This window comes from Stenotrophomonas sp. BR163 (assembly GCF_047520985.2).
Classification (GTDB): Bacteria; Pseudomonadota; Gammaproteobacteria; order Xanthomonadales; family Xanthomonadaceae; genus Stenotrophomonas; species Stenotrophomonas sepilia.
Genome location: NZ_JAXBRE020000021.1, coordinates 1 through 54,407 on the forward strand (window position 1 = coordinate 1; position 54,407 = coordinate 54,407).

At 66.5% G+C, this 54,407-nt stretch carries 52 protein-coding genes; 33 read left to right on the top strand and 19 right to left on the bottom strand.

Translation table 11 applies throughout. From position 1 onward, the window contains the following. Positions 1–85: 85 nt before the first annotated feature. The gene (locus tag ACM0PY_RS15810; protein WP_111201304.1) at positions 86–1,795 is read right to left on the bottom strand and encodes a M28 family metallopeptidase; all 1,710 of its coding nucleotides are present in this window, start codon (positions 1,793–1,795) and stop codon (positions 86–88) included. Between the two features lie 86 nt (positions 1,796–1,881). After that, positions 1,882–2,544 (bottom strand): DUF4097 family beta strand repeat-containing protein, encoded by a 663-nt coding sequence (locus ACM0PY_RS15815; protein WP_414609330.1) that lies wholly within the window; start codon positions 2,542–2,544, stop codon positions 1,882–1,884. Positions 2,545–2,639: 95 nt separating this feature from the next. Between ACM0PY_RS15815 and ACM0PY_RS15820 the strand changes: the two genes are divergently transcribed. The 3 genes from ACM0PY_RS15820 to ACM0PY_RS15830 all read left to right on the top strand — a co-directional run bounded on the left by ACM0PY_RS15820 (position 2,640) and on the right by ACM0PY_RS15830 (position 5,988). After that, a complete protein-coding gene (locus ACM0PY_RS15820) occupies positions 2,640–3,938 on the top strand; it encodes a murein hydrolase activator EnvC family protein (protein WP_111201303.1) in 1,299 nt (432 codons plus the stop codon). Positions 3,939–4,046: 108 nt separating this feature from the next. After that, positions 4,047–5,495: a S41 family peptidase gene (locus ACM0PY_RS15825; RefSeq protein WP_180886006.1), complete on the top strand. Its 1,449-nt coding sequence runs from the start codon at positions 4,047–4,049 to the stop codon at positions 5,493–5,495. An 82-nt stretch (positions 5,496–5,577) separates the two neighbouring features. Further along, the gene (locus ACM0PY_RS15830; protein ID WP_005414993.1) at positions 5,578–5,988 is read left to right on the top strand and encodes a hypothetical protein; all 411 of its coding nucleotides are present in this window, start codon (positions 5,578–5,580) and stop codon (positions 5,986–5,988) included. Between the two features lie 117 nt (positions 5,989–6,105). Here ACM0PY_RS15830 and ACM0PY_RS15835 read toward each other — a convergent pair whose 3' ends face one another. After that, the gene (locus tag ACM0PY_RS15835; RefSeq protein ID WP_053498727.1) at positions 6,106–6,798 is read right to left on the bottom strand and encodes a rhomboid family intramembrane serine protease; all 693 of its coding nucleotides are present in this window, start codon (positions 6,796–6,798) and stop codon (positions 6,106–6,108) included. A 227-nt stretch (positions 6,799–7,025) separates the two neighbouring features. On the opposite strand from ACM0PY_RS15835, the gene ACM0PY_RS15840 reads away from it, so the two are divergent. The 3 genes from ACM0PY_RS15840 to pnuC all read left to right on the top strand — a co-directional run bounded on the left by ACM0PY_RS15840 (position 7,026) and on the right by pnuC (position 9,713). After that, positions 7,026–8,453 carry an outer membrane protein transport protein gene (locus ACM0PY_RS15840; RefSeq protein WP_019662229.1) on the top strand — a complete coding sequence of 476 codons (1,428 nt, stop codon included), beginning with the start codon at positions 7,026–7,028 and terminating at the stop codon, positions 8,451–8,453. A gap of 144 nt (positions 8,454–8,597) precedes the next feature. Beyond that, entirely contained in the window at positions 8,598–9,044 is a 447-nt protein-coding gene (locus ACM0PY_RS15845; RefSeq protein WP_180886007.1) for a hypothetical protein, read from the top strand. Positions 9,045–9,113: 69 nt separating this feature from the next. Beyond that, the gene (gene pnuC, locus ACM0PY_RS15850; protein WP_005414997.1) at positions 9,114–9,713 is read left to right on the top strand and encodes a nicotinamide riboside transporter PnuC; all 600 of its coding nucleotides are present in this window, start codon (positions 9,114–9,116) and stop codon (positions 9,711–9,713) included. 118 nt (positions 9,714–9,831) lie between these two features. Here the strand turns inward: pnuC and putA are convergent, their stop codons facing one another. Continuing rightward, positions 9,832–13,050 carry a bifunctional proline dehydrogenase/L-glutamate gamma-semialdehyde dehydrogenase PutA gene (gene putA / locus ACM0PY_RS15855; protein ID WP_180886009.1) on the bottom strand — a complete coding sequence of 1,073 codons (3,219 nt, stop codon included), beginning with the start codon at positions 13,048–13,050 and terminating at the stop codon, positions 9,832–9,834. A 274-nt stretch (positions 13,051–13,324) separates the two neighbouring features. Between putA and ACM0PY_RS15860 the strand changes: the two genes are divergently transcribed. Genes ACM0PY_RS15860 through ACM0PY_RS15885 form a run of 6 tightly spaced genes read left to right on the top strand, consistent with a single transcriptional unit; the run spans position 13,325 to position 18,169 of the window. Beyond that, complete coding sequence (locus ACM0PY_RS15860; RefSeq protein ID WP_021202927.1) at positions 13,325–13,801, top strand: DUF2244 domain-containing protein; 477 nt, start codon at positions 13,325–13,327, stop codon at positions 13,799–13,801. 11 nt (positions 13,802–13,812) lie between these two features. Continuing rightward, the gene (coxB, locus tag ACM0PY_RS15865) at positions 13,813–14,769 is read left to right on the top strand and encodes a cytochrome c oxidase subunit II (protein ID WP_053498721.1); all 957 of its coding nucleotides are present in this window, start codon (positions 13,813–13,815) and stop codon (positions 14,767–14,769) included. A gap of 59 nt (positions 14,770–14,828) precedes the next feature. Continuing rightward, positions 14,829–16,436: a cytochrome c oxidase subunit I gene (gene ctaD, locus ACM0PY_RS15870; protein WP_005407790.1), complete on the top strand. Its 1,608-nt coding sequence runs from the start codon at positions 14,829–14,831 to the stop codon at positions 16,434–16,436. An 8-nt stretch (positions 16,437–16,444) separates the two neighbouring features. Beyond that, positions 16,445–16,693, top strand: coding sequence for a hypothetical protein (locus ACM0PY_RS15875; protein WP_134972619.1), 249 nt, complete (start codon positions 16,445–16,447; stop codon positions 16,691–16,693). Next, positions 16,690–17,280, top strand: a complete 591-nt coding sequence (locus ACM0PY_RS15880; RefSeq protein ID WP_134972618.1) for a cytochrome c oxidase assembly protein — start codon at positions 16,690–16,692, stop codon at positions 17,278–17,280. Before ACM0PY_RS15875 ends, ACM0PY_RS15880 begins: the two co-directional genes overlap by 4 nt. 13 nt (positions 17,281–17,293) lie before the next feature. Beyond that, positions 17,294–18,169 carry a cytochrome c oxidase subunit 3 gene (locus ACM0PY_RS15885; RefSeq protein WP_005407793.1) on the top strand — a complete coding sequence of 292 codons (876 nt, stop codon included), beginning with the start codon at positions 17,294–17,296 and terminating at the stop codon, positions 18,167–18,169. A 20-nt stretch (positions 18,170–18,189) separates the two neighbouring features. On the opposite strand, the gene ACM0PY_RS15890 is transcribed toward ACM0PY_RS15885, so the two are convergent. Next, positions 18,190–18,408, bottom strand: coding sequence for a twin transmembrane helix small protein (locus ACM0PY_RS15890; protein ID WP_049416782.1), 219 nt, complete (start codon positions 18,406–18,408; stop codon positions 18,190–18,192). Between the two features lie 57 nt (positions 18,409–18,465). Between ACM0PY_RS15890 and ACM0PY_RS15895 the strand changes: the two genes are divergently transcribed. From ACM0PY_RS15895 to ACM0PY_RS15925, 7 genes are all read left to right on the top strand, one after another. Continuing rightward, positions 18,466–19,182: an SURF1 family protein gene (locus ACM0PY_RS15895; RefSeq protein WP_072169022.1), complete on the top strand. Its 717-nt coding sequence runs from the start codon at positions 18,466–18,468 to the stop codon at positions 19,180–19,182. Positions 19,183–19,277: 95 nt separating this feature from the next. Then, entirely contained in the window at positions 19,278–19,847 is a 570-nt protein-coding gene (locus ACM0PY_RS15900; RefSeq protein ID WP_069140018.1) for a redox-active disulfide-containing membrane protein, read from the top strand. Between the two features lie 10 nt (positions 19,848–19,857). Beyond that, a complete protein-coding gene (locus tag ACM0PY_RS15905) occupies positions 19,858–21,021 on the top strand; it encodes a COX15/CtaA family protein (RefSeq protein ID WP_180886011.1) in 1,164 nt (387 codons plus the stop codon). 4 nt (positions 21,022–21,025) lie between these two features. Then, positions 21,026–21,919, top strand: a complete 894-nt coding sequence (gene cyoE, locus ACM0PY_RS15910) for a heme o synthase (protein WP_180886013.1) — start codon at positions 21,026–21,028, stop codon at positions 21,917–21,919. 141 nt (positions 21,920–22,060) lie between these two features. Next, the gene (locus tag ACM0PY_RS15915; protein WP_134972433.1) at positions 22,061–22,867 is read left to right on the top strand and encodes a calcium-binding protein; all 807 of its coding nucleotides are present in this window, start codon (positions 22,061–22,063) and stop codon (positions 22,865–22,867) included. A 298-nt stretch (positions 22,868–23,165) separates the two neighbouring features. Beyond that, positions 23,166–23,540, top strand: coding sequence for a hypothetical protein (locus tag ACM0PY_RS15920; RefSeq protein WP_180886017.1), 375 nt, complete (start codon positions 23,166–23,168; stop codon positions 23,538–23,540). Positions 23,541–23,545: 5 nt separating this feature from the next. Beyond that, positions 23,546–24,292 (top strand): hypothetical protein, encoded by a 747-nt coding sequence (locus tag ACM0PY_RS15925; protein ID WP_134972435.1) that lies wholly within the window; start codon positions 23,546–23,548, stop codon positions 24,290–24,292. Positions 24,293–24,381: 89 nt separating this feature from the next. On the opposite strand, the gene ACM0PY_RS15930 is transcribed toward ACM0PY_RS15925, so the two are convergent. The 6 genes from ACM0PY_RS15930 to rpsU form a co-directional block, all read right to left on the bottom strand. After that, positions 24,382–25,353: a bile acid:sodium symporter family protein gene (locus ACM0PY_RS15930; protein ID WP_065179432.1), complete on the bottom strand. Its 972-nt coding sequence runs from the start codon at positions 25,351–25,353 to the stop codon at positions 24,382–24,384. 28 nt (positions 25,354–25,381) lie between these two features. Further along, entirely contained in the window at positions 25,382–25,882 is a 501-nt protein-coding gene (locus ACM0PY_RS15935; protein ID WP_134972436.1) for a protein tyrosine phosphatase family protein, read from the bottom strand. 27 nt (positions 25,883–25,909) lie between these two features. Further along, complete coding sequence (gene dnaG, locus ACM0PY_RS15940; protein ID WP_012478939.1) at positions 25,910–27,649, bottom strand: DNA primase; 1,740 nt, start codon at positions 27,647–27,649, stop codon at positions 25,910–25,912. A gap of 60 nt (positions 27,650–27,709) precedes the next feature. Beyond that, positions 27,710–28,630 carry a YihY/virulence factor BrkB family protein gene (locus tag ACM0PY_RS15945; RefSeq protein ID WP_005415012.1) on the bottom strand — a complete coding sequence of 307 codons (921 nt, stop codon included), beginning with the start codon at positions 28,628–28,630 and terminating at the stop codon, positions 27,710–27,712. Positions 28,631–28,735: 105 nt separating this feature from the next. Beyond that, positions 28,736–29,179, bottom strand: a complete 444-nt coding sequence (locus ACM0PY_RS15950; protein WP_005415013.1) for a GatB/YqeY domain-containing protein — start codon at positions 29,177–29,179, stop codon at positions 28,736–28,738. A 133-nt stretch (positions 29,180–29,312) separates the two neighbouring features. Then, positions 29,313–29,528, bottom strand: coding sequence for a 30S ribosomal protein S21 (gene rpsU / locus ACM0PY_RS15955; protein ID WP_002808376.1), 216 nt, complete (start codon positions 29,526–29,528; stop codon positions 29,313–29,315). A 166-nt stretch (positions 29,529–29,694) separates the two neighbouring features. Between rpsU and tsaD the strand changes: the two genes are divergently transcribed. Continuing rightward, positions 29,695–30,720 (top strand): tRNA (adenosine(37)-N6)-threonylcarbamoyltransferase complex transferase subunit TsaD, encoded by a 1,026-nt coding sequence (gene tsaD / locus ACM0PY_RS15960; RefSeq protein WP_072169028.1) that lies wholly within the window; start codon positions 29,695–29,697, stop codon positions 30,718–30,720. Between the two features lie 33 nt (positions 30,721–30,753). Here tsaD and ACM0PY_RS15965 read toward each other — a convergent pair whose 3' ends face one another. Next, positions 30,754–31,419: a hypothetical protein gene (locus ACM0PY_RS15965; protein WP_069140015.1), complete on the bottom strand. Its 666-nt coding sequence runs from the start codon at positions 31,417–31,419 to the stop codon at positions 30,754–30,756. A 359-nt stretch (positions 31,420–31,778) separates the two neighbouring features. Here ACM0PY_RS15965 and folB point away from each other — a divergent pair, with 359 nt between their 5' ends. From folB to ACM0PY_RS15985, 4 genes are all read left to right on the top strand, one after another. Further along, positions 31,779–32,132 (top strand): dihydroneopterin aldolase, encoded by a 354-nt coding sequence (folB, locus tag ACM0PY_RS15970; protein WP_005415016.1) that lies wholly within the window; start codon positions 31,779–31,781, stop codon positions 32,130–32,132. A 91-nt stretch (positions 32,133–32,223) separates the two neighbouring features. Beyond that, entirely contained in the window at positions 32,224–33,495 is a 1,272-nt protein-coding gene (locus ACM0PY_RS15975; RefSeq protein WP_134971468.1) for a mechanosensitive ion channel family protein, read from the top strand. A 128-nt stretch (positions 33,496–33,623) separates the two neighbouring features. After that, complete coding sequence (locus ACM0PY_RS15980) at positions 33,624–35,798, top strand: glycoside hydrolase family 3 N-terminal domain-containing protein (RefSeq protein ID WP_134971466.1); 2,175 nt, start codon at positions 33,624–33,626, stop codon at positions 35,796–35,798. 128 nt (positions 35,799–35,926) lie between these two features. Continuing rightward, positions 35,927–36,469, top strand: coding sequence for a hypothetical protein (locus ACM0PY_RS15985; protein ID WP_134971464.1), 543 nt, complete (start codon positions 35,927–35,929; stop codon positions 36,467–36,469). 64 nt (positions 36,470–36,533) lie between these two features. Here the strand turns inward: ACM0PY_RS15985 and ACM0PY_RS15990 are convergent, their stop codons facing one another. Beyond that, complete coding sequence (locus ACM0PY_RS15990) at positions 36,534–37,703, bottom strand: PQQ-dependent sugar dehydrogenase (protein ID WP_180886019.1); 1,170 nt, start codon at positions 37,701–37,703, stop codon at positions 36,534–36,536. Between the two features lie 169 nt (positions 37,704–37,872). Here ACM0PY_RS15990 and yiaA point away from each other — a divergent pair, with 169 nt between their 5' ends. Further along, complete coding sequence (yiaA, locus tag ACM0PY_RS15995) at positions 37,873–38,325, top strand: inner membrane protein YiaA (protein WP_111201288.1); 453 nt, start codon at positions 37,873–37,875, stop codon at positions 38,323–38,325. A 107-nt stretch (positions 38,326–38,432) separates the two neighbouring features. Here the strand turns inward: yiaA and ACM0PY_RS16000 are convergent, their stop codons facing one another. The 6 genes from ACM0PY_RS16000 to ACM0PY_RS16025 all read right to left on the bottom strand — a co-directional run bounded on the left by ACM0PY_RS16000 (position 38,433) and on the right by ACM0PY_RS16025 (position 44,679). Further along, positions 38,433–38,756, bottom strand: a complete 324-nt coding sequence (locus ACM0PY_RS16000) for a hypothetical protein (protein WP_061478554.1) — start codon at positions 38,754–38,756, stop codon at positions 38,433–38,435. A gap of 110 nt (positions 38,757–38,866) precedes the next feature. Further along, the gene (locus tag ACM0PY_RS16005; RefSeq protein WP_061478555.1) at positions 38,867–40,168 is read right to left on the bottom strand and encodes an APC family permease; all 1,302 of its coding nucleotides are present in this window, start codon (positions 40,166–40,168) and stop codon (positions 38,867–38,869) included. Beyond that, entirely contained in the window at positions 40,165–40,926 is a 762-nt protein-coding gene (locus ACM0PY_RS16010; protein WP_134971458.1) for a L,D-transpeptidase family protein, read from the bottom strand. Before ACM0PY_RS16010 ends, ACM0PY_RS16005 begins: the two co-directional genes overlap by 4 nt. Positions 40,927–40,941: 15 nt before the next feature. Next, complete coding sequence (locus tag ACM0PY_RS16015) at positions 40,942–41,790, bottom strand: MurR/RpiR family transcriptional regulator (protein ID WP_180886021.1); 849 nt, start codon at positions 41,788–41,790, stop codon at positions 40,942–40,944. A 358-nt stretch (positions 41,791–42,148) separates the two neighbouring features. After that, positions 42,149–43,243 carry a dipeptide epimerase gene (locus tag ACM0PY_RS16020; RefSeq protein WP_134971454.1) on the bottom strand — a complete coding sequence of 365 codons (1,095 nt, stop codon included), beginning with the start codon at positions 43,241–43,243 and terminating at the stop codon, positions 42,149–42,151. After that, positions 43,240–44,679: an SH3 domain-containing protein gene (locus ACM0PY_RS16025; RefSeq protein WP_134971452.1), complete on the bottom strand. Its 1,440-nt coding sequence runs from the start codon at positions 44,677–44,679 to the stop codon at positions 43,240–43,242. Before ACM0PY_RS16025 ends, ACM0PY_RS16020 begins: the two co-directional genes overlap by 4 nt. A 132-nt stretch (positions 44,680–44,811) precedes the next feature. Here ACM0PY_RS16025 and ACM0PY_RS16030 point away from each other — a divergent pair, with 132 nt between their 5' ends. From ACM0PY_RS16030 to ACM0PY_RS16065, 8 genes are all read left to right on the top strand, one after another. Further along, positions 44,812–46,284, top strand: coding sequence for a transglutaminase-like domain-containing protein (locus ACM0PY_RS16030; protein ID WP_414609331.1), 1,473 nt, complete (start codon positions 44,812–44,814; stop codon positions 46,282–46,284). A 51-nt stretch (positions 46,285–46,335) separates the two neighbouring features. Beyond that, positions 46,336–49,359 carry a TonB-dependent receptor gene (locus tag ACM0PY_RS16035; protein WP_134971448.1) on the top strand — a complete coding sequence of 1,008 codons (3,024 nt, stop codon included), beginning with the start codon at positions 46,336–46,338 and terminating at the stop codon, positions 49,357–49,359. 55 nt (positions 49,360–49,414) lie between these two features. Further along, positions 49,415–50,968, top strand: coding sequence for a serine hydrolase domain-containing protein (locus ACM0PY_RS16040; RefSeq protein WP_134971446.1), 1,554 nt, complete (start codon positions 49,415–49,417; stop codon positions 50,966–50,968). Continuing rightward, positions 50,901–51,614 carry a M15 family metallopeptidase gene (locus tag ACM0PY_RS16045; protein ID WP_219629286.1) on the top strand — a complete coding sequence of 238 codons (714 nt, stop codon included), beginning with the start codon at positions 50,901–50,903 and terminating at the stop codon, positions 51,612–51,614. The genes ACM0PY_RS16040 and ACM0PY_RS16045 overlap by 68 nt, the downstream gene beginning before the upstream one ends. Positions 51,615–51,976: 362 nt before the next feature. Beyond that, positions 51,977–52,348 (top strand): hypothetical protein, encoded by a 372-nt coding sequence (locus ACM0PY_RS16050; protein ID WP_049413267.1) that lies wholly within the window; start codon positions 51,977–51,979, stop codon positions 52,346–52,348. Positions 52,349–52,580: 232 nt separating this feature from the next. Next, on the top strand, positions 52,581–52,997 hold the full coding sequence (locus ACM0PY_RS16055; protein ID WP_019662197.1) for an EF-hand domain-containing protein: 417 nt from the start codon (positions 52,581–52,583) through the stop codon (positions 52,995–52,997). Between the two features lie 84 nt (positions 52,998–53,081). Next, positions 53,082–53,831 (top strand): HAD family hydrolase, encoded by a 750-nt coding sequence (locus tag ACM0PY_RS16060; protein WP_072169044.1) that lies wholly within the window; start codon positions 53,082–53,084, stop codon positions 53,829–53,831. A gap of 31 nt (positions 53,832–53,862) precedes the next feature. Next, complete coding sequence (locus tag ACM0PY_RS16065; protein ID WP_134971444.1) at positions 53,863–54,351, top strand: hypothetical protein; 489 nt, start codon at positions 53,863–53,865, stop codon at positions 54,349–54,351. The last annotated feature ends 56 nt before the right edge of the window (positions 54,352–54,407 follow it).

Below are 54,407 nucleotides of genomic sequence, written 5' to 3' on the forward strand. Positions count from 1 at the left end.
CCCGCCGACGTTATCAAAAATAAACGCGCCGCCCGGGGGGGCCCCGCTCTGCTCTCAACAATGCTCAGTCGAGCATGGCCCGACTTTACTTGACCGAAGCCTTGTCCTTCATCATCGCGTCGCGGGCCGCCTTGAACGGGTTGCCTGCATACCAGTTCGGCCAACGATCACCACCGGCCAGCTCCTTGCCGACGCCGTACATCAGCTGCAGGTCTTCGACGGTGCCATCCAGCTTCCAGGTGGCCGCGTCGAACTCGTCCTTCGGGCCATGGTAGCGGTTGGCGCCGTAGTCCGCCGCGGCCTTGCGGCCCGCTTCCACGCCACCCTCGCGCAGGTCCTCGCCGCCATCGGCGTACAGGGCCGGCACACCGGCCTTGGCGAAGTTGAAGTGATCCGAGCGGAAGTAGAAGCCGCTTTGCACCGAGGTCTCACCGTGCAGCGTACGGTCCTGGGCGGCGGCCAACGGCTTGAGGATGTCCTCCAGCTCCGAGCTGCCGAAGCCGGTGACGGTCACGTCCTTGGCACGGCCGGCCACCGACATCGCATCGATGTTGATCACACCGGCGATCTTGTCCAGCGGGAAGGTCGGATGGGCGACGTAGTACTTCGAACCCAGCAGGCCGGATTCTTCCAGGGTCACGGCCAGGAACACCACCGAACGCTCCGGCTTCGGGTCCTGGTGCGCCATGGCTTCGGCCACTTCGAGAATGCCGGCCACGCCGGTCGCGTTGTCGACGGCGCCGTTGTAGATGTTGTCGCCGGTTTCACCCTCATGCTTGCCCAGGTGGTCCCAGTGCGCCATGTACAGCACGGCCTCGTCGGCACGCTTGCTGCCCGGCAGCACGCCGACCACGTTGCGCGACTGCTTCTGTGCGATCTGGCTCTTCAGGTCGACCGCAGCGGTGGCCTTCAGCGGCACCGGCTTGAAACCGCGCTTGCTGGCATCCTTGTAGGCCTGCGCCAGGTCCAGGCCGGCTCCGGCAAACAGCGCCTTGGCCGCGTCGGCACTCAGCCAGCCCTGCACCGGAATACGGGCTTCCGGGTCATCCTTGGCCGGCAGGTCGTACTGCGGGCCCGCCCAGGAATTCTTCACCACGTCCCAGCCGTAGGAGGCGCCGGCGGTATCGTGCACGATCAGCGCGGCGGCGGCGCCCTTGCGGGCGGCTTCCTCGAACTTGTAGGTCCAGCGGCCGTAGTAGGTCATGCGCTTGCCGTCGAACAGCTTCTCGTCCTCGACGTGGAAGCCCGGGTCGTTGACGAACATGACGACCGTCTTGCCCTTCCAGTCCTGGCCGGCGTAATCGTTCCACTTCTGCTCCGGCGCATCGACGCCATAGCCGACGAACACCAGGTCGCTGGCATCGACCTTTACCTCGGCCTGGCCGGTGCGGGTACCCACCACCATGTCGGTGCCGAACTTCAGCTCGGTGGTCTTGCCGCCCTGGGTGATCTTCAGCACGGTCGATTCGTCGGCCGTGGTCTCGGTCATCGGCACATCCTGGAACCAGCTGTCGCCGTTGCCGGGCTGCAGGCCGATGCGCTGCATCTGGTCGCGGATGTAGTTGACCGTCAGCTCTTCGCCCTTGCTGCCCGGCGCGCGGCCTTCGAACTCATCCGAGGCCAGCGTCTTGACCATCTCGGCGAAGTCGCCGGCATTGATCTCCGGGGAGAACGAATGGGCGGCCGGCTTCGCCGCAGGGGTGTCGGTGGCCGGCGCGGCGGCGGGCGTGTTTTCGCCTTTGCAGGCACTGAGCGCGGCCGCGGCGGCCAGGCACAGGAGGAGTTTGCGGGGCATCGTCGATTCCTGGAGAACAAAGGGCGGCCGCACCTGATGCGCGACCGGTAACAGTGAGTATTACCGAACCGGCAGGTCCGGCGGGTTCAGTCCGCCGGGGCGGTATCGGTGTCGAACGGGATTGGCTCGGCGCCGGTCACCGGGCCGATGCGAGCGGAGCGATGCACGTACAGCACCACTTCGCGTTCGAACTGCAGGGGGCCGGTGACCACCGCATTCGGGCCGATGATCACGCGCGGCTTGTGGCTGGCGGTCAGCGAGACACTGAAGTTCGGCTTGCGCACATGCACACCGCCGTTGACCTGCGAACCGATACCGACGGTGATGTCACCATTGACGGTCTCCACGTCCTTGCCGACGCGGCTCTCGACCAGGCCGATGCCGCCGTTGACGGTCTCGACGCCGCCTTCGATCTGGCTGCCGCGATCGGTGAAGATGCTGCCGTTGACGGTGCTGACGCCGCCACTGGCGATCACTTCACGACCCAGGCGCACACCACCGTTTACCGTTTCGATCTTGCCGGTGCGCGCGCGGTCGGCGACCTTCACCCCGCCGTTGACGGTGTCGATGCTGCCGGTCTCGACGCCCTCGCCGACGCGGATGCCGCCGTTGACGGTGTCCAGCTTGCCGTAGCGTTGACCGGGTTCGGCGCTGATGCTGCCGTTGACCTTGCTGATGTTCTCCTGCGCACAGACCGGCCCGGTGGCCAGCAGTACGCCCAACAGCAGCGGAATGGAAAGAGTTTTCATGGCGACCTCGATGGATGTGCGGCTGGCAGGCCGCGTGCGGAGATGTCACCATTCCCCGGTAGCCCCCGCAACTGCCTGAAGTCACTGGAAAGCCCTTGCGCGACAACGCCTTCCCATCACGCCGACATCACATCGCCGCTGCCCGCGGCGGTCGCTGCCTGCTGCTGGGGCTGGCGTTGGCGCTGGCCCTGCCGCTGCCCAGCGGTGCGCAGACCACCCGCGAGACCGAGCGCAAGCTGCAGAAACTGCGTACCGAACTGAAGGGCGTGGCGCAGGAGCGACGGCAGATCGAGGGCCAGCGCGGGCAGGCGTCGCGGCAGCTGCGCGAGGCCGACGAGAAGGTAGCCCGCACCGGTCGTGCACTTGCGCAGACGGAAGCCGCGCTGCGCGAGCAGGGCCGCGCCCTCGCCGAAGCCGAGCAGCGCCGCAGCACGCTGCAGGGCAACCTGGCCCAGCAGCACCGCGAACTGGCCGGGCTGTTGCGCGCGGCGTATCAGTTGGGCAACCACGCACCGCTGAAGCTGCTGCTGTCGCAGGACACGGTGGCCGATGCCAACCGCGCCCTGGCCTACCATCGCTACCTGCAGCGCGAGCGTGCGCAGCGGATCACCACGCTGACCGCCGACCTGAAGGAACTGGAAGCGCTGCAGGCGCAGATCGCCGAGCGCAAGCAGAAGCTGCAGGGGACGCAGCAGGACCAGAAACAGCAGGCAGCCGCCCTGGAAGCGGACCGCCGCGATCGCGCAAAGACCGTTGCCTCGCTGGAAGAGCGCTTCAAGGACCAGCGCGAGAAGGAACAGGCATTGGGCCAGGACGCCAAGGCACTGGAAACGCTGCTGGCCAACCTGCGTGCCGCTGCCGCGCGGGCCGAAGCCGAGCGGCGCGCCGCTGCACGCCGGGCCGCCGCCGAGAAAGCCGCTGCCGAGCGCGCCGCACGCCAGGCCGCCGCGCAGGGCCGTCCACCGCCGCCCACCAAGGTTCCACCTGCGGTGGCGTCGGCACCGGCGCCGAAGGTCGGCGGCCTGGGGTGGCCGTTGTCCGGCAACCTGCTGGCCCGCTATGGCGGCAAGCTGCCCGATGGGCGCACCAGCAGCGGTGTGCTGATCGGCGCGCCAGCCGGCAGCACGGTCACGGCCGTGGCCGATGGCACCGTGGTGTTCTCCGACTGGATGACCGGCTACGGCATGATCCTGATCGTCGACCACGGCAACGGCTACATGAGCCTTTACGCGCATAACGACACCCTGCTGAAGGATGCTGGCGCGCGGGTCAGCCGCGGCGATGCCGTGGCCAAGGTCGGCAATTCCGGCGGCCAGGGCGTCACCGCGCTGTACTTCGAGCTGCGCCGTGGCGGGCAGCCGGTCAACCCGGACAGCTGGCTGCAGCGGCGCTGAATCCTGGCCCGCCGGATGCGGGCCGGATTCAACGGGAATTTAGCTGTGCTTCGCGCATAATCGGTGCATGTGCCTTGGGCACCATGCCACCGTCGACAGGAGTGATCCATGCGCGCAACCCGTACCGCCACCCTCTTGCTGGCCCTGTTGCCAGCGCTGTCCTGGGCGCAGCAGACCGCGCCCGCCCCGAGCCAGGAAACCAGCGGGCAGGCAGCGAACAGCGAGGAGGCGGTGACCTCGAAGGTGCCGCTGGAGGAAATCCGCCGTTTCGTGGCCGTGTACAACGCGGTGCGCGCCGCCTATGTCGACCCGGTCGATGACAAGAAGCTGATGCAGTCAGCCGTGCGTGGCCTGCTGCTCGACCTTGATCCGCACAGCACCTACTTCAACAAGGAAGACGCGCAGGCCTTCGACGAGCAGGCCAACGGTGCCTACGAGGGCATCGGCGTGGAGCTGCAGCAGCAGCCGGACAACGCCAGCATGAAGGTGATCGCGCCGATCGACGACACGCCGGCAGCCAAGGCCGGCATCCTTGCCGGCGATCTGATCATCGCCATCGACGGCAAGCCGATCAGCGCGATCGATGCGAGTGAACCGCTGCGCGGCCCGGCCGGCAGCAAGGTGGTGCTGACCATCGTGCGTGACGGCAAGCCGAAGCCGTTCGATGTCAGCCTGACTCGCCAGACCATCCGCGTGACCAGCGTGCGCAGCCGCCTGCTCGAGCCGGGCTATGGCTATATCCGCCTGAGCACCTTCCAGGCCGATACCGGCTCGGACTTCCAGAAGCACGTGCAGCAGCTGCAGAAGCAGTCCGGTGGCCAGCTCAAGGGCCTGGTGCTGGATCTGCGCAGCAACCCGGGTGGCCTGCTGACCGCTGCGGTGCAGGTGGCCGACGATCTGCTCGACAAGGGCAACATCGTCAGCACCCGCGGCCGCATCAGCATCAGCGATGCCCGGTTCGACGCGACCCCGGGCGACCTGCTGAAGGGCGCACCGGTGGTGGTGCTGGCCGATGCCGGTTCGGCCAGCGCCTCGGAAGTGCTGGCTGGCGCGCTGCGCGACAACAAGCGCGCACGCGTGGTGGGCAGCCGCACCTTCGGCAAGGGCTCGGTGCAGACCGTGCTGCCGCTGGACAACGGCGATTCGGTGAAGCTGACCACCGCGCGCTACTACACGCCCAGCGGCAAGTCGATCCAGGCCACCGGCATCGTGCCGGATGTTGAGTTGAAGCCCGCCGCCACTCCGGCGGAGGATGCCCTGCCGGCCAGCCTGAGCGATTACAGCGAAGCGACACTGCCGGGCCATCTGCGCGGCGATGACGAAGGCACCGAGGGCTACCACGCCGGTGCGGTGCTGCCGGGCGACGGCCCGATCAACGACGCGCTGGCCGAGCTGAAGAACCCCGGTTCGGTGGCCGCACGGTTGAAGGCCGAGGCCGCGAAGGCGGATGCCGCCGAGGCCGCGAAGGCCGCTGCGGTGAAGCCCGAAGCGAAGGTCGAACCTAAGCCGGAAGCAAAGCCGGAAGCAAAGCCCGCACCGGCCCCGGCGAAGCCGTGAGGTAGCGCCGGGCCGTGCCCGGCGGACGCCCCGTTCATCCGGAAGGCGGCGCAGCCGAGGTGTCGCCCGATAGAATCGGTCCATGGATGATTCGAACCTCGCGACCACGATCAGCCAACTGCTTGGTCGCGATCCGCTGCCGATTGACCGTGCCACTGGCTTGCTGGAATCCTTGGCGAGTCGCCATGGAATTGATCCGTGCCTCGTCTATTGGTGGACCGGCAAAGCGTCGGCTGATCAGACGATCCTATACGACGGCAGCGATGAAGGCCTTTCCTGCTTGGCGAAACTGCTGGCGGAAGTGAACGGCGAAATCTGCTTGGTAGCGTCAGATGAGCGCGCATTGCCGTGGCCGATCTGGACTCTGCAGGCAAGTGAACTGATTCCTTTGCTCGGCGAGTTGCCGTTCTTTGAGTACTTCGTGGTGCTGGATGACGGCGCTACGCTGCTGTTCGATACCCACCACAACACGTTGGTGGTCAGTCGCGAGTGACGCATTCAGCATCATCGCGGACGGAGCAGATCCATATCGATGAAGGAATCGAGCACGCTCGACGCTACGAACCGGCCGGTGAGCGTGGAGCCGGCCAGCGGCCGGCACTACCCGGCGTCAGAAGCCGTGGCGCTTGCGCAGGCGGCGGGCGATGGCCGCCCGCACGTAGACCCCGTACACCACGCCGAACACGAAGCCGCCGATGTGCGCCCACCAGGCCACCATGCCGAAGCTGGGGCCGATGTGGGCGAACACCACCTGCAGTGCCGCCCAGACGCCGATCAACAGATAGGCCGGCGCGCGCACGAACTCCAGGAACAGGCCGAGCGGGATCACCACGCCCAGCCGCGCGCCCGGGAACAGGGCCAGATAGGCGCCGATCAGGGCCGACACCGCGCCGCTGGCGCCGATGATGATCTGGTCCGGGCTGCCCATGGTGTAGATCGCGACCAGGTTCGACACTGCGCCGCCGACCAGGAACAGCAGCAGCAGCCGCCACGGCCCCAGCACCCGCTCGGCGGGCAGGCCGAAGATCAGCAGGAACACCAGGTTGCCCAGCAGATGTGACCAGTCGGCGTGCAGGAACAGGGCGGTGAACAGGCGCAGCACGCTGCCGTCCTGCAGGGTCGCCCACCAGTCCAGCGGGTGGGTCAGACCGGTGGACAGGGCGCCCCAGTCCAGCCAGAGGCTGCCGCGGGCATCGTCCGGACGCGAGATCGACCACAGGAATGCCAGCCACAATGACGCGAACAGCACGGGCGTGGCCCAGCGCAGGGCCGCCTTCTTGCGGGACGGGAGCGAGACGAACATGCCAATAGCCTAGCGTGCGGCCACTTTCGGTGGGGATGGTCCTGTTCAGCTTTTGAGACGAAAAAACCGCCTGCGCTGTTATTGTTTCATTAACAGGTCTGGGTAATACTCGCATACGGCGTCGTATGTCGGGAGGGGAATCCGGCGCGCTCCGATGGGTCCCAGGACCCGGCGGGCGCAGGCGCACTCAGAGCACCATCACCGCTTACCGGAGAGAGAGAACTACGATGCAAACCGCTTCCACCATTGCCCGACTGACCCTGCTGGCCGTCGGCGTTGCCGGTGCGCTGGCCGCCGCCGATGCCAATGCTGCCGCCTTCCAGCTGAAGGAAAACAGCGCCAAGGGCCTGGGCCGCGCGTTCGCCGGCTCCACCTCGACCGAAGGTGACGCCTCGGTCATCGCCACCAACCCGGCCTCCATGCGCCTGCTCGACGGCACCCTGGTCCAGGGCGACGTCAGCGCCATCAGCTTCGGCGCCAAGTTCCGCGGCCAGGGCCAGTACGGCAACGGCGCGCCGATTTCCGGTGGCAACGGCGGCGACGCCGGCATGATCGCCCCGGTTCCGGCCGCGTACTTCCACGTGCCGTTCGGCGAGAACGACAACATGCACTTCGGTGCTTCGCTGACCGTGCCGTTCGGTTTCAAGACCGAATACGACCGCGACTGGGTCGGCCGCTACAACGGCGTCAAGACCGAGCTGCAGGCCATCGACCTGGGCGTGGCGTTCTCCTACGACGTCAACCCGTACCTGTCGTTCGGTGCTTCGGTGTTCGCCGAGCGCCTGAACGTCGACCTGACCAGCGCTGTCGATACCGGCACCGCGATCAACGCCACGGCCCAGCGCACCGCTGCGGCGCGTGTGCTGGCTGCAGGCGGCACCGCAGCCCAGGCTGCGGCGGCGTCGCAGGCCGCTGCACGCCAGGCCGCCCAGCTCGGCTTCTCGCCGGGCACCGCCGATGGCTACCTGCGCATCAAGGGCGACGAAGTGTCGGTCGGCTACACCCTGGGCATGACGGTCACCCCGGTGGAAGGCACCAACATCGCCTTCAGCTACCGCTCGAAGGTCGAGCACAAGATCACCGACGGCAAGGCCGACTTCACCATCCCGCAGAACGCTGCCGCCTTCCTGGCCACTGCCGCCCCGGGTACCTTCATCGACAGCAACGGCCGCGCCACCATCACCCTGCCGGCCAGCGCCACCATGGGCTTCACCCACCGCGTGAACGACCAGTGGCAGATCATGGCCGAGGTCACGCGCACGGCGTGGAGCAAGTTCGACCAGGTCACCGTCGACTATGACTCCAACCAGCCGGACAGCGTGCTGCCGTTCCACTACCGCGACACCACCTTCGCGTCGATCGGTACCGATTTCCGCGTGAACGACAAGCTGACCCTGCGTGGCGGCCTGGCGTACGACCAGACCCCGACCACCGACGCCCACCGTGACGTGCGCGTGCCGGACACCACCCGCAAGTGGCTGTCGCTGGGCCTGACCTACGCCGCTTCGGACAAGATGGAATACAGCGTGGGTTACACCCACCTGTTCACCAAGGATCCGAACATCACCTCGACCTCGGCCACTGCCAACACCGTGACCGGCAAGTACAAGGTGAGCGGCGACGTGCTGGCGGCGTCGATGCAGTACAAGTTCTGATTCGGGCGATTGCCTGAAGCAGGACACGGAGGGCCCCGCGCAGGCGGGGCCTTTTTTTTATGCATGGATGACGCTTCCGGCTCGTGACTTTATTGGGAGTGCCTGCCACCTTGCCGGGATTTACGCAGTGCAGGCGAATACAAAATGGTTGATCGTCGCTACCAGAAGCGGATGATCCGATACTGGGCTCGGGAAGAGGCCAAGGCGAACGCGACTCTGGATCGCGTGTTGGAGTCGGAATGGTTCGACTACTGGCACACGCATCTTGACTGGATGGGGCGCGGCAATCGCCATATCAGTGATCGCATCGCCGTTGCCGCAGGGCTCCTACGGCTGCTTGAACGGGTTGCGTCGAGCGGGCGGGAGCATGTGCAGTGTTGGGTGACGCTGGCGCCGGATACCGGTCAGAGTGCGTTGTTCCTGCATTCGCCGAATCCTCAGGGAACGCCATGGCCGCATCCGTTCGGTGGCGTGATCTGGGACATCGTTCCGCCTGACTGGCTTGCGCCGTTGCTCTCTTCAACCGGCCTGCAGCCAGGACGCTGGGGAAGCGGAGAAAGCCAGCGATTGCTGGTGCGCGTGCGGCCTTGATTTCCATCCACGCATGGCGAGGATCTACCGGGTTGTCTACGCAGCGCGTGGATCCACGACAATAGCGCCATGAACCTGTCCGACCCGAACTTCCAGCTGGAGCTGGCCGCCAACATCGCCGTCGCCGGCTCGATCCTGCTGGCCGGCCGCAACAACGTGCACACCTGGTGGCTGGGCATCGTAGGCTGCGCGCTGTTCGCGGCGGTGTTCGAACGCTCGCACCTGTACGCGGACATGGTGCTGCAGTTCTTCTTCATCGCGATCAGCGTGCTGGGCTGGTGGCAGTGGCTGCGCGGCGATCATGGTGCGCCGTTGCCGATTACTTCATTGCGGCCGCGTGCCTGGGCCTGGCTGGCGCCGCTGGCGGTAGTGGCCACCTTCGGCTACGGCTGGATGCTGACCCGACTGACCAATGCCTATGCGCCGTACATCGATTCGGCGGTACTGGTGCTGAGCGTGATCGCGCAGATCCTGATGATGCGGCGCAAGCTGGAGTCGTGGTGGGTCTGGCTGCTGGTAAACACCGTTGCAGTGCCGCTGTACTACAGCCGTGGCCTGCACCTGACCTCGATCCTGTACATCGGTTTCTGGGTCAATGCACTTGTTGCTCTCGGGCACTGGCGCAATCTGATGCGGGCCGAGGCCACGACGGCACCTGAATTCCTGTAGAGCCGAGCCCACGCTCGGCTGCGCCGGAAAAGCCGAGCATGGGCCCGGCGCTACAGGAAGCAAAACACAAGAAACCCCGCATTCGCGGGGTTTCTTGTTTACCGCACCAAGCAGGCGATCAGTCGCCCAGGGTCAGCAGCGAGGCGTTGCCGCCGGCGGCGGTGGTGTTCACCGTCACCGTCTTTTCGGTGGCAAAGCGCAGCAGGTAGTGCGGGCCGCCGGCCTTCGGGCCGGTGCCGGACAGGCCCTGGCCGCCGAACGGCTGCACGCCGACCACCGCGCCGATCTGGTTGCGGTTGACGTACACGTTGCCGACATGGACGCCGTTGCTGATGCGGTCAACGGTCTCGTCGATGCGCGAATGCACGCCCAGGGTCAGGCCGTAGCCGGTGGCGTTGATCTGGTCGATCACCGCGTCGAGCTGGTCGCCCTTCCAGCGGATTACGTGCAGGACCGGACCGAAGACTTCCTTCTGCAGCTGGCCCAAGTCCTTCAGTTCATACGCGCGCGGTGCGAAGAAGGTGCCATTGGCGGCTTCGGCGGACAGCTCGGCGGCGGCGATCAGGCGCGCTTCGCGGTCCATGCGCTCGGCGTGGTCCTGGAGGATCTTCAGCGCGTCGGCATCGATCACCGGGCCGACGTCGGTAGACAGCAGGCCCGGGTTGCCAACCTTCAGCTCCTTCATCGCGCCGGCCAGCATGGTCATCACCTTGTCGGCGATGTCGTCCTGCACGAACAGCACGCGCGCGGCCGAGCAGCGCTGGCCAGCGGAGGTGAAGGCCGAACCGATCGCGTCCTTGACCAGCTGTTCCGGCAGCGCCGAGGAGTCGGCGATGAAGGCGTTCTGGCCGCCGGTCTCGGCGATCAGCACGCCGATGGCGGCGTCACGCGCGGCCATCGCGCGGTTGATCGCACGGGCGGTCTCGGTGGAGCCGGTGAAGGCCACGCCGGCCACGCGCGGGTCGGCGGTCAGCGCCGCACCCACGGTGGCGCCGTCGCCCGGCAGGAACTGCACCACCTCGGCCGGCACGCCGGCATCGTGCAGCAGCTTCACCGCGTAGTAGCCGATCAGGTTGGTCTGCTCGGCCGGCTTGGCGATGACGCTGTTGCCGGCGGCCAGGGCAGCGGCGACCTGGCCCAGGAAGATCGCCAGCGGGAAGTTCCACGGGCTGATGCAGACGAACACGCCGCGGCCATGCAGCTGCAGTTCGTTGGACTCGCCGGTCGGGCTGGGCAGCTTCTCGGCGTGGCTGAACTGCTCGCGTGCCTGCTTGGCGTAATAGCGCAGGAAATCCACGGCTTCCCGCACTTCGGCGATGCTGTCGGGCAGGCTCTTGCCGGCTTCCTTCACGCACAGCGCCATGAACTCCGGCATGCGCGCCTCCAGCTGGTCGGCGGCGTGCTCGAGGATGGCGGCGCGGCTGGCGGCCGGGGTGCGGTTCCAGGCCGGCTGCGCAGCCACGGCGTTGGCCAGGGCCTTCTGCACGGTGGCGGCATCGGCGGCCAGCCACTGGCCGACCACCTCGCGGGTGTCGGCCGGGTTGGTCACCGGCAGCGCGGCGCCGGCCGGGTTGGCACCCGGTACCAGCGGCGAGGCCTGCCACGGCTTCACGGCGGCGTTGAGCTGCTCGGCCAGGGCGCGCAGTTCGTTGTCGTTGGCGAGGTTGGCGCCCATGGAGTTCTTCCTGTCGTGGTTCTGGCTGCGCAGCAGGTCAACCGGCAGCGGGATCTTGGGATGCGGAATCGATTCGAACGAGGCGACCATCTCGACCGGATCGCGGATCAGGTCGGCGATCGGCACGCGCTCGTCGGTGATGCGGTTGACGAAGCTGGAGTTGGCGCCGTTTTCCAGCAGGCGGCGCACCAGGTACGGCAGCAGGTCCTCGTGCGAACCGACCGGGGCGTACACGCGGCAGGGCAGGTTCAAGCGGTCGGCCGGCACCACTTCGGCGTACAGGTCGTCGCCCATGCCGTGCAGCTTCTGGTGCTCGTACACGCCGCCGTTGGCGATGCTGCGCACGGCCGCGATCGTGTGCGCGTTGTGCGTGGCGAACATCGGGTAGATCGCGTCCGCATGGGTGAACAGCCGCTTGGCGCAGGCCAGGTAGGACACGTCGGTGTTCTGCTTGCGGGTGAACACCGGGTAGCCCGGGTAGCCTTCGATCTGCGCACGCTTGATCTCGGCATCCCAGTAGGCGCCCTTGACCAGGCGCACCTGGAGGCGGCGACCGGCACGGCGTGCCATGTCGGCCAGGTGGTCGATTGTGTACGGCGTGCGCTTCTGGTAGGCCTGTACGACCACACCGAAGCCATCCCAGCCAGCCAGAGAGGCGTCGGAGAACACCTGCTCGATGATGTCCAGCGACAGTTCCAGGCGGTCGGACTCTTCGGCGTCGACGGTGCAGCCGATGCCGTAGCTCTTGGCCAGCTGTGCCAGTTCCAGCACGCCCGGCACCAAGTCCTTCAGCACGCGCTCACGCTTGGCGTGCTCGTAGCGGGGGTACAGCGCCGACAGCTTGATCGAGATGCCCGGAGCGTTGTTGACGTCGCCGTCCGGGCGGCCGCCGCGGGCCTTGTGATCACCGCCGATGGCGTGGATCGCGCGACGGTAATCTTCCAGGTAGCGCAGTGCATCCTTCATGGTCAGCGCGCCTTCGCCGAGCATGTCGAACGAGTAGCGGTAGCTGGCGTTGTCGCCCTTGTGCGAGCGCGCCAGCGCTTCGCTGATGGTGCGGCCCATGACGAACTGGTGGCCCATGATCTTCATCGCCTGGCGCACGGCCAGGCGCACCACCGGCTCACCGACGCGGCCGACCAGGCGCTTGAATGCGCTGGGCGCATCGGCGCGCGTGGCGTCGTTCATCTGCACCAGCTTGCCGGTCAGCATCAGGCCCCAGGTGGAGGCATTGACCAGCACCGAGTCGCTGCCGCCCAGGTGCTTTTCCCAGTCGGCATCGGCCAGCTTGTCGCGGATCAGCTTGTCGGCGGTGTCCTGGTCCGGAATACGCAGCAGCGCTTCGGCCACGCACATCAGCAGCACGCCTTCCTCGCTGCCCAGGTCGTACTGGCGCATGAAGGCTTCGATCGCGCCCTGGTCCTTGGCACGCACGCGCACGCGGCCGACCAGGTCGGCGGCCAGCGCCTGCACCCTGGCCTGTTCCTCGGCGGGCAGGCGCGCCTGCGCCAGCAGCTCGCGGACGTGGCTGGCCTCGTCCTTCAACCAGGCATCGGTGATGGCCTGGCGGAACGGGTTGGGGGGCGCCGGCAGTTCCGGCGACAGCAGCGCGCCCGGACGCGGGGCGTCGTGGGCGGCAGGGGAGGAGGAAGGTGCGTTCATGCCGGTCCGGCCAGTGGAAAACTTGGCGATTTTAATCATTTTTGAGGCCTTCGGAAGTGCCACGCAGACACCTTCATGAAGGGCTGATAGCCACTAACGGTGGTGGATTCGGCGTGTTCAGCAAACCCGGCGATGTTTGTGCTGAATTCGTCATCCGTGCCGCCGACCGCATGCTGTGTTGCAGCATCGGAAAAAGTGTGAATGCACCCTTGCTACCGGCGAGAGGGCGGGGCTACCATCGAGACGTTTCCCGCGGCAGGAACGCGGTTGCGACATGATCGAGGTGCTTCCAGCTCCGGATGGGTCAGGTACGCAGCTGCGGCTGCGTCCCCCACGGGCGCTCGATGCCCGGCAGTTCGTCCTGTTGTTCACCGTGTTGTCGGGTGCGATGTGGCTGGTGTCCGCCCTCGGGTGGTGGGCCGGCAATGCATTCGCCCCCCTGTTCGCGCTGCTGTACAGCCTGGTGCTGGCGGCGGCGCTGCGTGCCTTGTGGCGCAGCGGTGAACGGCAGGAGGAGATCCGGGTAGTGCCGGCGTACGTGGAGGTCATCCCCGTACCCGGTGGATCGCCGGTGTTCCGGGCCCACCCGCACTGGGTGCGCCTGCTCACCGACGATGAGAGGGTCCGGCTGGCATCCAGCGGCCGGCAGGTGGAGGTGGGGAGTTTCCTCGCGCCGGCCGAACGCCAGACGCTCGCAGAGACACTTGAAAGCTTGCTCGCCGCCAGCGATGGCGGCAACCGACGACGCTAAGGGTCTAGGCAATGAAGCAAAGCAGCAGGTGGGGCACGAAGTGCGTGAACGCGGTTGCCGCAGTGCTGGCGACCGGGGGACTGATGCCGGCGTTGGCCTGGGCCCAGGCGGCCGATCCCAAGCCGTGGCAGCTGAACATGGGCAAGGGGGTGACCCAGACCTCGCGCCTGGCCTGGGAATCGAACAACCTTTCGTTGATCATCTGCACGGTGATCGGCGTCATCGTGTTCGGCGCGATGGCCTACGCCATCTTCAAGTTCCGCAAATCCAAGGGCGCGGTCGCCGCCACCTTCAGCCATAACACCAAGGCCGAGATCATCTGGACGGTGATCCCGGTGATCATCTTGATCGTGATGGCGTGGCCGGCCACGGCCAACCTGATCAAGATGTACGACACCCGCGATGCCGAGATGACGGTCAAGGTCACCGGCTACCAGTGGATGTGGAAGTACGAATACCTCGGGGAGAACGTCACCTTCACCAGTCGCCTGGACCGCGAGTCCGACCGCGTGCGGCAAAGTGGCATCGTGCCGACCCGTGAAAGCCATCCGCACTACCTGCTGGACGTCGACAACCGGCTGGTGTTGCCGGTCGATACCAAGGTGCGTTTCGTCATCACCTCCGACGACGTGATCCACGCCTGGTGGGTACCGGCGCTGGGCTGGAAGCAGGACGCCATCCCCGGCTTCATCAACGAAGCCTGGACCAGCATCGAGCAGCCCGGGGTGTACCGCGGGCAGTGCGCCGAGCTGTGCGGCAAGGACCACGGCTTCATGCCGATCGTGGTCGAGGCGGTGTCCAAGGAGGACTTCAAGCAGTGGCTGGCGCAGCGCAAGCCTGCACCGCCGGCCGAGCCCGCCCCCCCTGCGGCACCTGCAGAACCGGCTGCCCCTGCGGGCGAAGCACCGGCGGCACCTGCTGCTGCCGAAGCCGGCAACGCACCTGCGGTTGCGGCCAGCGGCGCGTGATGTAAAGCCCGCGGCCGCTCGCGGCCGTGGTGACAACCGATTCTGAGAGGTGTTTTGCAATGGCGCACTCGGCAGTTGGGCACGACGATCACCATCACCACCAGAGCTTCTTCGAGCGTTGGTTCTTCTCGACCAACCACAAGGACATCGGCACGCTGTACCTGGGTTTCAGCTTCATCATGTTCATCATCGGTGCGGCGATGAGCGTGGTGATCCGCGCCGAGCTGGCGCAGCCGGGCCTGCAGTTCGTCAAGCCCGAGTTCTTCAACCAGATGACCACCGTGCATGCGCTGGTGATGATCTTCGGCGGCGTGATGCCGGCGTTCGTCGGCCTTGCCAACTGGATGATCCCGCTGCAGATCGGTGCGCCGGACATGGCGCTGCCGCGCATGAACAACTGGTCGTTCTGGCTGCTGCCGGTGGCCTTCAGCCTGCTGCTGCTGACGCTGTTCCTGCCGGGTGGTGCACCGGCCGGTGGCTGGACGCTGTATCCGCCGCTGTCGCTGCAGGGCGGCTACAACGTGGCCTTCAGCGTGTTCGCCATCCACGTGGCCGGCATCAGCTCGATCATGGGTGCGATCAACATCATCGCCACCGTGCTGAACATGCGCGCGCCGGGCATCGACCTGCTGAAGATGCCGATCTTCTGCTGGGCCTGGCTGATCACCGCCTTCCTGCTGATCGCGGTGATGCCGGTGCTGGCCGGTGCGGTGACCATGCTGCTGACCGACAAGTTCTTCGGCACCAGCTTCTTCAATGCCGCCGGTGGCGGTGACCCGGTGATGTACCAGCACATCTTCTGGTTCTTCGGCCATCCCGAGGTCTACATCATGATCCTGCCCGCCTTCGGCGTGGTCAGCGAGATCATCCCGACCTTCAGCCGCAAGCCGCTGTTCGGCTACCAGGCGATGGTGTACGCCACCGCCGCGATCGCGTTCCTGTCGTTCATCGTCTGGGCCCACCACATGTTCACCGTGGGCATGCCCCTGGGCGGCGAGATCTACTTCATGTTCGCCACCATGCTGATCTCGATCCCGACCGGCGTGAAGGTGTTCAACTGGGTCAGCACCATGTGGCGGGGCTCGCTGACGTTCGAGGCGCCGATGCTGTGGTCGGTGGCCTTCGTCATCCTGTTCACCATCGGTGGCTTCTCCGGCCTGATGCTGGCGATCGTGGCGGCCGACTTCCAGTACCACGACACCTACTTCGTGGTTGCGCATTTCCACTACGTGCTGGTGACCGGCGCGGTGTTCGCGCTGATCGCGGCGGTGTATTACTGGTGGCCGAAGTGGACGGGACGGATGTACAGCGAGAAGTGGGCCAAGGTGCACTTCTGGTGGTCGATCGTGTTCGTCAACCTGCTGTTCTTCCCGCAGCACTTCCTCGGCCTGGCCGGCATGCCGCGTCGCATTCCGGACTACAGCGTAGCGTTTGCCGACTGGAACCTGATCAGCTCGATCGGTGCGTTCGGCATGTTCGTCACGCCGTTCATGATGGCCGCGATCCTGCTGTCCTCGCTGCGCAACGGCGAGAAGGCCGAAGCACGCAGCTGGGAAGGTGCACGCGGGCTGGAGTGGACGCTGCCATCGCCGGCACCGGCGCACACCTTCACCACGCCGCCGACCATCCGTCCGGGGGATCTGGCGCATGACGACATCACGCATTGAGGTGGGGCATGCATAACGAGAGCCCACTGCAGACCTGTAGGGCCGAGCCATGCCCGGCTGACGAAAAGCAGCCGAGCATGGCTCGGCTCTACAACTACGAAGAGCAGCCGACCAGCGGTCGGCTCTACCAGAGCGACAGCCAGAGCAATGGCATCGAACAGCAGCGCCAGCGTGCCCGGCGCACGGCGATGTGGGTCGGCGCCATCGCGGTGCTGGTCTACGTCGGCTTCATCCTCAGCGGGGTGATCGGCCGATGAGCGAGGCACCGGCCAGCACGCGGTCACCCAGTGCCGGGCTGCCGCGCCTGATCGGCGTGGCAGTGGCCGTCTTCCTGCTGACCTTCTCGCTGGTGCCGCTGTACCGCATTGCCTGCGAAAAGGTATTCGGCGTACGCCTGGAACGCGGCCCGGGTGGTGAAGCCAGTACGGGTGCTGCAGCTGGCAAGCGCACCGTGCGGGTGGAGTTCGATGGCGGCGTCAATTCGCGCCTGCCGTGGTCGTTCCATCCCGAGCAGCTGACCATGGACGTGGTGCCCGGCGAACTCAACGAGGCGCTGTACTTCGCCCGCAACGACAGCCAGCAGGCAGTCGTTGGCAGCGCGGTGCCTTCGGTGGCGCCGGCCCGCGCGTCGGGCTTCTTCAGCAAGACCGAGTGCTTCTGTTTCACCGCGCAGACGCTGCAGGCCGGCGAGAAGCGCGACATGCCGGTGCGCTTCATCGTCGATCCGGACCTGCCGCCGGAAATCAAGACGATCACCTTGTCCTACACCTTCTACCGCAACGACGCGTTGTCCGATCGGCTGGCCCCGGCCGCCACCCCGGACGGCGCGCACGCCGCACCCTGACCCGGATACCGACATGGCACAGACACCGACCGACGCCAACGTGTACTTCGTCCCGGCCCAGAGCAAATGGCCCTTCGTGGGGTCCATCGCGATGATGGTGACCATGGTGGGCGTGGCCAGCTGGCTCAACGATGCCAGCTGGGGGCGCTGGACGTTCTACATCGGCATCGCGATGCTGGTGTTGACCCTGTTCTGGTGGTTCAGCGACGTGGTGCGCGAATCGCAGGCCGGCAACTACAACCACCAGGTCGATGGCTCGTTCCGGATGGGGATGATCTGGTTCATCTTCTCCGAGGTGATGTTCTTCGGCGCCTTCTTCGGCGCGCTGTTCTACACCCGCAACCTGGGCCTGTCGTGGCTCAGTGGCGAAGGCCGCGGGGTGATGACCAACGAGCTGCTCTGGCAGGGCTACTCCGCCGGATGGCCGACCAATGGCCCGGCGGCGATCGGTGGTGCCTTCCAGACCATCCCGGCGTGGGGCCTGCCGCTGATCAATACGCTGATCCTGCTCACCTCCGGCGTGACCCTGACCATCGCCCATCACGCGCTGAAGGCCGGCAACCGCCGCCAGCTGCTGATCTGGCTGGGCCTGACCGTGGTGCTCGGCCTCGGTTTCCTGACCCTGCAGGCGGAGGAGTACATCCACGCCTACAAGGAGCTGAACCTGACGCTCGGTTCGGGTATCTACGGTTCGACATTCTTCATGCTGACCGGCTTCCACGGCGCGCACGTGCTGCTGGGCACGATCATGCTGATCGTGATGTGGCTGCGTTCGGCCAAGGGACACTTCACCCGCGACAACCATTTCGGTTTCGAAGCGGCCGCGTGGTACTGGCACTTCGTCGACGTGGTGTGGCTGATGCTGTTCCTGTTCGTCTACGTGCTTTGACCACGCACGCATCGGTGGCCTCAGCCGCCGACGCCGTGCGGCTTGATCCAGCCCATGTAGATGCTCACGATCACCAGTACGATCAACGCCACCGACACCGCGATGCGACGTGTCAGTGCGTTGACCGTGCGCTTGGTCTGGCCGCGGTCGACCAGCAGGTAATACAGGCCGGCGCCCAGGTTCCAGACGATGACGATCAGAAACGCGATTACCAGCAGGGTCTTCAGCGAATCACTCATGCGCGGCTCGAGGGCAGGGTGGGTGCGCCTATCTGACCGCGTTTGCGCGGACTTGTCATGATGCGCCAGCACACACGCGTGATCGGATGGTTGCTGGCCGTGCTGGCGATGGCCGGTTTCACTGCATTGGGGCTGTGGCAGCTGCAGCGCATGCATGCCAAACAGTCAATGTTGGATGCGCAGGGGCCAGCGGTGGCTCAGGCGCTGCCGCTGGCGCAGGCCCTGGCAGCCCCCGGCGCGTTGCACGGTGTGGCCGACCACGGCCGCTTCCTGCCTGGCGTGGTGCTGCTGGACAACCAGACCCGGCATGGCCGTGCCGGCGTAAAGATCTATCGCCCGTTCCGCAGTGACGAAGGCAGCGTGCTGCTGGTCGATCTTGGCTGGCGCGCGCTGCCGCCGGATCGCACGCTGCCGGACATACCGGCGCCGCCTTCGCCGGTGGCGGTGCGCGGGTTGCTGGCGCCACCGCCTTCGGCGGGGCTGGTACTGGGCCCGGCGTTCTCCGCCACCGGTGAGGCCGGGCGCTGGCTGGCCAGCCGCTTGCCGGCCGAGGGCCTCGCCGCAGCGCTGGGCCTGCCAACGCTGCCCGAGCGGGTCCTGCGACTGGACCCGGCGCTGCCCTTCGGCGACGAGCGCGATCTGGACCTGCTGCCGAACACGCTGCCGCCTCAGCGACACCTGGGCTACGCCGTGCAGTGGTTCGGCCTGGCCCTGACCGTGCTGGTGGTGGCGCTGGTGCTGGAGCGGCGCAGGAGACGGCCCATCGCCCGGTAGTGCCGGCCGCTGGCCAGCAATCCCCGGATTCCTGGATGCCGGGCAGCGGCCGGCACTACCGGCATCGTTTACCCAACCATGAGAAAATGCCCCGCATGAACACTGCTACGTCCCCGCAGGCGCGCGGCTCCGGCCGCCGGACCCTGGTGCTGCTGTTTGCCGTGTTCTTCGGGGCGATGGCGCTGGCCGCGGTATTGCGCTTCTCCGGCTGGCAGCCCACCGGCCACCGCAATGCGGGACAGCTGCTGAAGCCGCCGGTCGATCTGCGCCAGCAGGCGCCGACCCTGGCCAGTGGCCAGCCCTATCCTTGGAACCCCGAAGCCCGCACCTGGCGCCTGCTGGTGGCGCCGGCCGGTGCCTGCGACGCGCAGTGCGTCACTTTGTCGCAGGGGCTGGGCAAGGTGTGGCAGCTGTTCGGCCATAACGCCGATAATGTCGAGATCCTGTGGCTGGGTACGCCACCGGCGTCGATCGCCTCGCTGCCCGCGCTGCGGCCGCTGGCTCCGTCGCCAGCCCTGCGCGCGGCGTTGCCGGGCGTCGATGATCCGGCGGGACTGCCGGTCTACGTGATCGATCCGAACGGCTTCGTGATCATGCGCCATGCCCCCGGCAGTGACCTGGGTGGCCTGCGCAAGGACATGGCCACGTTGCTGAAACTGAAGTGAGTCCCGTTTGATGAGCCTTTCCGCGCGTCCGGCGCTGCACCGCAATTTCCACCGCCTGGCGTGGTTCGCCATGATCATGACCGCGAGCACGATCATGTTCGGCGCGTTCGTACGCCTGTCCGATGCCGGCCTGAGCTGCCCGGACTGGCCGACCTGCTATGGCCAGGCCACCTGGCCGCAGCACGTGGAAGAGACCATCGGCCACCCGGCGGCGGAGATCCGCCCGCTGGAGACCCACAAGGCCTGGCGTGAGCAGGTGCACCGCTTCCTGGCCGGCGCGCTGGGCATCGAGATCCTGACCCTGGCCCTGCTGGCCACGCGCAAGCGCCGCTTTGGAACCACGGCAGTGGTGACCGCCTGCGTGCTGGTGGCCGCTGGCATACCGCTGTACATGATGGGCTGGCATGGCACCGCCAGCGCATTGGCTCTGATCGGCGAGGCGATCCTGCTGATCGCCGCGCTGCGCTGGAGCAACATCGACCTGGCACGCGCTGCACTGCTGACCCTGGCGGTGGTGATCTTCCAGGCCCTGCTGGGCATGTGGACGGTGACCCTGCTGCTCAAGCCCATCGTGGTGATGGGCCACCTGCTGGGCGGCATGCTGATGTTCGCCCTGCTGGCCTGGATGGCCTGGCGTGCGACGCACATGCCGATCACCCTGGCCGAGGCACCGAAGCTGAAGTGGCTGCTGCGCATCGGCCTGGCGGTGCTGGTCACCCAGATCGCACTGGGCGGCTGGGTCAGTGCCAACTACGCGGCGCTGGCCTGCGGCGGCGGCAGTGCCTCGCTGGACAACTTCCCGCGCTGTGCCAACCAGTGGTGGCCGCAGCACAACTTCGTCGAAGGCTTCACCCTGTGGCGTGGCATCGGCGTGGACTACGAAGGTGGCGTGCTGGATGGTGCTTCCCGTATCGCCATCCAGATGGCGCACCGCCTGTTCGCGATGGTGGTGGCCATCTACCTGCTGTGGCTGGGCGTGCGCCTGTTCCGGTTGCCGAGCATGCGCGGCTGGGCCAGCGCGCTGATCGCGCTGCTGGTGCTGCAGGTCACCCTCGGCATCCTCAATGTGAAGCTGGCGCTGCCACTGGAAGTGGCCGTGGCCCACAACGGCGTGGCCGTTGCCCTGTTGTTCGTGCTGGTCAGCCTGCTGGCCCGCCTGCGCGCCCCGGACTGATTCCATGTTTTTTAACTACCGCCAGTACTGGGACCTGACCAAGCCCAAGGTCGTCGCCCTCATTGTCTTCACTGCCCTGGTCGGCATGGTCCTGGCTATTCCGGGCGTGCCCAGCTGGGAGCAGGTGCGCGCCGGCCTGCTCGGCTTCCTCGGCATCTGGCTGGCCGCTTCGGCGGCCGCCGCGATCAACCAGTTGCTGGATGCGCACATCGATGCGCAGATGGCACGCACGTCGTGGCGCCCGCTGGTGGTCGGCAAGGTCAAGCCGTGGCAGGTGCTGGTGTTCGCCGGCGTGCTGATCGTGCTGTCGATGACCATCCTGGTGCTGTGGGTGAACCTGATCACTGCGGTGCTGACCTTCGCCTCGCTGATCGGCTACGCGGTGATCTACACCGTGTACCTCAAGCGCGCGACCTCGCAGAACATCGTCATCGGTGGCCTGGCCGGCGCGATGCCGCCGATGCTGGGCTGGGCTGCGGTGACCGGCATGCAGGGCTCGTCGGACTGGGCGTACTCGTCGCTGCTGGTGCTGATCATCTTCATCTGGACGCCGCCGCACTTCTGGGCGCTGGCGATCTTCCGCCGCGAGGATTACGCCAAGGCGGAGATCCCGATGCTGCCGGTGACCCACGGCGTGGTGCATACCCGCAAGCAGATCATGGTGTATTCGGTGGTGCTGGCGCTGGTCTGCCTGCTGCCGTACCTGGTGGGCATGAGCGGTGCGTTCTACCTGGGCGGCGCGATCGTGCTCAACGCGGTGTTCCTCTGGTATGCCTGGCGCATGCTCAACCCGCCGGATGAGCTGTTCTCGATGAAGATGTTCTACTACTCCATCGTCTACCTGATGGCGCTGTTCGCCTTCCTGCTGGTCGACCACTGGATCCTGCCCTGGTTGTGAAGCGCCACCTGTAGAGCCGAGCCCATGCTCGGCTGAGGGGGGATTGGAAGAGCAGCCGAGCGTGGGCTCGGCTCTACACTTGATCTCTTCCAGTGGCGTCGCCATTGCTGTTCCTGACCCCAGGGAAAGGAAGCAGCAGGGATGCATTCGTTCTTCCGTTGGACCACCGCGCTGATGCTGGCGCTGGGCATGGCCGTGACCGCGCATGCCGACGACACTACCGCGCAGATCCGCCAATACGCCGCTGACCATCGCCTGCTGGTGCTGGGCGAATTCCATGGAACCTGCGAGACGCCGCTGCTGGTGCGGCAGCTGGTGGACGACTACAGCCGCACCGGGCCGGTCCTGCTGGCGCTGGAACTGCCACGCGGGGAAACCCCCACGCTGCGCGATTACCTGGCTTCCGATGGCGGGGAGATGGCACGCCAGCATCTGCGCGGGCGTGCGTTCTGGACCCTGCGCGATGACCAGCATGACGGCCGTCGCAGCCGCGACATGCTGGCAATGATCGAAAGCCTGCGCGTGCTGAAGTCGCAGGGACGTGTGATCGACGTCGTTGGCTATGACGTCAACGCCAGCAAGGGCGGCAACCAGGTACGCGATGACCTCATGGCAGCCGAGTTGCGGCGGCTCTATCGAGGCCTACCGGCCAATGCGCGCATGCTGGTGCTGACTGGTAACGTGCACGCCATGCTGCAAAGGCCGCAAGGTATGCCGTCGGAAATGCAGATGCATCCGATGGCGTCGCAGCTGCGGGACCTGGATATCTACAGCGTACGGTTGGGCGCGCAACGTGGTCAGACGTGGGGATGCGCGGGCGGTTGCATGGCGCGGCCACTTCGAGAGCAGGTTGCCACGGGGCCGCGGGTCGCTGCCGGTGCGGAACGGCCGTACGACCTGTGGGTATGGATGCCGGAACTGAGCGTCGGGACGCTGGTGGATCCGTAGCGTCAGGCAATCCATCCACGCATGGTGTGGATCTACCCCAGACCATGGGTGACGTCGATCAGCAGTAGATCCACGCCATGCGTGGATGGGTCTCCTGATCCCGTGCATCCGGTTTCGGCTTTCCCTCCCCCAGGATTGCGCCGCGCCAAATAATCTACCGGGCAAGGTGTAGGGCTTTGCCGCGTCGCTGACTCCCCGCGAGTCATGGATCACAGATGCGGATGGATTTGCCAGGCAGGATGATCCGGAGTGGATACACAGGACGTGCGAGATCACTCGCAATTCTGTGGAGCAATCAATGAGAAGCCACTTTTCTCTGCCCATCGTTCTGGGTGCTGCGGTTGCCTGCCTTGCCGGCAATGCTTCAGCGGAAGTGAAAGCATTGAGCCGGGCGAACTGTATCGGATTCATCAATGAATCCGTTACCCACGATCGGCCTCAGTTTCGTAACTTCCAAGGGTCCGCCGTCACCAGACACATCCCGCTGGGGAACATCGAGCCAAAGCACGTCTTCGGTGCAGCCAACAACGGGCACTTCTCCTGGCGCTTCTACGCGGGGGATGGCTCCGATCCGGAGCGGATGGTCGTCCACGGCTATCACACATGGGTGCTGTACGGGCGCTTATTCACTCAGTCCACGAGCGCGGTCGACTGCCAACTTTCGGAGTGGTGAGCATCATGAATAAGCTTGTTTGCATCGCAATCTTATTGGCGATATCGATGTCCGCCCACGCGTCCGAGTCGGGTACAGATCCCGATCCGGTGGGACGGTGGCTGCACCAACGTGCCCTGCAGATGGCAATGCGGGATAAGGATTCGACTATGGGAAGGTTGTCCGCCGGCGTGGGCAGCTACCGCATCGTGCGATTGGCGGACCTGGACGCACCTGAAGAGGTGAAGCACCAGTTTCGTGCTGACATCGCGCGATCCGAAGGGGTGGTGCGGGTTGCGGAGGGCAGTATCCCGACGCAGGCCCAAATGCTTGCAGCCCTGCCTCGACGTCAGCGTTCGGCGTCGGAGCTGCGCCAGCGCCTGCCACAGCCGCCCAGCAGGCTGGAAGGCAGTCTCCTGGGCCCAGCCGAGATGATCGGCATGGAGCCCAGTGGTGCGTTGGATGGAGAAAAGTCTTCGGGGCTGACCCGCTTTTACCGGCTTCAAGGTGCCGGCATCGTTGAGTTCAGCGAGAACAACTTCCTCGCTGCGGGCACGCACATCGAAGCCATCGCCGAGGCGCAGAACACCACGGTCAATGGCGTACCTGCTCAACTGAGGAAGCGTGCTGATGGCGTTGGCCACACCCGGGTGGAGCTTGCCTGGACGGGCCGCAGCAAGACCTACAGTCTGGTGGCCACGGGTGAAAAAGGTAGCGACGTGGAGCGTAACGCGCGGTTGCTGCACGACATCGCAGCGGCCATCGTGGATTAGCGGCGGCGATCAGCCGAGCATAGGCTCGGCTCTACAGTAGATCCAAGCCGTGCGTGGATGGCGTTTCCGGCAACAACCCGCGTGCCCGATCAGGGCGCGCGCTTCGCATACCGCTGCGCGATCACGCCGCAGACGATCAGCTGGATCTGGTGGTAGATCATCACCGGCAGCACGATCGCGCCGAGGCTGCCGCCGGCGAACAGCACCTTGGCGATCGGCACGCCCGTGGCCAGGCTCTTCTTCGAGCCGCAGAACACGATGGCGATCTCGTCCTCGCGGTTGAAGCGCAGGCGGCGGGCGATGAAGGTGATCAGCGGCATGGCGATGCCGAGCAGCACGGCGGCCACGACCGCCACGGCCAGCAACGAGAGCAGCGGCGTCTTGCTCCACAGTCCTTCGGTCACCGCCTCGCCGAACGCCGAATACACCACCAGCAGGATCGTGCCCTGGTCGGTGTAACGCAGCAGCGCGCGCTGCTTTTCCACCCAGCCGGCAATCCACGGCCGCAGCAGGTGGCCGGCCACGAACGGCACCAGCAGCTGCAGCATGATGCCGCCGATCGCATGCAGCGGGTCGTGCACGCCACCGGAGGTGCCCGCCAGCGCGGTCAGCAGCAGTGGAGTCAGGAATACGCCGAGGATGCTCGACAACGAAGCACTGCACACCGCTGCGGGCACGTTGCCATGCGCCATCGAGGTGAACGCGATGGACGACTGCACGGTGGAGGGCAGGGTGCACAGGAACAGCACGCCCAGGTACAGCTCCGGGGTCAGCAGCCAGCCCGATAGCGGCTTGAACATCAGCCCCAGCAGCGGGAACAGGAGGAAGGTGCAGGCAAGGATGGTCAGGTGCAGCCGCCAGTGCAGCATGCCGCCAATGATCGACTCGCGCGGCAGGCGCGCGCCGTGCAGGAAGAACAGCGCGGCGATGGCGACGGTGGTGACGTCATCAAGGACGATGGCGGCGGCGCCCTTCATTGGCAGCAGCGAGGCCAGGCCAACCGTGCACAGCAGGGCGAGGGTGAAGTTGTCCGGTCGCAGGCGCGACCACCAGCGGGTCATGGTGGGCAGAGTCCTTGGTGCGGAGAGTTCAGGGCGAGGTGACCGGCGTGGCCAGGCGTTGGCGGGTGGCGGCTTCCAGCGAGGCCAGGCCAGCACGCTGGCCCAGCTGAAGGGCCTGTTCGGGGCTGGCATGTTCGTAGCGTGCGTTGACCAGGCCGAGCACGGCGCCGGCGCGGTTGCCGGACGCACAGTGCAGCAGCACCGGCCCCTGGCTCTGCCGCAGGGCCTGGTGCACGGCGCGCACGTTGGCGGCATCGAGCCCCTCGGCACCGGCCACCGGAATGCGCACGTAGCGCAGGCCCAATGATTCGGCGACGCGGGTTTCGTCGAAACCCCGGTCCTCGCCGGGCTGGCGCAGGTCGATCACGGTGCGCACGCCCTGCGCGGCAAGTTCGCGCAGTTGTGCGGCGGAGGGCTGGCCGCCGGCATACAGGCTCGGGCGGACTTCATTGAGCGGGCCATCTGCGGCCAGGGCCGCCAGTGGCAGGCAGAGCGACAACAACAGCAGGCAGGGCAGGCGCAGCAGCATGGTCTTCTCCGTGAGAACGGTCTGCCGCTACAGGCGCAGTCCGGCGCGCGCCTTCAGCAGCTCGCGCAGTTCGTATTTGTCAGTATCATCCAGGCCCTGCTGGCGCTGCTTTGCCAACAACTCCTCCAGGCGTTGCACCAGCAGCTGTTTCTCCAACTGGGCCACGGCATCGTGCAGTTCCTGGGTCCAGCTGGCCTCGGTGCCGGGCAGCGTCTGAGCGGCCAGCGTATGCAGCGACGCCTGTTCCTCGCGGCCGTCGAAGTGTTCCAGCAGGGCGCCGGTGCTGATGTCCGGGCGCTGTTCGACCAGCCCCAGCAGTTCCAGCAGCAGCTCCACGCCCGGCAGTCGCAGGCCCTGGAAGTGATGCTTTCCGCCCAGGGTCAGCGCCAGCGACGGCTGCTGCAGCAGCACGGCGATCGCGCCGCGCACCAGGCTGCGCTTGGCCACCGGCTGGATCGTCCGCTGTGGCTGGCGTTGCGGCATCGGCGCGCGCGTGGCCTGGGCAGTGCCGCCCAGGCCGGTCAGCTGCGCCAGCTGCTGCTTCATCAGGTCGCCGAAGGCACCGTCGGGAATCTGCGCCAGCATCGGCTTTGCGCGTTCGGCCAGGCGCGCCTTGCCGTCCAGCGTGCCCAGGTTGATCTCGCGGGTCAGTTCATCGAAGAAGAACTGCGACAGCGGCGTGGCCTGCTTCAGGCGCTCGTTGAAGGCCTCGGCGCCTTCCTTGCGCACGATGGTGTCCGGGTCCTCGCCATCGGGCAGGAACAGGAAGAAGGCCTGGCGGCCATCCTTCATGCGCGGCAGCACCGACTCCAGCGCCTTCCAGCCGGCGCGGCGGCCTGCGGCGTCGCCGTCGAAGCAGAAGAACACGTCCGGTGCGTTGCGGAACAACAGCTCGGCGTGGTCCGGCGTGGTCGCCGTACCCAGCGTGGCCACCGCCTGGGTGACGCCGAACTGGAACAGCGAAACCACGTCCATGTAGCCCTCGACCACGATCAACCGCTCGATCTTCTGGTTGGCCTGGCGCACCTGCCACAGGCCGTACAGTTCGCGGCCCTTGTGGAACAGCGCGGTTTCGGGCGAGTTGAGGTACTTGGGGCCGTCGTCCTTCTCGAACACGCGGCCACCGAAGGCGATCACCCGGCCACGGCGGTCGAAGATCGGGAACATCACCCGGTCGCGGAACTTGTCGTAGACGTGGCCGCGGTCGTTCTTCGAGAAAAGGCCGGCGCGGTCGAGCAGCTTCATGCGCCGCTCGTCCTTGCCGAGCGCGTCGCGCAGGCCGCTGTAGCCGTCCGGCGCGTAGCCGATCTGGAAGCGCGCGCGGTTCTCTTCGTCCACGCCACGGCCATCGAGGTAACTGCGTGCCTTGTCGCTGCTTTCCAGGTTCTTCTGGAAGAACCGGGCGGCGGCATCCAGTGCCGAATACAGCTCGCGGCTGTCGTCCTGCTGCTGCGGGCTGCGCGGATTCTCGTTGCGTGGCACTTCCATGCCGGCGCGCTTGGCCAGTTCATCCACCGCGTCGAGGAACTCGAGGCGGTCGTAGTTCATCAGGAAGCTGATCGCGGTGCCGTGCGCGCCGCAGCCGAAGCAGTGATAGAACTGCTTGGTGGGCGAAACCGTGAACGAGGCCGAGCGCTCGTCATGGAACGGGCAGCGTGCGGCGTATTCCTTACCCTGGCGCTTCAACGGCACGCGGCTGCCCACCACCTCGACGATGTCGGTGCGGGCCAGCAGGTCGTCGATGAAAGCGTCGGGGATACGGGCCATGGGCAACAGGGCAGGGCGCGGTACAGGACCACGCGACGGAACCGGGGCGGTTGCCCTAGTTTACCCCCTGTCGGGCACCTGGCTGGCGGTGGCCGGATCGATGCCGGCGGCGGCCAGGTGATGGCGCGCGCGCAGGCGCTCATCGATCACCGCGGTCATCAGCGCGCCAACGAAGAAGACCACGGTCGCGTAATAGATCCAGACCAGTGAGATCACCAGCGCGCCCATCGAGCCGTAGGCACTGCCGGGGGCCACGGTGGCGATGTAGACGCCGATGCCGTAGCGGCCCAGTGCGAACAGTGCCGAGGTGATGACGCCGCCGATGAAGGCCTGGCGCCACGCCACGCGGCGGTCGGGCAGGTAGTGGTACATGAAGGCGAACCCCACCGCGTACAGCAGCAGGCTGGTGACGTACCCCAGCGCGGGAAGGATCGAGGGCAATTGCGCGAAGGCGACCTGCAGTACCGTGGTGGCAGTCATCGACAGGATCAGCAGGAAGCCCAGGGCCAGCACCACGCCGAACGAGAACACACGCTTGCGCAGCCAGGCCTTGATGCCCTCCAGGCGCTCGCCACTGGTGCGGAAGATCAGGTTGAGCGCGTTCTGCAGCTGCGCGAACACGGCGGTGGCGCCGACGAACAGCAGCAGCGTGCTCCACAGCCCCGCCAGCGAGCCGACGTCGGGCTGGTTGTCGGCGTTCTTCAGGACGGTTTCGGCCACGGTGGCCGCGCTGCTGCCGGCCACCGAGCTGATCTGGTCGATCAGTGCCTGCTGGGCCGGCGGGTACAGCGAGGCGGTCAGCCACAGCAGCAGCACCAGCAGCGGTGCCATCGACAACAGGGCGTAGAAGGAAACGGAGGCGGCCTGGGTCAGCACGTCGACGTCGATGAAGCGCTTGGCCACCGCCATCGGAAAGCTGTCCTGCAGGCGCTTGAGGTACTTGTGCAGGGACACGGGAACGTTGGGCTCGGGTTCAACCATGGGTGTGGTTGTAGCAGGCGGCCAACGAAGGTGCGGTGAAGCGGGTGCATCAATGGGGTCAGAGCCCTTTCGCGTTGCGAAAGGGATCCGACCCCGTGTGCCGGATTACGCCAGCTGCTGCTTGACCAGCTTGGACACCAGGCCCATGTCGGCCTGGCCAGCGAGCTTGGGCTTCAGTGCGCCCATCAGCTTGCCCATGTCGGCCGGGCCGGAGGCGCCGGTCTCGGCGATGGCGGCCTGGATGGCGGCCACTATCTCGGCTTCGCCCATCTTGGCCGGCAGGTAGGCTTCGATGACCACGATCTCGGCGCGCTCGATCTCGGCCAGGTCTTCGCGGTTGGCCGCTTCGTACTGGCTGACCGAGTCCTTGCGCTGCTTGACCATCTTGTCGAGCACGGCGATCACGGCGGTGTCATCCAGCTCGATGCGCTCGTCCACTTCGCGCTGCTTGATGGCGGCATTGATCAGGCGGATCACGCCCAGCTTGTGCTTCTCGCCCGCCTTCATGGCGGCCTTCATGTCTTCGGTGAGCTGCTGCTTCATGCTCATGAGGAACCTCGTGGTGGTAGGTGGGGCGGGGCGGATGCCCGAACCCGGAAACGCAAAAAGCCGGCGACGCTCGCGCGTGCCGGCTTCGGCTCCATCGCGACGGGCAGGCCCGCCGCAATGAAGATGCGTCCGATCAGTACAGGCGCTGACGCTTGGTGACGTCGCGCGACGAGCGGCGCAGCTGACGCTTCACAGCAGCGGCGGCCTTGCGCTTGCGCTCCTGGGTCGGCTTTTCGTAGAACTCGCGCTTGCGGGTTTCGGCCAGCACACCGGCCTTTTCGCAAGTGCGCTTGAAGCGGCGAAGAGCAAACTCGAAGGGCTCGTTCTCGCGGACTTTGACGCTGGGCATGGAATCTCCGGGACACAGTAGAACCGGGTCACGCCCGGCGAGCCGCACATTATAGCGGCGAATCGACAAACTGCAAGCGGCCAACCCTGAATACGGGCCGGCGGTTCGAAAGCAGTGAGACCTGCACGTCCCCCGAGGGGACGGCAGGGGCGTCATAATAGCAGGCATGCGAGTCCTTGGCATCGAATCTTCCTGTGATGAGACCGGCGTGGCGGTGTATGACACCGACCTGGCCGGCAGCGCGGCCCTGCGCGCCCATGCGGTCTACAGCCAGATCGCCCTGCACGCCGAATACGGTGGCGTGGTGCCCGAGCTGGCCAGCCGCGACCACGTCCGCAAGCTGCTGCCGCTGGTGCGCCAGACCCTGGCCGACGCTGGTCTGGGTGTAGGCGACATCGACGGGGTGGCCTACACGGCCGGTCCTGGCCTGGTCGGCGCGCTGCTGGTCGGCGCCGGCGTGGCCCGATCGCTGGCCTGGGCGCTGGAGGTACCGGCCGTCGGCGTACACCATATGGAAGGCCACCTGCTGGCTCCGCTGATGGAAGACGACCCGCCGGAAGCGCCGTTCGTGGCGCTGCTGGTGTCCGGTGGCCATACCCAGCTGGTGGCGGTGGATGCGATCGGCCAGTACCGCCTGCTGGGCGAGACCCTGGACGATGCGGCCGGCGAGGCCTTCGACAAGACTGCCAAGCTGATGGGCCTGCCGTACCCCGGTGGGCCGCAGCTGGCCAGGCTGGCCGAGCAGGGCACGCCGGGCGTGTACCGCTTCGCGCGGCCGATGACCGACCGCCCGGGGCTGGATTTCAGCTTCTCCGGCCTGAAGACCCAGGTCCTGATGGCCTGGCGCGACAGCGACCAGAGCGAGCAGACCCGCGCCGACATTGCCCGGGGCTTTGAGGACGCGGTGGTCGAGACCCTGTCGATCAAGTGCGAGCGCGCGCTGGAAGCGGCCGGGACCAATGTGATCGTGGTGGCCGGCGGTGTCGGCGCGAACAAGCGCCTGCGCGCCCGCCTGCAGCAGATGGCCGAGCGTCTCGGCGGCCGCGCCTGCTTCCCGCGGCCTGCACTGTGCACCGACAACGGCGCGATGATCGCCTTCGCTGGCGCGCTGCGGCTGCAGGCTGGCCAGCACAGCCCGCCGAAGGTGGATGTGACCCCGCGCTGGGACATGGCGACCCTGCCGGCGGTCTGAGCCGGTGGCGCCGGGCCACGGCCGGCGGACGCTTTACCGATGCACTGCCAACGGCGACGCCGCCAGCACGGTTGTCGCCCGCTCATGGCGCTGCAGCCAGCCCAGCGTGTGTGGGCAGCGGGCATGGATCAGCCGCCCGATCGCGGCCAGGTCGGCGCCGATGTCGCGCTCGAGGATCGGTTCGTGGTGGGCGATGCGGTTGCGCAGGTGGCGGATGCGTCCGATATCCGCATGGATGGCTTTCCTGACGGCACTGGGATGAGCAGAGGGAGCATGCTGCAGAACCCTGCTGAGTGCGGGTATCCAAAGCGTGGAGTCGAAGCGACAGGTGAAGAGCTGCTGCCAGAACACCATCGGCAGGTTGGCGACGATCCCAGGTGTATCGGTTACGCGGCTGGCAAGTTGTTCCAGTGCCGTGCGCGGAGAAGTACTGGATGAGGTTGGCAGCCTCCGTCGGAAGGCACCATTCCAGGGCCAACGCGGGCCGTGCTGCCTGGCGAGCACCGCTGCAGCGGCGTTGCGGGTGACCACTTCGCACAGATGGACCGGCATCATCAGAGCACTGCACATCCGCATGTTCCACAGGTACAGGGATTCGGCTGTGACGTCGGGGCTGCAGGTCGATGCGATTCTCTCGTAAGTAGACAGACGCTCCGCTGACAACGCGCGCCGCAGTACATCGTATGGAGCCATCGTCATGTGCGGTGGTGAAGGAGGGATCGATGTTCGCGAGAGTGGGCCGCGGCGACCATCAGGGAACGTCGTTGTCCGCGCGGCTGAATTTCTGCGTTTTGCCTCGGACGAATACCTGACCTGCCCTGTCGGAATTGGCCTTGACCGGCGATCTGGTCCTTGCCTAATCTGCGTGCCTGCGCCACCGGGACTCGCGGCTGGATTTCAGCTCCCCCCGGGGACAAACGGTAGTACCAAAGGGCCCCGCTAGCAGGGCCCTTTGTCTTTTCTGGAGCCGCGTCCCTGCCGGCCGCCCACCGCCCGTTCCGGGCAGGCTCACCGCCGTGCCGTTACCATGGCCGCCTGTATTCGTGCCGGTAAGCGCAATGGACAAGGTTTTCATCGAAGGGCTGACGATCGACGCCCTGATCGGTATCTACGATTGGGAACGACGGATCCGCCAGGACCTGGTGTTCGACCTGGAAATGGGCTTCGACAACCGTCGCCCCGCGGCCACCGATGACATCGCCCACACCCTGAACTACAAGGCGGTGAGCAAGCGCCTGGAGCAGTTCGTGCGCGAGTCGGAGTTCGGCCTGGTCGAGACACTGGCCGAGCGCTGCGCGCAGATCGTGCTGGACGAATTCGACGTGAAGTGGCTGCGCCTGAAGCTGAGCAAGCCCGGCGCGGTGCGCGGCGCGCGCGCGGTGGGCGTGATCATCGAACGCTCGCGGGACTGACCCGGTAAATCCGGCCGCCGGCCGGAAACCCCGGTAGTGCCGGCCGCTGGCCGGCAACCTTGGCAACAACGAAACAGACAGGAGACAACTGATGGTGGATGCGGTGGTGGCGGTACAGTGGCTGGAACGGCTGCAGAACACACTGGAACCCTATCCCGGCGCCTACCTGGCGTTGATGATCTCGGCGCTGCTGATCGCCGCCGGCCTGGCCAACTGGGTGACCAAGCGCATCCTGCTGCGTGGCCTGCGACGCCTGTTGCAGCGCCTGCCAGGTGCCGAGTCCGGCCGTGGCAGCCATTTGATGCGGGTGATCTCGCGCCTGTCCAACGTGGTGCCCAGCCAGGTGATCGCCTCGGGCATCACCCTCATCCCCGACCTGCCGCCCAGCCTGGTCAACGTCATCATCAAGCTGTGCATCGTGTGGGCCGTACTGACGGTGTCGATGGCGTTCTCGCATGCGCTGGACGCGGCCAACAGCCTGTACGAGCGCAAGCCCGATGCGCGCAACAAGCCGATCAAGGGCTACCTGCAGGTGGTCAAGATCGTGGTGTTCGTGGCCGCCGGCCTGTCCATCGTCGCCACCCTGCTTGGGGTGAAGCTGGGCCCGCTGGTGACCGGCCTGGGCGCGGCCACGGCGGTGCTGATGCTGATCTTCCAGGACACCATCCTGTCACTGGTGGCCAGCGTGCAGATCAGTGGCGATGGCCGCGTGCGCATCGGTGACTGGATCGAGATGCCCAGCCAGAACGCCGACGGTGACGTCATCGACATCGCCCTGCACACCATCACCGTGCAGAACTTCGACAAGACCATCACCACCATCCCGACCAAGAAGCTGGTGACCGAGTCGTTCAAGAACTGGCGCGGCATGCAGGAGGCCGGTGGCCGCCGGATCAAGCGCGCGCTGTACCTGGACCAGCACAGCGTCGGTTTCCTCGACGACGGCGACCTGGCCTTCCTCGGCGAATTCGCGCTGCTGCGTGACTACCTGCGTGAAAAGGAGCAGGAACTGGGGCAGTGGAACGGGCGCCTGCGCGAGCAGGGCGTGGCCGAGGTCAACAGCCGCCGGGTGACCAACCTGGGTACCTTCCGTGCCTATGTGGAGCGTTACCTGCGCAGCCATCCGGGCATCCATACCGACATGACCCTGCTGGTGCGGCAGCTGCAGCCGACCACCGAAGGCCTGCCGCTGGAGCTGTACTGCTTCACCCGCAGCACCGCCTGGGGCGAGTACGAGGCCGTGCAGTCGGACATCTTCGACCACCTGCTGGCGATCCTGCCGGCCTTCGGCCTGCGGGTGTTCCAGGCCTCCAGCGACGCCATGTTGATGGCCGGGCAGCGCCAGTTGGCCGGCTCGGAGTAAGCTGCGGTGCCCCCGGCGGGGCCATACGGACCCCGCTGGTGGCTGAAACTGAACGAAGAAACCTCTCGCCAAATGGCTCGGGATCGCTAGAATGCCGGGCTTGTAAACGTTTTCATCAAGGACTGCCGGTGGCCTCCGATCGCATCGAATCCCTCATTGCCCAGATGACCGTCGAGGAAAAGGTCGGCCAGCTGGGTGTCTTCGCGGACATGGTCCGCCCGTTCGCCCCGGACGTGAACCCGGAAGCCAACGTGCGCAATGCCGACCAGGTGCTGCAGCAGGTGCGCGAGGGCAAGGTCGGCTCGCTGTTCAATGGTGTGGGCGCCGAGTTGGGCCGCCGCATCCAGCAGGTCGCCACCGAGGAGAGCCGCCTGGGCATCCCGGTGATCCTGGCCGCCGACGTCATCCACGGCATGCGTACCGTGTTCCCGATCCCGCTGGGCGAGGCCGCCAGCTTCGAGCCGGACCTGGCCGAGCGCACTGCGCGCGCCACCGCCATCGAAGCCACCGCTGCCGGCCTGCACTGGACCTATGCCCCGGCCGTGGACATCGCCCGCGACCAGCGCTGGGGCCGTGGCGCCGAAGGTGCCGGCGAGGACGTGGTGCTGGGCTGTGCGTTCGCCGCCGCCCGCGTGCGTGGCTTCCAGGGCAGCGACCTGCGTGCCGCCGATTCGCTGCTGGCCACGCCGAAGCACTTCGCCGCCTACGGCGCGGTGATGGCCGGCATGGAATACAACATGGTGGACATCTCGCCGCAGACCCTGCGCGATGTGCACCTGCCACCGTTCAAGGCCGCCTTCGAGGCCGGCGCGATCACCGTGATGTCCTCGTTCAACGACATCAACGGCGTGCCGGCCAGCGCCAATGCCGAACTGCTGACCGACATCCTGCGCGGCGAATGGAAGTTCCCGGGCGTGGTGATCTCCGATTACACCGCCGATATGGAGCTGGTCGCGCACGGCTACGCCGCCGACGACCGCGATGCTACCGCCAAGGCGTTCACCGCCGGCCTGGACCTGAGCATGCAGAGCGGCTTCTACGCCGAGCACCTGCCGGGCCTGGTCGAGAGCGGCGAAGTGCCGATGGCGGTGCTGGATGAAGGCGTGCGCCGCATCCTGTGGCTGAAGGAAACCATCGGCCTGTTCGACGACCCGTACCGTTCGCTGGACCCGGCGCGCGAAGCGGATACCTCGCATATCGCCGCGCATGATGAACTGTCGCGCGATGCCGCGCGGCGTTCGATCGTGCTGCTGAACAACCGTGACAACGTGCTGCCGTTGCAGAAGGCCGGGCAGAAGATCGCGCTGATCGGCCCGTTCGTGCAGGACCGCGAGAACATCGAAGGCTGCTGGACGCTGTTCGGCGACAAGCAGCGTTACGTCGACCTGGAAACCGGCGTGCGTGCCGCCATCGGCGACGAAGCGCTGCTGGAAATCGTGCCGGGCTGCGAACTGGAAGCGGCCATTCCGGGCGGTACCGAAGCGGCGGTGGCTGCCGCGCTGCGCGCCGATGTGGTGGTGCTGGCGCTGGGCGAACCGCAGCGTTACAGCGGTGAAGCACAGTCGCGCGTGGAGATCACCCTGCCGCCGGCACAGCAGGCACTGGCCGAGGCCGTGGCGATGACCGGCAAGCCGCTGGTGGTGCTGCTGCGCAATGGCCGCGCGCTGGCGCTGCAGGGCGCGGTGCGCAATGCGCAGGCCGTGGCGGTGACCTGGTACCTGGGTACGCAGACCGGCCACGCCGTGGCCGATGTGCTGTTCGGCGACTACAGCCCGTCCGGCCGACTGCCGGTCAGCTTCCCGCAGGTGTCCGGCCAGCAGCCGTACTTCTACAACCACCCGCGCACCGGCCGTCCGGAGCTGCCGACCATGTCGGAGTTCAAGGCCCGCTGGCGCGAGATTCCGAACGAGCCGCTGTACCCGTTCGGCCACGGCATCGGCTACACCACCTTCGCCTACGGCGTGCCGCAGCTGAGTGCTGTGCAGCTCGGCTGGGACGACACCCTGACCATCACCACCACGCTGACCAACAGCGGTGATGTGGCCGGGGAGGAAGTGGTGCAGCTGTACATCCACGACCGCGTGGCCAGCCGCGTGCGTCCGGTGCGCGAACTGAAGGACTTCCGCAAGGTGGCACTGCAGCCGGGCGAGTCGACCGACGTGGTGTTCACCCTGACCCGCGAGCAGTTGGCGTTCACCGGCCGCGATGGCGTGCTGCGTGCCGAACCGGGCCAGTTCGACCTGTGGGTCTGCGCCTCGTCGGCCGCCGGCGAAGCCGTGCAGTTCGAACTGCTGAAGGCCTGATCAGAAAAAGGGGACGGAGGGGATCAAGTCGTTTGTGCCACTAACGACTTGATCCCCTCCGTCCCCTTTTTGTTGCCGTCACTGCGGCGGCGCTACCATCGGGCTTCCTGTTTCGATGGAGTGCGCGTATGCGCCGGATGGCCTACCTGATTCCCGCTCTGCTGCTGGCGGCCTGTTCGCAGCCTGAGCCCCCGGCGGATGCGCCGCCGCCGATGGAAGCGAACGCGGCAGCGACGCCTGCCGCTGAACCGGCGGCGCCGGCTGCCGAACCTGCCGCCGCCGCACCGGCTGCACCGGCCGCGGAGGCGCCCGCCGAGGACGCGCGTGCGCGCATCGAATCGCTGCTCGGCGATGCCGCGCAGTTCGAGAAGGTCTTCAACGCGTTCAAGACCGCCGTGGTCGGCGGTGATCGTGCTGCGGTGGTCGAGCAAGTGCGCTTCCCGTTGAACATCAGCGACGGAAAGAAGATCACTGGCCCCGGTGAGTTCCAGCGCAACTACGAGAAGATCATCACCCCGGCGGTGGTCAAGGCGGTGTCCGGGCAGGACTTCGGCAAGGTGTTCGTCAACCAGCAGGGCGTGATGATTGGCGATGGACAGGTGTGGTTGAACGGAAAGTGCCTGGACAAGGCCTGCACGCAGACCGAGGTGAAGGTCATCACCATCCAGTGAACGCAGACGGCCCCGCACGCGGGGCCGTCGCGGAAAAACGTGCCGGCCAGCGGCCGGCGGCACCTCATGCCTTCGGCGTCAGCTTCAACAGGCGCGCCTTGCTGCCGTCTTCCAGCAGCCACAGGGCGCCATCCGGGCCCTGTTCCACTTCGCGGATGCGCTCGCCCATGTTGAAGCGTTCGGCTTCGCGCGCGCTGTCGCCATCAAAGGCCACGCGCACCAGCGAGGTCGACGACAGGCCACCGATGAAGCCGCTGCCCTTCCACTGCGGGAACAGGTTGCCGCTGTAGATCACGAAGCCGGCCGGCGAGATCACCGGCGTCCAGCTCACCTTCGGGGCGGCGAATTCCGGCCGGGTATCGTGGTCGGGAATCGGGCGGCCGTCGTAGTGGTCACCGTTGGAAACGATCGGGTAGCCGTAGTTGGCGCCGCGCACGATCAGGTTCAGTTCGTCGCCGCCGGCCGGGCCCATCTCGTGCGCCCACAGCTTGCCGTTGGCATCGAACGCCATGCCCAGGATGTTGCGGTGGCCCAGCGACCACACCTGTGCGGCAACCCCGCCCTGCGAGGCGAACGGGTTGTCGGCGGGCAGGCTGCCATCGTCGTTGAGGCGGATGATCTTGCCGAGGTTGCCGCCCATGTCCTGGGCCGGATCGAACTTCTGCCGTTCGCTGGAACTGATCCACAGCTTGCCGTCCGGGCCGAAGGCGAGGCGATGCCCGTAGTGGCCCTCGCCGCTGACCTTGGGGCTCTGCCGCCAGATCACCTTCAGGTCCTTCAGCTGGCCAGCCCCGTTCGCATCCAGCGCCAGCGTGGCCCGGGCCACGGCCGCACCGCGGGTATCCAGCGTGCCTTCCTCGGCATAGCTGAGGTAAACGACGTGATTCCGGGCAAAGTCGGGGTGCAGGATGATGTCGCCGAAGCCACCCTGGCCACCGTAGGCAACCTTCGGAACGCCGGTGATCTCATGCTTCTGGCCGCTGGCCAGATCCAGGTGCTGCAGCTTGCCGCGCTTCTCGGTGACCAGCAGGCTGCCGTCAGGCAGGAAGGTCATCGCCCAAGGCTGGTCAAAACGGCTGACTTCGGTGGCGGTGAACGGACGCTGGTCGGCGGCGGAGGAGGCTGCGGGCGCTGCGGTCTGGGCGCCGTTGGCGCCAGGATCGGCGGCGTTGCAGGCGGAGGTGGCGAGGATCGGCACGAGGCCGAGGGCGAGCAGCAGGGGCGTACGGGTCATGGGTATCTCCAGGGCGGGGATGCGGATGGCCGGGCTGCCCCTTGTATACCACCGCAGCCGTGACCGTCGTGGCCCGAAGGTCCTGCGCCCCCCTGTGCGACAGCGGCGGGATCGTCTAGGGTGGGCACGCCCGGGCAAAGCATGCCCGTCTGCCTGCCAAGGACCTGCAATGAATACTGCCATGCCCCACAAGCCCTCCACCGCCTTCATCGCTGCCTCGTGGGTGGCCCTGCTGCTGGGTGCGGCGGCGTACCTGATCGGCCTGTTCAATGCCACGATGGCGCTCAACGAGAAGGGCTACTACCTGACCCTGCTGCTGTTCGGCCTGTTCGCGGCGGTGTCGCTGCAGAAGAGCGTGCGCGACCGCGTCGAAGGCATTCCGGTGAGTGGCCTGTACTACGCGCTGTGCTGGTTCGCGTTGCTGTCGGCGCTGATGCTGCTGCTGATTGGCCTGTGGAACGCCACGCTGGCACCGAGCGAGAAGGGCTTCTACGGCATGGCATATGCGCTGTCGCTGTTCGGTGCAGTGGCTGTGCAGAAGAACACCCGCGACCTGATCGCCGCCGGTGGTGGCGAGCGCAAGCTCAGCGCGATCGTGCCGCCGCTGCCGGAACAGGAATGATCGAGCCGGTGTAGAGCCGAGCCATGCTCGGCTCAGTCGAGCATGGCTCGACGTTACAGACGTGGTGCGGGAGCCGAGCGTAGGCTCGGCTCTACAGCAGCCTGGCGCTATCGCTTCAAGCGCGGATCTGCCAGCTGCGCTTCGTCCCAGCCGCGGCGCACGGCGTTACGTGCCTGCGCCCAGTCCAGGCGACTGCGGCCACGTTCGTTGGCCCAGCGCGATTCCAGTTCGGCTTCGACCTGCTCGTACGCGCGGATCATGTCCTGCGCGCGCGCGGCGTGGCCGATCCGGTAGGCCGGCTCGTAGTCCTCGAAGAACAGCTGGTCGTCGTAGTACGGCTCGGCGGTGTAGCGCTCGCGCCAGTAGTTGCTGACCGCATCGCGCGGCGTGCTGTCGTCCGGTACGCGGCCGGGGATCTGGTACTCGGTCATGGAAGGCTCCGTTGTGGACGAAGCCTGATCCTGCCTGTGTGGCGGTTAACGGCCCGGTCCGGCAGCGTGATCGCCAGATCAATCCGCCGGGCATGGCCCGGCGCTACCGGTCATCCGGCGTCGGCGTCCTTGCGCGGCAGCTTGTAGATCACCGCGCCGATGGCAAACGCCACCAGTGCCGCGGCGATGTTCTGCCAGCTGGCACTGGCGAACAGGGCCAGGCACAGCAGCAGCGCGAGCACCGGAATCAGCGGGCCACCCGGCAGTTTCAGTGCGCCCGGCCGGTCCGCATAGCGCTTGGCCAGCACCAGTACCGCAGCGGCCGTTCCGATGTAGGCGAACAGGCGCGTGGTCATCGACAGCAGGGCGAGCTGCACGAACGAACCGGACAGGGCCAGGCCCAGCGCGATCAGGCCCTGGCACAGGATCGATGCGGCCGGCGTATGAAAGCGCGGATGCACCTGCGCCAGGATCTTCGGCCCGTAGCCATCGCGGGCCAGTGCGAACAGGAAACGCGGGCCCATCATCATCGTGTTGCTGTTGGTACCGAGGATGGAGATGGTCGCGCCGATGGTGAGGATCAGTGCCAGGGCCTCGCCGCCGAAACCGGCTGCGGCGTCGGCCAGCGGCGTGGCCGAGCTGGCCAGGCCGGCCAGCGTACCCTGCGCCACCACCTGCACCGCGCCATAGATGACGGTGACGGTGATGATCATGGTGATCAGCGCGAACGGAATATCGCGGCGTGGATTGCGGTACTCGCCGGCGGCGGCCGGGATGTTCTCGAAGCCGGCGTAGGCGTACAGCAGCAGCAAGGCGGCCTCGCCCATCCGTTGCAGGTCATGCGGGTCCGGGCGCTGGCCGGAGAAGGCCAGCTGTGGATCGATATAGAACGCACCGACAGCCACGAACAGCAGCAGCGGCAGCATCTTGCCGATCACCAGTACCACGCCGGTGCGCGCGGCCGAGCGCACGCCGATGATGTTGACGCCGGTCAGGAAGCCCAGCGACACCACGATCACCGCGATGCGGCCCATGCCGGCGCCGGCCCATGGCCAGAAGCGCGCGACCGCATCGGCCAGCGCGTTGCTGAGTGCGGCCGCCGAGCTGATGCGGGTCAGCCAGATCATCCAGCCGATCTCGAACCCGGCGAAGCGCCCGAAGGCCTCGCGTGCGTAGAGGTAGCTGCCACCGGGTTCATCGAAGTAGCTGGCGGCCTGCGCGTAGCACAGCACCAGCAGCGCGACGACGATGCCAGCGGCGACCACGCCCCACAGACTGAAGGGGCCGAGCAGGGCGACGGTGGCGGCCGGCAGCAGGTAGATACCGCTACCGATCACATCGTTGATCGACAGGCCGACGATCTGCCAGCGGCTGACCGCGCGCTGCAGCTGTGGTTCGTCCTGCGCGCTCAACGGGCGTCTCCGCTCAGCGCGGGCAGCTGCCACTGCACCTGCAGTCGCTGGTACTCGGTGCGCGGCAGCAGCACGAAGCGCGGCGTATCCTGCGGCCGCAGCCAGTCCAGCAGCGCCTGCATGCGTGCTTGTGGCATGGCGGTACAGCCGGCGGTGGCCTCGCCGGGCGTGCGCCACAGATGGGCGAAGATGCAGCTGCCCCTGCCAGGCTGGTTGTCTGGGTTGTGGGCGATGACGAAGCCCTCCCGGTAGCGCACGTCGCCCTTGTTGTGCAGGTCCAGCCGCATCGGCTCGGTGGAGCCCTTGACCGCTGCGCTGCCGACTTTCTTCTCATCGACGATGCGGTTGTAGAACGGCGAACCGGGCACGTCCATGCAGTAGCTGCTGTCCAGCATCGGCTGGTAAGGCATCGCGGTGCCGGGGCGTGTGACGGCATAGCCGAACGCACTGCCGAGCGCGAATATGCCGGCCGGGCTGCGGTCATCGCCTTCCTGCTTCTGCGGGCCGTCGGCCTGCGCCGGGTGCAGGCCCAGGCCCCAGGCGCTGCCGGTACGGCCGAGCGCCACAGGGAACGCCTGTCCATGTGCGTGCCAGCCCTTGCCATCGCGCACATAGGCCTGCAGCTGCCCCTGGGTGCTGTCCCAGCCTTCGCTGGTGACCACGATCAGCTGGCGCGCGCCATCCAGCGGCGCCGCGTGAACGGACACCGTCGCAGCAAGCAGCAGCGCAGCGGTAGCGAGGCGAACCAGCGATTTCATCAACAGGTGCTCCGGTCAGGAATCCAGCAGGTGGTCGATCCGCTCCAGGTTCACCGCCAGCTGCTGCTGGCGGTCCGGATTGGTGTGGCAGAGCAGCACGAACAGGAAATCGAGCAGGGCGTGCATGGCGCTACGGTACAGCAGCTGCGCGACCTGCGGCGTGCGGTCGTGCGCGCAGACCACCAGTGCCGCATCAGCATGCGCGCGCAGCGGATTGGCAGTGTGGCGAGTAATGGAAATCACCTTGCCACCCATGTCCTGGAACTGCCGCGACAGCTGCGAAAGCTGTGGCAGGTTGCCGAATTCGGAGAACACCAGCAGCGCATCGCCGGGGCGTGCGGCCGACAGGTTGGCCAGCATCAGGATCGGGTCGGTGTGCGGCACCACCAGCAGCCCGAGCAGCGACAGCCGCATGGCGAACTCGCGGGCGAACAGGCCGTCGTCACCCAGGCCATGGACGAACAGCTTGGGTGCGCCGTCGAGCAGCTGCACGATGCGCTCGATCTCCTCGCGTGGATTGGCCTGGCGTGTTTCCTCCTCGGCCTGCGCCTTGCTGCGGCGCAGGGCCTCGCCCAGGCGCAGGTAGTCATCGCCGCTGTCGGGTTCGCTGGGCACCTGTTGTGGATCGGCACCGGCGCGGGCCACGTCCTGGCCGATCGAGTACTTCAGGTCCGGGTAGCCCTTGAAGCCGAGCTTCTGGCTGAACTTCACCACGCTGGACTGGCTGATGCCCAGCGCACTGGCCAGCTGCTGCGATGAGTAGTCGCGCAGCAGGTGGGCGTTGTCGAGGATGAAGTCGGCGATGCGGCGCTCGATGGCCGACATCTGCCCGCGCTCGGAACGGATCTTCAGCAGGGGCGGCATGAGGGGTGTCCGGGCACGTGTGGGCGTGTTGCGGCTGGCAGCGTAGAGCGTGTCATGGAATGGGTCGAGCGGGTTCCAGCCTCGAAGAGGTTACGGAGCGCAGTTGTTGCTTTTGACGTTGAGTCCGCCTTCAAGCGAGCCGAGCACCGCAGGTCCGGCGAGGGCGAAGAGGCGCGGGTGTCTGAGCGTAGCGAGTTCCCGCGCCGTCCCTCGACGGGCCGAGGAGCGCAGGGAGCCGGTGCGTAGCACCGGCTCGCGGCCGGCGGAGCGTTTCTTTTGGTTACTTTTCTTTTCGCGAAAAGAAAAGTAACGCGCGACCCAACGTCAGTGGCACGCAACGTCAGCCGCAAGGCAGAAATCAACCCAGCATCTCCAGCCCACGCACTTCAGTAATACCCAGCCCCGGCACGTCGCTGATGCTGATCTCCGATTCGTTGAAATGCACACCACCGCTGACCGGGTTGAACTGGCCCAGCGAGGGGCCGTCCAGATCAACCTTGGTGATCACATCGCTCTTGGCCACGGCCAGGTGCACGGCCGCAGCCACGCTGATGCTCGATTCGATCATGCAGCCGATCATGCACGGCACGCCGTAGATGCCGGCGATGTCGGCGATGCGGATCGCGTTGGACAGGCCACCGGTCTTCATCAGCTTGATGTTGATGATGTCGGCCGCGCGCTGCTGGATCAGGTCCATCACCTGGCTGGGGTTGAACACGCTTTCGTCGGCCATCACCGGCGTGTTGACGCGGTCGGTGACGTACTTCAGGCCGCTGATGTCGGCGGCCTTCACCGGCTGCTCCAGCAGCTCCAGTACCACGCCGGCTTCCTCCAGCGTGCGCATCGCATGCACCGCCTGCTTGGCGGTCCAGCCCTGGTTGGCATCCAGGCGCAGCAGGGCGCGGCCTTCCACGGCGGCATGGATCGCCTTGACCCGTTCGATGTCCAGTCCGATGTCCTTGCCGACCTTGATCTTCAGCGACTCGAAGCCGCGTTCGATCGCCGACAACGAATCGGCCACCATCTTGTCGATGTAGTCCACGCTGATGGTGATGTCGGTGGTGATCACCGGGTCGCCGCCACCGAGCATCTGGTACAGCGGGGCACCGTGCAGCTGCGCCCACAGGTCGTACAGCGCGATCTCCACTGCGGCCTTGGCGCTGGTGTTGCGCTCCATCGCGGTCTGCACCAGCGTGCACAGGTGGTTGAGGTTGACCACGTCCTGGCCGATCAGGCGCGGTGCGATGAAGTGGCGGATCGCTTCGATGATCGAGCCGTGGGTATCACCGGTGATCACCGCTGTAGCCGGTGCCTCGCCGTAACCGGTGTGACCGGTGTCGGTGCGGATCAGCACCACCACGTCTTCCACGGTCTCCACCGTGCGCAGCGCGGTCTTGAACGGTGTCTTCAACGGCACGCGCAGCATGCCCAGTTCGATGGCGGTGATCTTCATTCAGGAGTCTTGGCCCGCAGGCGCTGGATGTTGGTGATGCGGTCGATGTAGCGGACGGTGTCGCTGGCCATCATCGGCTCCAGCGGCGTGACCGAAACACCATTGAGATGGGCCTGCACACGTCTGCCGTCGGCACCGAACCAGCTGCCGCCCGCCGTATCGTGGATCACCCAGGTGCGGCCGTCGACGTGGCCGATGGCCATCATCACATGACCGGGAATGTAGACCAGGTCGCCCACCTGCAGGCGGGTGACGGCACGGTCGCGCACCGCCTTGCCGTCCTTGCCGGTGAACGGCAGGCGATCCAGCGCCGGACTGACCGCCTGCGCGCTGGTATTGCGTGGCAGCAGCACGCCGAAGCTGCGGTAGATCTCGGAGACGAAACCGCTGCAGTCGCGGGTGTCGTAGTCGTGACCCCAGCCGTAGCGCTCGCCCAGGAACTTGAAGGCCTGCTGCAGCAGCAGGCGCGGGGTCAGCGGCAGGTAATCGGCGGCGGTGTCCTGCGAGCGCGGCAGCAGCGCCGGCGCCAGCTTCAATCGGCCATCGGCCTCGCGTACCGGCAACTGCACCACCCACGAGGCGTGGGCCTGCTGGCCGTTCACCGGCTCTGACGCGGGCCAGTCGGCCAGCACCGGCAGGCGCACGCCCATGTCCAGCTGCAGGCGCGAGACGCGCGGCTCCTCCGGGGTATAGGCGGTCTGCGCGGTGGCGCCGGTGACGATCCGGTACGGTCCCTTCGCGCCGTAGCCGAGCACCGTGGCCTTGTCGCCGCTGGCGATGGCGTCGGCTTCGATCCACGCGCTGTAGCGCTCGCTGTGCACGAACAGCCAACGGCCATCGGTACTGCGATGGACCACGGCCACCTTGTCGCCGGGGAACAGTGCCGATTCCTGGAAGCGGTCGATGTCGGTGTCACCGACGCTGCTGAAGACGCGCTCGCGGGTGGGGAAGGTGCGCAGCGCGGCACGCTTCACCACCATCCCGTAGGCCGGTGCCACCTGGACGGGAATCGCATCGAGACCGAGGTTGGCTTCGATCGCGCTGCGCAGCGCGGGTGCGATCGCCTGGCCCTTGTCGTTGTAGAGGGCGCGGGTGGGCCAGCGCGACAGCGCGGTGATGCTGGCGCGAACCGTCGCCGCATCAAGCTGGGCGGGCAGTGCGGCGATGTCCTGGATGTGGCTGTCCTGCGCCCGCATCCGCGCGTTCTGTGCTTCGATCTGCGCGCGATCCAGAATCGGCGCATCGGCGTCGTCCAAGCGCGCGGCCCAGTACTGCGGGGTCAGATAGGCCTCGTGCAGGCCGATCACATAGGGCAGCGGCGCACCCGGGTCGGGCGGCGGGGCCGCCTGTGCAAAGGCCGGGGCGGCCAGCAGGCACAGGGCCAGGGTCAAGCGGCGCGGCCAATGCCGGTGCCGTTCGCGGAAAGCCAGGCTCATGCGGTGCACACCCTCCTCGAATGCCTGTTGGAATATTTATTCCTTTTGGCCCCGAAAGCAAGAATAAATTATTGACCAACATCCCGGCCCGTGTTACACAGCCGTTACCACCCGCGCTGGGGAAGTGTCGCTGTGGATCCTGCCGTTCGCAAACCGCGTCTGACTGCCGCCGCCGGCCTGAGTGCCGCGCTGCTGCTGTGGGTGTCGGCCGCGCACGCAGCAGGCGAGCGCAGCAGCCAGCAGCGCGCGCGAGGAGTGCAGGTGATCGACCTGGTCGACAGCGGCCGTTTCCGCAACGCCGACGCGCTGCTGGCCACTACACCCGCCGCCACTGACGAAGCGTTCCAGCGCGAGCGCATGCGCCGCATTCGCCTGGATTTCGCCCTCGACGAAAACGCCGCCAAGGACGCCGTACGGCGCGGCATTCCCGATCTGACCGACGAGGAATTTGCGCGCTGGGACCAACTCGGCCTGATCGAGCATCTCGATATCGATGGCGAGCGTTGGTACTTCAAGCGCGCACCCTCGAACCTGTTCCTGCGCAGCGACGAAGCACGCGCGCGTCGCCGCGCGGATGCACCGATGCCGCCTCCGGGCCCCAACGAAGTGCTCAATGCCCACCACGCAGGCGTGGTTGCTGCGGCCGAACAGAGTGGCCAGGCGTCGGTTCTGCCGCAGCGCTATGAATTCACCCAGTCGCTGACGGTGAAGGCCGATGCGGTGCCGGCCGGCGAGACCGTGCGTGCCTGGATTCCGTACCCGCGCGAGATCCCCGGCCAGCAGGAGCAGGTGCAGTGGCTGGGCAGCACCCCGGGCAAGGCGCGCGTGGCTCCGGCCCATACCCAGCAACGCACCGCCTACCTCGAAGCCAAAGCGGTTGCCGGGCAGCCGACCCGTTTCGAGATCCGTTACGCGGTCACGATCTTCGCCCGGCATACCGCGATCGATCCGGCCAAGGTGCAGGCGACACCGAACGATCCCGCATTGAAGCCCTACCTGGCCGAACAGCTGCCGCATGTGCGTTTCACCCCGGCATTGAAGCTGTTCTCCGACCAGGTGCTGCAGGGCGAGACGCGCCCGTATGAAGTGTTGCGCAAGCTGTTTGCCGCGGTCGACCGCATTCCATGGGCCGGTGCGCGCGAATATTCCACGCTCAGCAACATCAGCGACTACGCACTGCGTGCCGGCCATGCCGACTGCGGGCAGCAGACCCTGTTGCTGATCGCGCTGCTGCGCCTGAACGGCATTCCCGCGCGCTGGCAGTCGGGCATGGTGTTCTCCGGCGACGGCAGCGGCTACAACAACCTGCATGACTGGGGGCAGGTCTACCTGGCGCCGTATGGTTGGCTACCGATGGACGTGACCACCGGCGCACTGGCCAGTGATGTGCCGGCCCTCCGTGACTTCTACCTGGGTGGCCTCGACGGCTACCGCATCGCCTTCAACGACGATTTCGGCCAGCCCTTCGTGCCGGCCAAGCAGCACTTCCGCTCGGAAACGGTCGACTCGCAGCGCGGCGAGGCCGAGTGGGCAGGCGGCAACCTGTACTTCGACCAATGGAGCTACGACTTCCAGTGGCGGGTACTGCCAGCCAGGCAACGCTAGCGCGACACACCGCATTCCACACCATTCAATTCTTGCAGGAGAGAGCAGGGGATGAAGGCTTACAGCATCAAGCGGGCGGCGTTGTGCGTCGCCCTTGGGGCGTGTCTGGGCGTAGTGCTGCCCGGCATCGCGATGGCACAGAACGTGAGCGGCGCAGTTGCCGGCCGTGCAACCGCGGGTGACCAGGTGACCGTGGTCAGCAACAGTACGGGTCTGACCCGTACCGTCACCGTCGGCGCCGACGGCAGCTACCGCCTCGGCCAGCTGCCGGTAGGTGACTACCAGCTGCAGCTCAGCCGCGATGGCCAGAAGCTGGGCGATCAGATTGCTGTCAGTGTGGCAGTAGGTGGTACCACCACGGTCAACCTGGCCAGTGGCGGCGGCGTCACCAATCTCGATGCGCTGCAGGTGGTCGGCACCCGAGTGGTCAACCGCGTGGACGTCTACTCCACCGAGACATCCTTCAACATCAACCGCCAGGAGATCTCGCGGCTGCCGGTGGCGCAGGACCTGTCTGCGGTCGCGCTGATGGCGCCGGGCGTGGTCGGCGGCAACTCGTCATTCGGCGGCCTGTCATTCGCTGGTTCATCGGTGGCCGAGAATGCGGTCTTCATCAATGGCCTGAATGTCACCGACATGTATACCCGTCGCGGCTTCAGCACCGCGCCGTTCGCCTTCTTCAAGGAGTTCCAGGTCAAGACCGGTGGCTACTCGGTCGAGTTCGGCCGCTCCACCGGTGGCGTGATCAATGCGGTGACCCGTTCGGGCAGCAACGAATTCGAGGGCGGTGTTGAAGTCACCGCCGAGCCCAGTGCGTGGCGCGCCAGTGGCGGCGATCATTTCCACCGCGACGGCACCCCGCATTCCTACGGCAGCCGCGACAACAACTCCTTCCTGAAGACCAACGTGTGGGGCTCCGGCCCGATCGTCAAGGACAAGCTGTTCCTGTTCGCGATGTACGAAGACCGCAGCGACAAGGGACACAACACCTCGTCCGATGGCAGTACCTGGTTCAAGAACGATTCCGGCAACGGCTTCTGGGGCACCAAGCTGGACTGGAACATCAACGACAACCACAGCCTGGCGCTGCTGGCGTTCTCGGATGAGGGCGATGTCACCAATGCGTCGTACGGTTACAACTGGAACGCCGACCAGCTCGGCGCTTGGGGCGGCGATTCGGTCACCGAGACCGGCGGCCGCAACTGGTCGGCCACCTACACCGGCCACTTCGGACAGAACTTCACCGCGCGCGCCATGGTCGGCCAGAACAACCAGCGTGCCTTCACCAATTCATCGCTGGATCAGGCCTGCAGCCCCGTGTTCACCGACAGTACCTACGGCCCGCGCCTGAGCAAGCTGCAGGGCCTGCGCGCAGGCTGCCACCCCACGGGCACGGCAGTGGCCGAGCGTGACGATACCCGTGACGTGGCGCGACTGGACTTCGAATGGCAGCTGGGTGACCACCTGCTGCGCTTCGGTGTCGACCGTGAGCTGATGACCACAAAGCAGTCCACCCGCTACCCCGGCCCGACCGAACTGAGCTACACCGCCTACGTGGCGCGCCCCGGCGATGAAGTCTGGGACGGTGCCAATGCCTACGTACCGGCTGGCGTTACCGAAATGCTCCGTGCGCGCAACCGCAAGTCGGGCGGCACGTTCGAGACCGAAGCCAATGCGCTGTACGTGGAAGACATCTGGAACATCACCCCGAACCTGATGCTGAACCTGGGCGTGCGCTGGGACCGTTTCGAGAACCGTACCGCCGCCGGCAAGGCGTTCATCAAGATGGATGACCTGATCGCACCTCGCGTCGGCTTCTCGTGGGACATGCGTGGTGATGGCAGCACCAAGCTGTTCGGCAACGCCGGCCGCTACTACCTTCCGGTTACCAACAACATCAACGTGAATTTCGCCGGTGGCCTCACTGACGAATACAGCTACTACGTGCTCAACGGCTGGGAGCGGAAAACCTCGCCGACAGGCTCACCGTACATGGCACCGATCGTCGGCCAGCAGATCGGCCCGACCGACACCCGCATGAACACCGGCGGTGCCGATCTGCGCCAGAGTGTGGATCGCGACCTCAAGGCGGTCTACCAGGACGAGTACATCCTGGGCTTCCAGAACATGATCAATCAGGCATGGTCGTGGGGCGTCAACGCCACCTATCGACGGATGACCCGTGCGCTGGACGACATCCGCATCAATTACACCCCGTGCGGCCCGACCCCGAGCACGCTGTGGCCGATCGCCAACCCGGGCGAGAGCCTGACGATCTGGGGTGACAAGAGCATCGGCTGCGCCAACGAGGGCTGGATCACCATTGACACCGCCAACAGCGGCTATCGGAAGGGCGGCAGCGGCGAGGTGATCGGTTACTCCAAGCCCAAGCGCACCTACAAGGCACTGGAGTTCCAGATCGACCGTGCCTGGGACGAGAAGTGGATGTTCAACGCGTCCTACCTGTGGTCGAAGAGCGAGGGCAATTTCGAAGGCCCGGTGAATTCCGATACCAACTACGGCGACACCGGCATGGTCCAGTTCTGGGACCATCCGGCCACCAACGAGCGCTATGGCGTGCTGTTCAACGACTTCCGCCACCAGTTCAAGCTGCGTGCCGCTTACTCGCTGAACAAGCAATGGTCGTTCGGTACCACGCTGCAGGTGCAGTCCGGTGGCCCGATCACTGCCTACGGCGTGATGTGGCCAAACGATTCCATCGCCGGTGGCAGTACTTCCAGCGAGGGTAGCGGCGGTGGTACCGGCTGGCTGTGCGTGGCCAACTGTTCCGGCCCGTACAACCAGCGGCAGTTCGAGTACAGCCCACGCGGTGCGTTCGGTCGCCTGCCGTGGACCTGGACCATGGGCGCCAATGTGACCTGGCGTTTGCCGGTGGAGGGCATCGACCTCAGTGCACGGCTGTCGGTGTACAACCTGTTCAACAACCAGAAGACCATCAACGTGCACCAGCGCTATGAAGCGCAGCCTGGCCAGTACCGCGAGGCGACGTTCGCCACCGGGACGCGCTGGCAGGCCCCGCGCTACACCCAGCTGGTGGTGACCTGGAACTTCTGAGGCCACGATCCGCGCCGTCCACCGTGACGGCGCGGGCAATGGAGGGGCTGCGCGCATGTACCACCTGCTGATCGCCGCGGCGGCACTGGCCGCACCGTCCGCTTCGGCGACCGACATCGCCTCCCTCGAGGCCGACGTCGTCGCCGTGGTCCAGCACGAGCACCTGCCCGGGCTGGCCATCGCGGTGGTCGACAACGGGCAGGTGGTCTATCGCCACGCCGAGGGCGCGCGCGGCGACGGCGGCCGCATCGACCAGGACACGCTGTTCAAGATCGCCTCCAACAGCAAGGCGATGACCGCCGCGCTGCTGGCGCGGCTGGTGCAGCAGGGCAAGCTGCGCTGGGAGGATCCGGTGCAGCAACATCTGCCGGGCTTCCGCATGCACGATGCGTGGGTGGGCGAGCAGATGCAGGTGCGCGACCTGCTGATCCACAACAGCGGCCTGGGCCTGGGCGCCGGTGACCTGATGCTGTGGCCGGAGCCGAACGCGTTCACCCGCGCCGACATCATTGGCGGGCTGGCGCACCTGAAGCCGGTCAGTAGTTTTCGCAGCCACTACGCCTACGACAACCTGATGTATGTGGTGGCAGGTGAAGTGGCGGCGGTGGCGGGTGGCAAGCCGTATGACCAGCTGATGCGCGAGCAGGTGTTCGAGCCGCTGGGCATGACCCGCTGCCAGGTGGGGGCGTGGTCGGTGAAGCGGGTGGGCAACGTGGCGCAGCCACACGCTTGGCATGGCGACCACAATGCGGTGGTGAACGCCGATGGTGCGATCAGCCCGGATCTACCGTCGATGGCCGCCGGCGGCATCCGCTGTTCGCTGCGCGACATGACGCGCTGGATGCAGGTGCTGCTCGATCCTGCCCTGGCACCTGGCTGGTTGGATGCTGAGCAGCGCCGTACGCTGTGGACCCTGCACATGCCGATGCCGCTGGGTGAACGCCAGCGGCGTTGGGACAACGCGCATTTCTACGGTTATGGGTATGGCTGGCGGGTGTCGGACATGGACGGGCAGTGGAAGGTGGCGCACACCGGTACCCTGTCGGGCATGTACTCGTCGCTGGCGCTGCTGCCTGACCGCAAGGTGGGCGTGGTGATGCTGATCAACGGTGAAGGCGAGGATGCGCGCACCGCATTGATGCAGGCCGCGCTGAAGCGCTTCACCGCCCCCGATGAGGCGCGTCCGGCACTGGCGTACCTGGCCGAACTGAAGGCAGACCAGGCCATGCGCGCGGCAGGCGGCCATCAGCGGCCGGCGACGTCGGAGGCACGGCCGGCATCGGACGCCGATCTGCCGCGCTGGCACGGCCGCTACACCGATCCGTGGCTGGGGCCGGCCTCGCTGTGCCCGGGCAAGGACGGCCTGCGCTTCAGCGTGGACAAGTCGCCCCGGCTGCAGGGGGCTGTGCTGCAGCTGCAGGGGCGCTGGCTGCTGCGCTGGGATACGCTGGGCGAAGACGCGCAGGCGTGGCTGCAGCCGGGTGAGGGCCTGGCACCGACACTGGACCTGCGCGCCATCGATCCGGACATCGACTTCAGCTATGACTTCCAGGACCTGCATTTCACTCGTACTGGCGATTGCCCTGGCAGCGACCACCAGCGCCGCTGAGCCACCGCGCGTTTCACCGGCCACCGACGCGGCCAGCGCCGGGCTGGTGGAGATCCGTACGTTGTCGCCGCGCATCGACCTGGACATCCGCTATGCGGGTGCCAACAACTTCACCGGCGCGCGCGTGCCCGGCTACGAGGCGCCTTCGTGCTACCTGCTGGCGCCGGTGGCGAAGGCGCTGGCCCAGGTGGAGCAGGACCTGCGCGCCGATGGCTTCGGCCTGCGCCTCTACGACTGCTACCGGCCGGTGCGTTCGGTGCAGGCCTTCATGGCCTGGGTGAACGATCCGCGCGAGCTCTCGCGCAAGGCACAGCAGTATCCGGGCCTGGACAAGCCGCGCCTGCTGGCCGACGGCTACATCGCCGAGCGCTCCGGCCACAGCCGCGGTGCCACGGTGGATCTGGGCCTGCTGGATTGCCGCAGCGGTGCATGCACGCCGTTGGACATGGGCACTGACTTCGACTTCTTCGGGCCGCGTGCGCATACGCAGACGAGCGGGCTGAGTGAGACGCAGCAGGCGAACCGGCGGCAACTGGTGCAGGCAATGGCACGGCGTGGTTTCGTGAACTATCCGCAGGAGTGGTGGCACTACACGTTCCAGCCGGAACCGGATCCCGGTACCGCGTACGACGTTCCGGTACGGTAGGGGTATCGGCAGGGCTGCGCCCTGCACCTGCAGAGGCAACTGCAACGGCCGAAGCAACAGCTGGCATTCCGTGGGATGGCTGGGTGGGTCCGGTTGCGTGGGACGCTGCAAGTACGTCCATGTAAGCTCGGTCGCCGCATCCATGCGGCTCACGCCCCCGCAACCGGACCCACCCAGCCTTCGACAATTCCCCGCGCGGTCCGTTTTAGAGCCGAGCCCATGCTCGGCTGCTCTTTGTTCAATCGTCGAATTATTCGATCTCGATGGAGACTCATCCACGCATGGCGTGGATCTACTGTGGCTGCCGATTGGGTCCGAAGCAGATCCCTTACACTGGCCGCCTCTTCATCCCTGCCCACCCGATGAACCTTCCCCTGCACTTCGGCCTGCTCGGCACCCTGGAAGCGGGCGCCATTGCCCTGCTGGTCGGCCTGCTCGTGTACCTCCTGTGGTCGCAGCTGTGCCGCCTGCTGCGGTGGTCGATGGGGCACGCGATCGGCTGGTCCTGCGTCATCGCCGTGATCATCGCCGCCGGCATCGATGCGTGGAAGCTGTTCTACATGGGCATCGTGCGGCTGGAATCGCCGCTGTACGCGCGCATCTTCCTGGCCACCATCCACGATCCGAACGAACTTGGCAGCCGTGTGGTGCTGGAAATCGCCGGTGCGCTCGCCGGTGTTGCTCTTGCATGGGTGTTGTTCAGTTCGCGGTCATCGGAAAAAACCGTCGACTGACGCAGGTTTTTCGTTGCCTGCCGGTTAAATGCAGAGGCGCTGAATGCGCATCTTATGAGCCACTCACTTCACCCTAACCACCGCGCTAAAGCATGCGTGGAGGCGAGTGGTTAATCGCCTGTGTGCGGGCCGGTCGCGGCGCAAAATCGATTCAGAATCGCGGTGGCAGGGTAGGTGCCGTGCGGAATCAACACGCCGCGCAACACCACCCAATCGGTAGGAGACACCCCTGATGACTATTCGCAACCGCAAGCCCCTGATCGCCCTGATCGTCGCCGCCGGCAGCGTGCTGGCCATCCCGGCGATGGCCCAGTCGGCCAAGCAGCAGGCCGCGCAGGCGCAGAACGAAGCCGCTCAGGCCCAGCAGGCGGCTGCACAGGCCGGCCAGGCCGCCGACCAGGCGACCAATGCGGCCGCAGCGGCATCGGCGCAGGCCAATGGCGGTGGCCAGACCTGGGCCAGCATCGATACCGATGGCAACGGCACCATCAGCAAGACCGAGGCGCAGGTGAACGCCGGCCTGGCCCAGGTGTTCGACCAGGCTGATACCAACAAGGACGGCGAACTGAGCGCCGATGAGTACAAGGCCTACGTGGCCGCCCAGCAGGCTGGTGCGGGTGGCGCAGCGCAGGGTGCGCAGGGCAGGTAAGTCCTGCATCGGGGCGTATGGGAACCCGGGCGGCTTCGGCCGCCCGGGTTTTTTTCGTCACCATGGCCCCTGTATCCTTGGGCGATGAACACCCCCACGCCTGCGCCGTCGCGCGCCATCGGCCTGGTCGGTTTTGACGGTGACGATACGCTGTGGAAGAGCGAGGACTACTACCGCAAGGCCGAGCAGGATTACCTTGACCTGCTGTCGCGCTATGTCGACGTGCATGACACCCAGACCGCCCGCCACCTGCTGGAAGTGCAGCAGCGCCACCTGGGCACCTTCGGCTACGGCGTCAAGAGCATGACCCTGTCGATGATCGAAGCGGCCATCGACATCACCGGCCAGCGCATCGACGCGAAGGACATCCAGCGCATTCTGGAGATCGGCCACGACACCCTGCGTCACCCGGTCGAGCTGATCGACGGCGTGCGTGAAGCGGTGGCGGCCATCGCCGAGCACTACCCGGTGGTGCTGATCACCAAGGGCGACCTGTTCCACCAGGAAGCCAAGATCAAGGTCGCCAACCTGGCCGAGCTGTTCCCGCGCATCGAGATCGTTTCCGAGAAGGACCCGGAGACCTACGCCCGCGTGCTGGCCGAATTCGACCTGCCGATGCAGCGCTTCGTGATGGTCGGCAACTCGCTGCGCTCGGACATCGAGCCGGTGGTGACGCTGGGTGGCTGGGGCGTGCATACCCCGTACGCAGTGACCTGGGCCCACGAGACCCAGCATGGCGTGGCCGACGACGAACCGCGCATGGTCACTGCCGATACCGCCCACGACTGGCCGGCCGCACTGGCGGCGATCGAGGCCAAGGCCGCTGCGGCCTGACAGGGCCCGTCGGCTGCGGCAGAATCGGGGCATGAACCACCGACTGCGCGCGCTGTTGTTGTCCCTGCTGCTGGCGCCGGCCACCGTGCTGGCCCAGCAGACCGCCGAGCGCTCAAGCGCCTACGACGTGGACACCGGCGACAGCTGGGTCGACGCCCAGCTGCAGGACATCAACCACTACGCCGAACGCTACCCCGACGCCTTCCTCGACGAAGTGTCGCGCTATGCCGACGTGCCGCGCGGCTACATCAGCGCGCTGTTCACCACCCACGGCTGGCAGGCAGGAGACATTTATTTCGCCTGCTTCTGGGCCAAGGCCAGTGGCCAGACCTGCCGCGACAGCGTGCGTGCCTTCAGCCAGGACCCGGAGGGCGGCTGGGAGGCGGTGGTCAAGCGCATGCCCACCAAGCCGGACAATCTGCACTACCGGGCTGTGCGCCATGCCATCGTGGCCAGCTACCAGCACTGGGACCGGCCGATCACCCTGGATTCCACGCTGAAGCGCCAGTTGAAGCGGTAGTGCCGGCCGCTGGCCGGCACCTGCACCATTCCAGGCATCCGGAGGTTGCCGGCCAG

Coding starts and splice junctions, on each gene's coding strand:
- ACM0PY_RS15840 (WP_019662229.1), top strand. CDS start 7,026: ATGCAAACCGCTTCCACCATTGCCCGACTGACCCTGCTGGCCGTCGGC.
- ACM0PY_RS15860 (WP_021202927.1), top strand. CDS start 13,325: ATGATCGAGGTGCTTCCAGCTCCGGATGGGTCAGGTACGCAGCTGCGG.
- ACM0PY_RS15915 (WP_134972433.1), top strand. CDS start 22,061: ATGCATTCGTTCTTCCGTTGGACCACCGCGCTGATGCTGGCGCTGGGC.
- ACM0PY_RS15835 (WP_053498727.1), bottom strand. CDS start 6,798: ATGTTCGTCTCGCTCCCGTCCCGCAAGAAGGCGGCCCTGCGCTGGGCC.
- ACM0PY_RS15935 (WP_134972436.1), bottom strand. CDS start 25,882: ATGCTGCTGCGCCTGCCCTGCCTGCTGTTGTTGTCGCTCTGCCTGCCA.
- ACM0PY_RS15930 (WP_065179432.1), bottom strand. CDS start 25,353: ATGACCCGCTGGTGGTCGCGCCTGCGACCGGACAACTTCACCCTCGCC.
- ACM0PY_RS16055 (WP_019662197.1), top strand. CDS start 52,581: ATGACTATTCGCAACCGCAAGCCCCTGATCGCCCTGATCGTCGCCGCC.
- yiaA (WP_111201288.1), top strand. CDS start 37,873: ATGAATACTGCCATGCCCCACAAGCCCTCCACCGCCTTCATCGCTGCC.
- ACM0PY_RS15885 (WP_005407793.1), top strand. CDS start 17,294: ATGGCACAGACACCGACCGACGCCAACGTGTACTTCGTCCCGGCCCAG.
- ACM0PY_RS16015 (WP_180886021.1), bottom strand. CDS start 41,790: ATGCCGCCCCTGCTGAAGATCCGTTCCGAGCGCGGGCAGATGTCGGCC.
- ACM0PY_RS16050 (WP_049413267.1), top strand. CDS start 51,977: ATGAACCTTCCCCTGCACTTCGGCCTGCTCGGCACCCTGGAAGCGGGC.
- ACM0PY_RS15965 (WP_069140015.1), bottom strand. CDS start 31,419: ATGACGATGGCTCCATACGATGTACTGCGGCGCGCGTTGTCAGCGGAG.
- ACM0PY_RS15895 (WP_072169022.1), top strand. CDS start 18,466: ATGATGCGCCAGCACACACGCGTGATCGGATGGTTGCTGGCCGTGCTG.
- ACM0PY_RS16060 (WP_072169044.1), top strand. CDS start 53,082: ATGAACACCCCCACGCCTGCGCCGTCGCGCGCCATCGGCCTGGTCGGT.
- dnaG (WP_012478939.1), bottom strand. CDS start 27,649: ATGGCCCGTATCCCCGACGCTTTCATCGACGACCTGCTGGCCCGCACC.
- ACM0PY_RS15945 (WP_005415012.1), bottom strand. CDS start 28,630: ATGGTTGAACCCGAGCCCAACGTTCCCGTGTCCCTGCACAAGTACCTC.
- ACM0PY_RS15920 (WP_180886017.1), top strand. CDS start 23,166: ATGAGAAGCCACTTTTCTCTGCCCATCGTTCTGGGTGCTGCGGTTGCC.
- ACM0PY_RS16020 (WP_134971454.1), bottom strand. CDS start 43,243: ATGAAGATCACCGCCATCGAACTGGGCATGCTGCGCGTGCCGTTGAAG.
- ACM0PY_RS16035 (WP_134971448.1), top strand. CDS start 46,336: ATGAAGGCTTACAGCATCAAGCGGGCGGCGTTGTGCGTCGCCCTTGGG.
- coxB (WP_053498721.1), top strand. CDS start 13,813: ATGAAGCAAAGCAGCAGGTGGGGCACGAAGTGCGTGAACGCGGTTGCC.
- putA (WP_180886009.1), bottom strand. CDS start 13,050: ATGAACGCACCTTCCTCCTCCCCTGCCGCCCACGACGCCCCGCGTCCG.
- ACM0PY_RS15875 (WP_134972619.1), top strand. CDS start 16,445: ATGCATAACGAGAGCCCACTGCAGACCTGTAGGGCCGAGCCATGCCCG.
- folB (WP_005415016.1), top strand. CDS start 31,779: ATGGACAAGGTTTTCATCGAAGGGCTGACGATCGACGCCCTGATCGGT.
- ACM0PY_RS15815 (WP_414609330.1), bottom strand. CDS start 2,544: ATGAAAACTCTTTCCATTCCGCTGCTGTTGGGCGTACTGCTGGCCACC.
- ACM0PY_RS15880 (WP_134972618.1), top strand. CDS start 16,690: ATGAGCGAGGCACCGGCCAGCACGCGGTCACCCAGTGCCGGGCTGCCG.
- ACM0PY_RS16000 (WP_061478554.1), bottom strand. CDS start 38,756: ATGACCGAGTACCAGATCCCCGGCCGCGTACCGGACGACAGCACGCCG.
- ACM0PY_RS15900 (WP_069140018.1), top strand. CDS start 19,278: ATGAACACTGCTACGTCCCCGCAGGCGCGCGGCTCCGGCCGCCGGACC.
- ACM0PY_RS16065 (WP_134971444.1), top strand. CDS start 53,863: ATGAACCACCGACTGCGCGCGCTGTTGTTGTCCCTGCTGCTGGCGCCG.
- ACM0PY_RS16040 (WP_134971446.1), top strand. CDS start 49,415: ATGTACCACCTGCTGATCGCCGCGGCGGCACTGGCCGCACCGTCCGCT.
- ACM0PY_RS15905 (WP_180886011.1), top strand. CDS start 19,858: ATGAGCCTTTCCGCGCGTCCGGCGCTGCACCGCAATTTCCACCGCCTG.
- ACM0PY_RS15810 (WP_111201304.1), bottom strand. CDS start 1,795: ATGCCCCGCAAACTCCTCCTGTGCCTGGCCGCCGCGGCCGCGCTCAGT.
- pnuC (WP_005414997.1), top strand. CDS start 9,114: ATGAACCTGTCCGACCCGAACTTCCAGCTGGAGCTGGCCGCCAACATC.
- ACM0PY_RS15825 (WP_180886006.1), top strand. CDS start 4,047: ATGCGCGCAACCCGTACCGCCACCCTCTTGCTGGCCCTGTTGCCAGCG.
- ACM0PY_RS15890 (WP_049416782.1), bottom strand. CDS start 18,408: ATGAGTGATTCGCTGAAGACCCTGCTGGTAATCGCGTTTCTGATCGTC.
- ctaD (WP_005407790.1), top strand. CDS start 14,829: ATGGCGCACTCGGCAGTTGGGCACGACGATCACCATCACCACCAGAGC.
- ACM0PY_RS15975 (WP_134971468.1), top strand. CDS start 32,224: ATGGTGGATGCGGTGGTGGCGGTACAGTGGCTGGAACGGCTGCAGAAC.
- ACM0PY_RS15950 (WP_005415013.1), bottom strand. CDS start 29,179: ATGAGCATGAAGCAGCAGCTCACCGAAGACATGAAGGCCGCCATGAAG.
- ACM0PY_RS15845 (WP_180886007.1), top strand. CDS start 8,598: ATGGTTGATCGTCGCTACCAGAAGCGGATGATCCGATACTGGGCTCGG.
- ACM0PY_RS16025 (WP_134971452.1), bottom strand. CDS start 44,679: ATGAGCCTGGCTTTCCGCGAACGGCACCGGCATTGGCCGCGCCGCTTG.
- tsaD (WP_072169028.1), top strand. CDS start 29,695: ATGCGAGTCCTTGGCATCGAATCTTCCTGTGATGAGACCGGCGTGGCG.
- ACM0PY_RS15985 (WP_134971464.1), top strand. CDS start 35,927: ATGCGCCGGATGGCCTACCTGATTCCCGCTCTGCTGCTGGCGGCCTGT.
- ACM0PY_RS15830 (WP_005414993.1), top strand. CDS start 5,578: ATGGATGATTCGAACCTCGCGACCACGATCAGCCAACTGCTTGGTCGC.
- ACM0PY_RS15925 (WP_134972435.1), top strand. CDS start 23,546: ATGAATAAGCTTGTTTGCATCGCAATCTTATTGGCGATATCGATGTCC.
- ACM0PY_RS16010 (WP_134971458.1), bottom strand. CDS start 40,926: ATGAAATCGCTGGTTCGCCTCGCTACCGCTGCGCTGCTGCTTGCTGCG.
- ACM0PY_RS16045 (WP_219629286.1), top strand. CDS start 50,901: ATGACTTCCAGGACCTGCATTTCACTCGTACTGGCGATTGCCCTGGCA.
- ACM0PY_RS15990 (WP_180886019.1), bottom strand. CDS start 37,703: ATGACCCGTACGCCCCTGCTGCTCGCCCTCGGCCTCGTGCCGATCCTC.
- rpsU (WP_002808376.1), bottom strand. CDS start 29,528: ATGCCCAGCGTCAAAGTCCGCGAGAACGAGCCCTTCGAGTTTGCTCTT.
- cyoE (WP_180886013.1), top strand. CDS start 21,026: ATGTTTTTTAACTACCGCCAGTACTGGGACCTGACCAAGCCCAAGGTC.